Origin of the sequence: Salinivibrio sp. AR640 (assembly GCF_001995405.1) — a bacterium.
Lineage (GTDB): Bacteria > Pseudomonadota > Gammaproteobacteria > Enterobacterales > Vibrionaceae > Salinivibrio > Salinivibrio costicola.
The window spans coordinates 1-57,671 of the sequence record NZ_MUFD01000004.1 but is presented as its reverse complement, the minus strand read 5'-3'; the positions used below and the strand labels follow the sequence as shown (position 1 = coordinate 57,671).

Annotated in this window: 47 protein-coding genes and 5 tRNA genes (1 of these 52 running past the window's edge); 25 read left to right on the top strand and 27 right to left on the bottom strand. The window is 50.6% G+C overall.

What is annotated here, in order from left to right; genetic code table 11:
• Positions 1–471 carry the final stretch of a pyruvate dehydrogenase complex dihydrolipoyllysine-residue acetyltransferase gene (gene aceF / locus BZG75_RS03650; RefSeq protein ID WP_077576192.1) on the top strand. The gene continues 1,416 nt to the left of window position 1, outside the view, so the window shows 471 of its 1,887 coding nt (coding positions 1,417–1,887); the start codon falls outside the window, past its left edge; its stop codon occupies positions 469–471.
• A gap of 183 nt (positions 472–654) precedes the next feature.
• Positions 655–2,079 (top strand): dihydrolipoyl dehydrogenase, encoded by a 1,425-nt coding sequence (gene lpdA / locus BZG75_RS03645; protein WP_077459847.1) that lies wholly within the window; start codon positions 655–657, stop codon positions 2,077–2,079.
• A 128-nt stretch (positions 2,080–2,207) separates the two neighbouring features.
• Here the strand turns inward: lpdA and BZG75_RS03640 are convergent, their stop codons facing one another.
• Positions 2,208–4,121: a methyl-accepting chemotaxis protein gene (locus tag BZG75_RS03640; RefSeq protein WP_077576191.1), complete on the bottom strand. Its 1,914-nt coding sequence runs from the start codon at positions 4,119–4,121 to the stop codon at positions 2,208–2,210.
• A gap of 575 nt (positions 4,122–4,696) precedes the next feature.
• On the opposite strand from BZG75_RS03640, the gene acnB reads away from it, so the two are divergent.
• Positions 4,697–7,294: a bifunctional aconitate hydratase 2/2-methylisocitrate dehydratase gene (acnB, locus tag BZG75_RS03635; protein ID WP_077459845.1), complete on the top strand. Its 2,598-nt coding sequence runs from the start codon at positions 4,697–4,699 to the stop codon at positions 7,292–7,294.
• A 127-nt stretch (positions 7,295–7,421) separates the two neighbouring features.
• Here the strand turns inward: acnB and BZG75_RS03630 are convergent, their stop codons facing one another.
• The gene (locus BZG75_RS03630; RefSeq protein ID WP_077576190.1) at positions 7,422–8,558 is read right to left on the bottom strand and encodes a glycerate kinase; all 1,137 of its coding nucleotides are present in this window, start codon (positions 8,556–8,558) and stop codon (positions 7,422–7,424) included.
• Between the two features lie 142 nt (positions 8,559–8,700).
• On the opposite strand from BZG75_RS03630, the gene BZG75_RS03625 reads away from it, so the two are divergent.
• The 6 genes from BZG75_RS03625 (at position 8,701) to BZG75_RS03600 (ending at position 14,828) form a co-directional block, all read left to right on the top strand.
• Positions 8,701–9,084: a YacL family protein gene (locus BZG75_RS03625; protein ID WP_158009957.1), complete on the top strand. Its 384-nt coding sequence runs from the start codon at positions 8,701–8,703 to the stop codon at positions 9,082–9,084.
• A gap of 239 nt (positions 9,085–9,323) precedes the next feature.
• Entirely contained in the window at positions 9,324–9,662 is a 339-nt protein-coding gene (locus BZG75_RS03620) for a P-II family nitrogen regulator (protein ID WP_025673127.1), read from the top strand.
• A 17-nt stretch (positions 9,663–9,679) separates the two neighbouring features.
• Complete coding sequence (locus BZG75_RS03615; RefSeq protein WP_077459842.1) at positions 9,680–10,909, top strand: ammonium transporter; 1,230 nt, start codon at positions 9,680–9,682, stop codon at positions 10,907–10,909.
• Positions 10,910–11,073: 164 nt separating this feature from the next.
• Positions 11,074–12,090 carry a Fe(3+) ABC transporter substrate-binding protein gene (locus tag BZG75_RS03610; RefSeq protein ID WP_021024179.1) on the top strand — a complete coding sequence of 339 codons (1,017 nt, stop codon included), beginning with the start codon at positions 11,074–11,076 and terminating at the stop codon, positions 12,088–12,090.
• 63 nt (positions 12,091–12,153) lie between these two features.
• On the top strand, positions 12,154–13,785 hold the full coding sequence (locus tag BZG75_RS03605; protein ID WP_077459840.1) for an ABC transporter permease: 1,632 nt from the start codon (positions 12,154–12,156) through the stop codon (positions 13,783–13,785).
• On the top strand, positions 13,782–14,828 hold the full coding sequence (locus BZG75_RS03600; RefSeq protein WP_077576189.1) for an ABC transporter ATP-binding protein: 1,047 nt from the start codon (positions 13,782–13,784) through the stop codon (positions 14,826–14,828). Before BZG75_RS03605 ends, BZG75_RS03600 begins: the two co-directional genes overlap by 4 nt.
• A 61-nt stretch (positions 14,829–14,889) precedes the next feature.
• On the opposite strand, the gene BZG75_RS03595 is transcribed toward BZG75_RS03600, so the two are convergent.
• On the bottom strand, positions 14,890–15,495 hold the full coding sequence (locus tag BZG75_RS03595; RefSeq protein ID WP_077459838.1) for a TetR/AcrR family transcriptional regulator: 606 nt from the start codon (positions 15,493–15,495) through the stop codon (positions 14,890–14,892).
• 347 nt (positions 15,496–15,842) lie between these two features.
• Between BZG75_RS03595 and hpt the strand changes: the two genes are divergently transcribed.
• On the top strand, positions 15,843–16,373 hold the full coding sequence (gene hpt, locus BZG75_RS03590; protein ID WP_021024183.1) for a hypoxanthine phosphoribosyltransferase: 531 nt from the start codon (positions 15,843–15,845) through the stop codon (positions 16,371–16,373).
• 141 nt (positions 16,374–16,514) lie between these two features.
• Here hpt and secF read toward each other — a convergent pair whose 3' ends face one another.
• From secF to can, 4 genes are all read right to left on the bottom strand, one after another.
• Positions 16,515–17,405 (bottom strand): protein translocase subunit SecF, encoded by an 891-nt coding sequence (gene secF / locus BZG75_RS03585; protein ID WP_158009956.1) that lies wholly within the window; start codon positions 17,403–17,405, stop codon positions 16,515–16,517.
• Positions 17,406–17,417: 12 nt separating this feature from the next.
• On the bottom strand, positions 17,418–19,196 hold the full coding sequence (gene secD / locus BZG75_RS03580; RefSeq protein WP_108742877.1) for a protein translocase subunit SecD: 1,779 nt from the start codon (positions 19,194–19,196) through the stop codon (positions 17,418–17,420).
• 106 nt (positions 19,197–19,302) lie between these two features.
• Positions 19,303–19,638 carry a hypothetical protein gene (locus BZG75_RS15275; RefSeq protein ID WP_131825130.1) on the bottom strand — a complete coding sequence of 112 codons (336 nt, stop codon included), beginning with the start codon at positions 19,636–19,638 and terminating at the stop codon, positions 19,303–19,305.
• Positions 19,639–19,767: 129 nt separating this feature from the next.
• Positions 19,768–20,442, bottom strand: coding sequence for a carbonate dehydratase (can, locus tag BZG75_RS03575; protein WP_077459835.1), 675 nt, complete (start codon positions 20,440–20,442; stop codon positions 19,768–19,770).
• A gap of 212 nt (positions 20,443–20,654) precedes the next feature.
• Here can and BZG75_RS03570 point away from each other — a divergent pair, with 212 nt between their 5' ends.
• The 3 genes from BZG75_RS03570 (at position 20,655) to BZG75_RS03560 (ending at position 24,209) form a co-directional block, all read left to right on the top strand.
• On the top strand, positions 20,655–22,313 hold the full coding sequence (locus BZG75_RS03570; RefSeq protein ID WP_021024188.1) for a SulP family inorganic anion transporter: 1,659 nt from the start codon (positions 20,655–20,657) through the stop codon (positions 22,311–22,313).
• A gap of 205 nt (positions 22,314–22,518) precedes the next feature.
• Positions 22,519–23,442 (top strand): ABC transporter ATP-binding protein, encoded by a 924-nt coding sequence (locus tag BZG75_RS03565; RefSeq protein WP_021024189.1) that lies wholly within the window; start codon positions 22,519–22,521, stop codon positions 23,440–23,442.
• The gene (locus BZG75_RS03560; RefSeq protein ID WP_077459834.1) at positions 23,439–24,209 is read left to right on the top strand and encodes an ABC transporter permease; all 771 of its coding nucleotides are present in this window, start codon (positions 23,439–23,441) and stop codon (positions 24,207–24,209) included. Before BZG75_RS03565 ends, BZG75_RS03560 begins: the two co-directional genes overlap by 4 nt.
• 84 nt (positions 24,210–24,293) lie before the next feature.
• On the opposite strand, the gene mrcB is transcribed toward BZG75_RS03560, so the two are convergent.
• Together mrcB and hrpB are read right to left on the bottom strand one after the other, a co-directional pair.
• Positions 24,294–26,636: a penicillin-binding protein 1B gene (gene mrcB / locus BZG75_RS03555; RefSeq protein ID WP_077459833.1), complete on the bottom strand. Its 2,343-nt coding sequence runs from the start codon at positions 26,634–26,636 to the stop codon at positions 24,294–24,296.
• An 8-nt stretch (positions 26,637–26,644) separates the two neighbouring features.
• Positions 26,645–29,098: an ATP-dependent helicase HrpB gene (gene hrpB, locus BZG75_RS03550; RefSeq protein WP_077576188.1), complete on the bottom strand. Its 2,454-nt coding sequence runs from the start codon at positions 29,096–29,098 to the stop codon at positions 26,645–26,647.
• A gap of 65 nt (positions 29,099–29,163) precedes the next feature.
• Between hrpB and thpR the strand changes: the two genes are divergently transcribed.
• The 8 genes from thpR (at position 29,164) to panC (ending at position 35,812) form a co-directional block, all read left to right on the top strand.
• Positions 29,164–29,715 (top strand): RNA 2',3'-cyclic phosphodiesterase, encoded by a 552-nt coding sequence (thpR, locus tag BZG75_RS03545; RefSeq protein WP_077459831.1) that lies wholly within the window; start codon positions 29,164–29,166, stop codon positions 29,713–29,715.
• A gap of 19 nt (positions 29,716–29,734) precedes the next feature.
• Positions 29,735–30,457, top strand: coding sequence for a DNA/RNA nuclease SfsA (gene sfsA / locus BZG75_RS03540; protein WP_077576186.1), 723 nt, complete (start codon positions 29,735–29,737; stop codon positions 30,455–30,457).
• A 123-nt stretch (positions 30,458–30,580) separates the two neighbouring features.
• Positions 30,581–31,030, top strand: coding sequence for an RNA polymerase-binding protein DksA (gene dksA, locus BZG75_RS03535; protein WP_021024195.1), 450 nt, complete (start codon positions 30,581–30,583; stop codon positions 31,028–31,030).
• Positions 31,031–31,227: 197 nt separating this feature from the next.
• Positions 31,228–32,112, top strand: coding sequence for a tRNA glutamyl-Q(34) synthetase GluQRS (gene gluQRS, locus BZG75_RS03530; protein ID WP_021024196.1), 885 nt, complete (start codon positions 31,228–31,230; stop codon positions 32,110–32,112).
• Positions 32,113–32,191: 79 nt separating this feature from the next.
• Positions 32,192–33,589: a polynucleotide adenylyltransferase PcnB gene (gene pcnB, locus BZG75_RS03525; protein WP_077576185.1), complete on the top strand. Its 1,398-nt coding sequence runs from the start codon at positions 32,192–32,194 to the stop codon at positions 33,587–33,589.
• Entirely contained in the window at positions 33,586–34,077 is a 492-nt protein-coding gene (gene folK / locus BZG75_RS03520) for a 2-amino-4-hydroxy-6-hydroxymethyldihydropteridine diphosphokinase (protein ID WP_021024198.1), read from the top strand. Before pcnB ends, folK begins: the two co-directional genes overlap by 4 nt.
• Positions 34,078–34,112: 35 nt before the next feature.
• On the top strand, positions 34,113–34,907 hold the full coding sequence (panB, locus tag BZG75_RS03515; RefSeq protein ID WP_077576184.1) for a 3-methyl-2-oxobutanoate hydroxymethyltransferase: 795 nt from the start codon (positions 34,113–34,115) through the stop codon (positions 34,905–34,907).
• Positions 34,908–34,918: 11 nt separating this feature from the next.
• Positions 34,919–35,812, top strand: coding sequence for a pantoate--beta-alanine ligase (gene panC, locus BZG75_RS03510; RefSeq protein ID WP_077576183.1), 894 nt, complete (start codon positions 34,919–34,921; stop codon positions 35,810–35,812).
• Here panC and BZG75_RS03505 read toward each other — a convergent pair.
• The 9 genes from BZG75_RS03505 to mutY form a co-directional block, all read right to left on the bottom strand.
• The gene (locus BZG75_RS03505) at positions 35,809–37,068 is read right to left on the bottom strand and encodes an HD-GYP domain-containing protein (protein ID WP_077576182.1); all 1,260 of its coding nucleotides are present in this window, start codon (positions 37,066–37,068) and stop codon (positions 35,809–35,811) included. The genes panC and BZG75_RS03505 overlap by 4 nt on opposite strands.
• A gap of 213 nt (positions 37,069–37,281) precedes the next feature.
• Positions 37,282–37,357, bottom strand: a tRNA-Phe gene (locus tag BZG75_RS03500).
• A 68-nt stretch (positions 37,358–37,425) separates the two neighbouring features.
• Positions 37,426–37,501: transfer RNA gene (locus BZG75_RS03495), tRNA-Asn, on the bottom strand.
• Between the two features lie 4 nt (positions 37,502–37,505).
• Positions 37,506–37,581: transfer RNA gene (locus tag BZG75_RS03490), tRNA-Phe, on the bottom strand.
• A 2-nt stretch (positions 37,582–37,583) separates the two neighbouring features.
• Positions 37,584–37,659, bottom strand: a tRNA-Thr gene (locus BZG75_RS03485).
• A 45-nt stretch (positions 37,660–37,704) separates the two neighbouring features.
• Positions 37,705–37,780, bottom strand: a tRNA-Phe gene (locus BZG75_RS03480).
• A gap of 136 nt (positions 37,781–37,916) precedes the next feature.
• A complete protein-coding gene (gene mltC, locus BZG75_RS03475; RefSeq protein ID WP_077576254.1) occupies positions 37,917–39,059 on the bottom strand; it encodes a membrane-bound lytic murein transglycosylase MltC in 1,143 nt (380 codons plus the stop codon).
• 101 nt (positions 39,060–39,160) lie between these two features.
• On the bottom strand, positions 39,161–39,433 hold the full coding sequence (locus BZG75_RS03470) for an oxidative damage protection protein (RefSeq protein WP_021024203.1): 273 nt from the start codon (positions 39,431–39,433) through the stop codon (positions 39,161–39,163).
• Entirely contained in the window at positions 39,430–40,518 is a 1,089-nt protein-coding gene (gene mutY / locus BZG75_RS03465) for an A/G-specific adenine glycosylase (protein ID WP_077576180.1), read from the bottom strand. The genes BZG75_RS03470 and mutY overlap by 4 nt, the downstream gene beginning before the upstream one ends.
• A gap of 201 nt (positions 40,519–40,719) precedes the next feature.
• Between mutY and trmB the strand changes: the two genes are divergently transcribed.
• Positions 40,720–41,436: a tRNA (guanosine(46)-N7)-methyltransferase TrmB gene (trmB, locus tag BZG75_RS03460; protein ID WP_021024205.1), complete on the top strand. Its 717-nt coding sequence runs from the start codon at positions 40,720–40,722 to the stop codon at positions 41,434–41,436.
• A 90-nt stretch (positions 41,437–41,526) separates the two neighbouring features.
• On the top strand, positions 41,527–42,447 hold the full coding sequence (gene glsB, locus BZG75_RS03455; RefSeq protein ID WP_077576179.1) for a glutaminase B: 921 nt from the start codon (positions 41,527–41,529) through the stop codon (positions 42,445–42,447).
• 100 nt (positions 42,448–42,547) lie between these two features.
• Here glsB and hemL read toward each other — a convergent pair whose 3' ends face one another.
• Positions 42,548–43,840, bottom strand: coding sequence for a glutamate-1-semialdehyde 2,1-aminomutase (hemL, locus tag BZG75_RS03450; protein WP_077459821.1), 1,293 nt, complete (start codon positions 43,838–43,840; stop codon positions 42,548–42,550).
• 213 nt (positions 43,841–44,053) lie between these two features.
• Between hemL and erpA the strand changes: the two genes are divergently transcribed.
• Positions 44,054–44,395: an iron-sulfur cluster insertion protein ErpA gene (erpA, locus tag BZG75_RS03445; protein ID WP_021022145.1), complete on the top strand. Its 342-nt coding sequence runs from the start codon at positions 44,054–44,056 to the stop codon at positions 44,393–44,395.
• Positions 44,396–44,481: 86 nt separating this feature from the next.
• Here the strand turns inward: erpA and BZG75_RS03440 are convergent, their stop codons facing one another.
• Positions 44,482–45,804 carry a peptidoglycan DD-metalloendopeptidase family protein gene (locus BZG75_RS03440; RefSeq protein WP_021022144.1) on the bottom strand — a complete coding sequence of 441 codons (1,323 nt, stop codon included), beginning with the start codon at positions 45,802–45,804 and terminating at the stop codon, positions 44,482–44,484.
• 244 nt (positions 45,805–46,048) lie between these two features.
• On the opposite strand from BZG75_RS03440, the gene tyrS reads away from it, so the two are divergent.
• Positions 46,049–47,236: a tyrosine--tRNA ligase gene (gene tyrS, locus BZG75_RS03435; protein WP_077459820.1), complete on the top strand. Its 1,188-nt coding sequence runs from the start codon at positions 46,049–46,051 to the stop codon at positions 47,234–47,236.
• 102 nt (positions 47,237–47,338) lie between these two features.
• Here the strand turns inward: tyrS and BZG75_RS03430 are convergent, their stop codons facing one another.
• From BZG75_RS03430 to gltB, 7 genes are all read right to left on the bottom strand, one after another.
• Positions 47,339–47,902, bottom strand: coding sequence for a flavodoxin family protein (locus BZG75_RS03430; protein ID WP_021022142.1), 564 nt, complete (start codon positions 47,900–47,902; stop codon positions 47,339–47,341).
• Between the two features lie 104 nt (positions 47,903–48,006).
• The gene (locus BZG75_RS03425) at positions 48,007–48,618 is read right to left on the bottom strand and encodes a TRIC cation channel family protein (protein WP_025744819.1); all 612 of its coding nucleotides are present in this window, start codon (positions 48,616–48,618) and stop codon (positions 48,007–48,009) included.
• Between the two features lie 20 nt (positions 48,619–48,638).
• Positions 48,639–49,490: a vitamin B12 ABC transporter substrate-binding protein BtuF gene (gene btuF, locus BZG75_RS03420; protein WP_077459819.1), complete on the bottom strand. Its 852-nt coding sequence runs from the start codon at positions 49,488–49,490 to the stop codon at positions 48,639–48,641.
• Between the two features lie 12 nt (positions 49,491–49,502).
• On the bottom strand, positions 49,503–50,462 hold the full coding sequence (locus tag BZG75_RS03415; protein ID WP_077459818.1) for a cobalamin biosynthesis family protein: 960 nt from the start codon (positions 50,460–50,462) through the stop codon (positions 49,503–49,505).
• A 13-nt stretch (positions 50,463–50,475) separates the two neighbouring features.
• Positions 50,476–51,171: a 5'-methylthioadenosine/S-adenosylhomocysteine nucleosidase gene (gene mtnN / locus BZG75_RS03410; protein ID WP_077576178.1), complete on the bottom strand. Its 696-nt coding sequence runs from the start codon at positions 51,169–51,171 to the stop codon at positions 50,476–50,478.
• 102 nt (positions 51,172–51,273) lie between these two features.
• Positions 51,274–52,686 carry an FAD-dependent oxidoreductase gene (locus BZG75_RS03405; protein ID WP_077459816.1) on the bottom strand — a complete coding sequence of 471 codons (1,413 nt, stop codon included), beginning with the start codon at positions 52,684–52,686 and terminating at the stop codon, positions 51,274–51,276.
• 12 nt (positions 52,687–52,698) lie between these two features.
• A complete protein-coding gene (gene gltB, locus BZG75_RS03400; RefSeq protein WP_077576176.1) occupies positions 52,699–57,165 on the bottom strand; it encodes a glutamate synthase large subunit in 4,467 nt (1,488 codons plus the stop codon).
• Between the last annotated feature and the right edge of the window lie 506 nt (positions 57,166–57,671).

Genomic DNA, 57,671 nt, shown 5'->3' with positions numbered 1-57,671 from the left:
CCTTCATTCAACGCATCACTGTCGGAAGACGGTGAAAGCCTGATCATGAAAAAATATGTCAACATCGGCATTGCGGTTGATACGCCAAATGGTCTGGTTGTGCCTGTCTTTAAGGACGTGAACAAAAAAGGCATCTACGAGTTATCTGAAGAGCTGATGGCAGTCTCGAAGAAAGCGCGTGCGGGCAAGCTCACTGCTTCTGATATGCAGGGCGGTTGCTTTACCATCTCAAGCCTCGGTGGTTTGGGCGGTACCGCGTTTACGCCAATCGTTAATGCACCAGAAGTCTCAATCTTGGGTGTCTCTAAGTCAGAAATGAAGCCAGTATGGAACGGTAAGGACTTTGAACCTCGCCTGATGCTGCCACTGTCTCTGTCTTATGACCACCGTGTGATTGACGGTGCTGAGGGTGCGCGCTTTATCAGCTACCTCAACGGTCTAATGTCCGATATCCGCCGTTTGGTACTGTAATCGCAACATCGACAACCCAACCGGTCCGTGAAGGGTCGGTTGGGAATTGTTGTGCAGCTCACAGGCTATGGGTTTTTATTTTTCAGCCCATTAACATGGCTGTAAACTGTGGCACCAAACACCCACAACAATAAAAACTACCGCTCTTAGCCTGTCAGGGAATAAGACTACAACGAGGTCAGAATGAGTAAAGAAATCAAAGCGCAAGTCGTCGTTCTTGGCGCTGGTCCTGCTGGATACTCCGCCGCTTTCCGCTGTGCCGACCTAGGTTTGGAAACAGTGCTGGTTGAACGTTACAACACCCTAGGGGGTGTGTGTCTAAACGTTGGCTGTATTCCTTCTAAAGCCCTACTACACGTTGCCAAAGTGATCGAAGAAGCCAAAGCGATGGCCGATCATGGCGTGGTTTTCGGCGAGCCACAAACCGATATCGATAAAATTCGCTCTTGGAAAGACAAGGTGATCGGTCAGTTGACCGGTGGCTTAGGTGGCATGGCCAAGCAGCGTAAAGTGACCGTGGTTAACGGTACCGGCCGTTTCACTGGCGCCAACACCCTGTTGGTCGAGGGTGAAGAAAGCACCACCATTAATTTTGACAACGCGATCATCGCGGCCGGCTCTCGTCCTATCGAGCTGCCATTTATCCCGCATGATGATCCACGTATCTGGGACTCTACTGACGCGCTCGAGCTCAAAGACGTACCAGAGAAAATGCTGCTGATGGGCGGTGGTATCATTGGTCTAGAAATGGGTACTGTCTATCACGCATTGGGCTCACAGGTCGATGTGGTCGAAATGTGTGATCAGGTGATCCCGGCGGCCGATAAAGACGTGATTAAAGTCTTTACCAAGCGTATCAGCAAGAAAATGAACCTGATGCTGGAAACCAAAGTCACCGCAGTAGAAGCCAAAGAAGATGGTATTTACGTGACGATGGAAGGCAAAAAAGCGCCAGCAGAGCCAGTACGTTATGATGCTGTATTGGTTGCGATTGGCCGTAGCCCGAATGGCAAACTGCTTGACGCCGGCCAAGCCGGGGTTGAAGTTGACGATCGCGGCTTCATCAATGTTGATAAGCAAATGCGCACTAACGTGCCACACATCTATGCGATCGGCGATATTGTTGGTCAGCCAATGCTTGCGCATAAAGGTGTGCATGAAGGCCATGTGGCTGCGGAAGTCATTTCTGGTAAGAAACATTACTTTGATCCGAAAGTGATCCCATCGATTGCTTATACTGAGCCAGAAGTAGCATGGGTCGGTAAAACCGAGAAAGAATGTAAGGAAGAGGGCATCAACTACGAAGCCTCTACCTTCCCATGGGCGGCTTCTGGTCGTGCGATTGCGTCTGACTGCGCTGACGGTATGACCAAGCTTATCTTCGATAAAGATACGCACCGTGTCATCGGGGGTGCCGTTGTCGGTACCAACGGTGGTGAGCTGTTGGGCGAAATCGGTCTTGCGATTGAAATGGGCTGTGATGCCGAAGACATCGCGTTGACTGTTCACGCTCACCCAACACTCCATGAGTCTGTTGGCTTGGCCGCTGAAGTGTTTGAAGGCTCAATCACGGATATGCCGAATCCAAAAGCGAAGAAAAAGAAATAAACTGCGCGTTTATATGTTTCTTCTTAAGCCCTGCATTGCGGGGCTTTTTTATATCGGTGATATATCGATTGAGAAGAAAAAAGCGGGCCTCGGCCCGCTTAGTCAGTATGATGGTCAAGCGTTAACGCTTAAAGCTTAAAGCTGCCCACCAAGGTATCGAGACGTTTAGACAGATCACGCAGTGACTCGCTGGCTTCAGCCATGGTATTGGCGGTATCCGCGGTCTGTTGCGAGCTGTGATTAATCTCTTCAATATTCTGATTGATGTCATTGACCACCGTTGATTGCTCTTCTGTCGCGGTCGCTACTTGTGTATTCATGTCTGAGATTTGGATAATCTGCTCATTAATCGCGTTCAGTGACAGCGACGCCTCATCCGATGCGTTGACCCCTTCGGCTGTCATGGTACGGCTTTGCTCCATTGCGTTGACAGCATTATGGGCCTCTTGCTGCAGGCGGTTGATCATAGTCTGGATTTCATCGGTTGAATCGGAGGTACGGCTAGCCAGGTTACGCACCTCGTCGGCAACGACCGCAAAGCCTCGCCCTTGTTCGCCCGCACGTGCCGCTTCAATGGCGGCGTTCAAGGCGAGCAGGTTGGTTTGCTCTGAAATACCACGAATTACATCCAAAATGCCGCCAATTGCGTCGGTGTTTTCAGCCAGCGCACTGATCACTTTCGACATATTCTCCATATCGTCGGCAAGGCTGGCGATGGTGTCTCGCGCTTGGGTGACCACACCTTGGCCATTGGCTGCATCATCGGACGCTTGGTTAGCGGCACTGGCGGCATTAGCGGCATTGCCGGCAATTTCATTCACCGTCGCGCCCATTTCATTAATCGCCGTCACCACTTGTACGGTGCGATCACGCTGATACTCACTCTGAGATTGCGTGGCGCTAGCTTGTGACGAGACTTGCTCTGCAGCATGACGAAGCTCACCACCGGTACTGGCAACGTCTGAGACTAGACGATGGATTTTCTCCACAAAACTATTGAAACCAGAGGCGAGTTGGCCAATTTCGTCTTGGCTATCGATGTCGACACGTTGGCGTAAATCGCCTTCACCTTCGCCGATCTCACGGAACACATTCGCCACGTATTGAATCGGTTTGGTAATGGTCGTCGCAAGCCAAACGGCCACCACAATAAACACTAACCCAACGACCACAGACACCATTAGGATCTGATTGCGGGTTTGATTGAGTGGTGCAAAGACTTCTTCTGCTGGAACATCTGCGATGACATACCAGTCCATGGAGGGAACATAACTTGAGGCGAGCAGGACTTCCTTGCCATTAATGTGTGTATCGAGGAGGTTAAAGTCACCTTTTTGGAGCAAGCTCCGTGCCTGTGCTCCATACACATCACTCAATGTTTTTTCGCCCATGAGATCGGTGTCACGGTGCAATTGGACTATGCCATCGGCATTGACTAAGAAAACAAAACCCGACTGTTCGATTTTGAATTGATTCAAAAAGCGGGTCATGTCTTCGAGTGAACGCGAAAACCCAGCCAAGCCTTTGCCGTTAAGCTGTTGAAAGTTGACGAACAGCTTGAGCTCGCCATTATCCTCTTGGAACACCTGTGCCATGGTGGCATTGCCACTGTCGAGAAAGTTATAAAACCAACTGTCTTTTTCACGCGTTAGGACGCGTAAAAAACCATCTTGGTTCCAATACTGGCCGGTCTCTCGGTTAGCGATAGAGGCATCATTGAGATCGTATTGGTCACGTAACACGTTAAGCTGCTTGACCACGCGGGCTTCTTCGCTCGGGGTGATCCCTTGGTTGAGAATATCGAGTGTCACCGGATTTGACGCGAGCTGACGCGCAGCAGATTGCAGCTGGTTAACTTCACTATCAATGGTATCTCTAAACTGAGTGAGGGTGGTCGGAAGCTCATTCTCTAACAGGCGCTTTTCCATAATATCGCGCGCTTGGCTTAAGCTCATATAGCTGACGATCGCTGTCGATGCGATCACGGCTGAGACAAATGCCAACACGAGCTTTTGCTTAATCGTGAGTTGTTTTAGCTTCATGCCTTTCTCTCTATGTGGTCTATCACGCGCTATTTTGTAATCATCGATAAGTTGACAAGTTAGCGTGACAAAAAAGTGACGATGTGTATGGCACCAACGTCTAAGTTAGCAGAATTACATTTACCGTTCCTAATGTATCGGCGATGAAATGATAAAATTGAAGCCCTTGCCCATAATTATTGATGAAAATGACACTTAGCTCGCGCTTTCAACACAAACCGATAAAAAGGGATGGAGGGCGCATCGCCTGATCGATATCGCGTTATCTTTTTTGGCTAACTGTATCGTGATAAAAAACCGTATAGAATCAAACAGAACGCGACAATCACGGTTAATTGGATCGTGAGAACGAGGGAATAGAGGGCTGCGTCACTAAGACCTTGGTCGTATGTTTCATAAAACGGGTAGATTTTAATTTTAAGTTAAAAATGCTATCCTCACGCAGCGGTTACGTGCTCGAACCCTCGTCTTGCTGGAAAATTTTAATAAACTTCGCCGGATAAGCGTGATACGAGTACTAACACTTTCCAAGGATGTTGGATCATACGATCTGACCGAGAAAAGAGGAAATAGTCGTGCTTGAAGCCTACCGTAAACACGTCGAAGAACGTGCCGCTCAGGGTATTGTGCCTAAACCGCTGAACGCTGAGCAAACCGCCAGTCTGATAGAACTGTTGAAAAACCCGCCCGCTGGCGAAGAAGAAACCCTTGTTTATTTGCTGGAAAACCGAATTCCACCCGGCGTGGATGAAGCCGCCTATGTAAAAGCAGGCTTTTTAGCTGCGTTGGCAAATGGTGAGGCGCAATCGCCGTTAATCAGCCCTGAGCGCGCCACAGAGCTACTCGGTACCATGCAAGGCGGTTATAACATCCAGCCTCTGATCGCGTTGTTAGAGGATGAAAAACTGGCGCCAATTGCAGCCAAAGCCCTGTCACATACCCTGCTCATGTTTGATGCTTTCTATGACGTGGAAGACAAAATGAAAGCAGGGAATGCTTACGCTAAACAAGTGATGGAATCTTGGGCCAACGCAGATTGGTACCTGGAAAAACCGCAGATTCCTGAAAAAGTGACACTGACAGTGTTCAAAGTATCGGGTGAAACCAACACCGATGACTTGTCTCCCGCGCCAGATGCTTGGTCACGTCCAGATATTCCCTTACATGCTCTTGCGATGCTGAAAAACGAGCGCGAGGGTATTCAGCCGGATAAACCCGGTGACATTGGCCCCATTGAGCAAATGAAGGCGCTGGAAGAAAAAGGCCACCCACTGGTTTATGTCGGTGATGTGGTCGGTACTGGCTCGTCTCGTAAGTCGGCAACTAACTCGGTGTTGTGGTTTATGGGGCAGGATATTCCTAACGTCCCTAACAAGCGCTCAGGTGGTTTTTGTTTAGGTGGCAAAATCGCGCCTATTTTCTTTAATACCATGGAAGATGCGGGCGCTCTGCCGATTGAACTTGATGTGACTTCGCTCAATATGGGCGATGTGATTGACCTGTACCCCGCTGACGGTAAAGTGTGCAAGCATGGCACCGATGACGTGTTGTCGACCTTCCAGCTCAAAACCGACATTTTGTATGATGAAGTACGTGCCGGTGGCCGCATCCCATTGATTATCGGTCGCGGCTTGACCGATCGAGCCCGTGAATGTCTCGGCCTTGAGCCATCTGACGTCTTCCGCCGTCCCCGTCCAGTGGCTGAATCCACCAAAGGCTTTACGCTGGCACAAAAAATGGTCGGTAAAGCCTGTGGCGTCGAAGGTGTGCGTCCGAATACCTATTGTGAGCCTAAGATGACCACGGTAGGGTCACAAGACACCACCGGACCCATGACCCGTGATGAGCTTAAAGACTTGGCGTGTCTTGGTTTTACCGCCGATTTGACCATGCAGTCTTTCTGTCATACGTCAGCATATCCAAAGCCGGTTGACGTGGAAACACACCATACCTTGCCCGATTTCATCATGAATCGTGGTGGCGTGGCACTGCGTCCAGGTGATGGGGTGATTCACTCTTGGCTCAATCGTATGCTGCTGCCTGATACTGTGGGTACCGGTGGCGACTCACATACGCGTTTCCCGCTGGGGATTTCTTTCCCTGCCGGCTCGGGTCTGGTGGCCTTTGCTGCCGCAACCGGGGTGATGCCGCTGGATATGCCTGAGTCGGTCTTGGTGCGCTTTAAAGGCGAAATGCAGCCCGGTGTTACCTTGCGTGACTTAGTCCATGCCATTCCGTATTTCGGCATCAAACAAGGTCTGTTAACGGTTGAGAAATCAGGAAAAATCAACGAATTTTCCGGTCGTGTTCTCGAAATCGAAGGGGTTGAGCACCTCACGGTTGAACAGGCGTTTGAGCTATCAGATGCATCCGCAGAGCGCTCTGCGGCGGGTTGTACCGTGAAGCTGTCACAAGACTCAGTGGCCGAATACCTTGAGTCAAACATTGTGATGTTGAAGTGGATGATTGCCGAAGGTTATGGCGACCGCCGTACCATTGAGCGCCGTATTCAAGCGATGCAGCAATGGCTAGACAGCCCAAGTTTGATGGAAGCGGACAAAGATGCCGAGTATGCCCACGTACTTGAAATCGATCTGGCTGAGATCAAAGAGCCTATCTTGTGTGCGCCGAACGATCCGGATGATGCGCGTACCTTGTCGGACGTGGCAGGCGACAGAGTCGATGAAGTCTTTATCGGAAGCTGTATGACCAACATTGGTCACTTCCGAGCAGCCGGTAAATTGCTGGATAAATTCGGTGGCAGCTTATCGACTCGGATGTGGGTGGCACCACCGACGAAGATGGATAGAGATCAGCTGACCGCTGAAGGTTATTACGGTATCTACGGTCGTGCTGGGGTACGGATCGAAACGCCGGGATGTTCCTTGTGCATGGGTAACCAAGCGCGTGTGGCGGAAAAATCGACTGTGTTGTCGACCTCGACACGTAATTTCCCAAACCGTCTCGGTACGGGCGCGAATGTGTATCTGGCGTCGGCTGAGCTGTCGGCAGTCGGTGCGATTCTCGGCCGGATCCCGACTCAAAAGGAATATCTAGAGTACGCTGAGCAAATCAATGCGACGGCAAGTGATACTTATCGTTATCTTAACTTCCATCAAATGGATGCCTACACCAACATCGCCAATGATGTGATTGTTAAAACCGCCGTGTAGGACGCGCTGATGGCCGATAGCGTTCGGCATGGCGCCAAGAAAAGCGCCTTCCATCTTTATGGGAGGCGCTTTTTTTCGTGTGCGTGACCGAGTGAGAGAGCGCCAACTGGCTTCGTGTTATGGTTGATTAATTAATCGGGTTATCCATTAATCGCGCAATATTCTCAGCCGTGCGCGTGACGTTGCTTGCCGTGTTGACCAGCGCCTCAGACAATGAGCAGGGCCCTGGCTGAATGGGGAAAATCGCTTTGACGCCGTGTTGATAAAGCGTATCACAGTTGTCACCGACACTGCCGGCGATCGCCACCACGGGAATGTGATGTGATTGGCCAATCCGGGCGAGCGCCATGGGGACTTTTCCGTGCTGAGTTTGACCATCGACCCGTCCCTCACCGGTAATAATCCAATCTGCTTGTGCCAGGGTCGAATACGCGTGGGTCCGTGTTAGTAGCAACTCCACCCCGGGTGCGAGCTGGGCATTGAGTAAACCGCCTAAAGCGGCACCGATTCCGCCTGCTGCGCCTGCGCCTGGAAAGTGCGCAATGGCATGGCCAAGTTGATAGTGACAAATACGGGCAAAACGGTGAAGGTGTTGCTCTAAACTGCGAATGTGGCTGACCGTGGCGCCTTTTTGCGGACCAAATACGGTAGCAGCGCCATCGGGTCCACATAGCGGGTTATCGACATCACAGGCCGCGATGAGTGTGACAGCGCGCAGGCGTGAATCAAGCGTGCTGAGATCCAGTGTCATCAATGCACCTAATCCGTGTCCAGTCGGAATAATTGGTTTGCCTGCACCGTCAAGCAGGCGCGCGCCTAAGGCGGTCAGGATCCCGGCGCCCGCGTCATTGGTGGCACTGCCACCTAAACCAATAATGATTTCATCGATGTCATGATCAAGCGCTGCACGGATCAGTTCACCGGTGCCTAAGCTGGTGGTATGGAGCGGATTTTTTGCGGTGCTTGGCATTAATGGTAAACCTGAGGCACTGGCGACATCCAACACGGCCAGTCGTTGCTCACGATTAATCACAAAACTGGCCGTCACCGGGCGAAAATCTGGCCCCGTGACGTCACAGTGAAAACGTTCTCCACCCAGTCGTTCGAGCATACTTTGTGCAAATCCCTCACCACCATCTGCCATGGGCAACAGTGAAAACGTGGCATTAGGCAGTGCGGCTGCCATGCCTGTTTGAATAGCGTTAGCGACTTGTGGGGCGCTGAGGCTTTCTTTGAATGAGTCCGGTGCGATCACAATATGCATGGCTTGTCCTTGGCGATATGACGGTCGTCCATTAAGTCGAACTGAAGTAAACAGTATGAGCGAAGTGCTACCTTGATAACAGCTTGGGCTTGGCAATTCGTGGCAAAAGCCGGACAATGCCGCGCGAAGATTGGAGGTGGATGTGGATTACGAATTTTCTCGCAATAGTTTTGATGACAGTTATCGCATTGTGTTCTCAATGGGCCATGAAGCGATTGGCCGCTGGTTGTTCGATGAAGTAGGCACTGAGCTTAGCCACGTTGAGCAATATGTCGAGGCCCTCGCTCAGCTGGAAAACGAACAGCAATGGCGCGGGCATACTTTTACCTTAACAGCCAATAAAGATGAAGTGGTGGTGATGGCGAATGCCATGCTACAAACACCATCGGATGAGGCGCAAGCAACCCTCAGTGCGCAGGCATTGACGTTTTATGATCAAGAAAGCTGTGCCGCGTGTGGCTATGATGACTTTATGGAAATGTTATCGGCCTATCGCGACTTTATTATCCGTTATGGTCGACGATAACTCGAGATAAACGCGGAGCGGGGAATCGGCCCGCGTTTTTTCGATGATCGCTGATGGTGCAGTTGAGCGATAACACATTGCCGATGCGCTGTCTTGGTGAATACCTCGCACTTTTATAGTGCAAACTCCTCGAATTACCCCTTCTTGTTTTCTAAATGCATGATTTTAAAGCCATCAAATATTGGCACGGCTCTTGATACCTACAGTGTGAAGCAAACACAAGGACTCAGGAGAAGGATATGAAACTGATTAGCGCCATTATCAAGCCATTTAAGCTTGATGACGTTCGTGAAGCGTTGGCGGATGCCGGTATTGATGGCATGACGGTCTCGGAAGTCAAAGGCTTTGGCCGCCAAAAAGGGCACACAGAATTATATCGTGGCGCCGAATACCAAGTCGATTTTTTACCCAAAGTGAAACTTGAAATCGCGGTACAGAGCGAGAATGTGGATTCTGTCGTTGAAGCGATTTCTAATGCTGCACAGACCGGAAAAATTGGCGATGGCAAAATCTTTGTCTTCGATCTTCAGCAGGCGGTGCGTATTCGTACCGGTGAAATGGATTTGGAAGCAATTTAATACAGGGAGTATAGACAATGGAACTGGTTAATACGGTGACAGAATTGCGCTACGCGCTCGACACCTTTTTCTTTCTTTTATCCGGCGCGTTGGTGATGTGGATGGCCGCGGGCTTTGCGATGTTAGAAGCCGGCTTGGTGCGATCTAAAAATACCACGGAGATCCTGACCAAAAATATCTGCTTATATGCCATCGCGTGCACCATGTATTTACTGGTCGGTTACAACATCATGTATGTCGACAATGCGGGTGGGGGTTTTATGCCTTCATTTGGCACCTTGATTGGCACACAGGGCGCAGAGGCTGATCATTCATTGGAATCAGACTTCTTCTTCCAAGTCGTGTTTGTTGCTACCGCTATGTCAGTAGTGTCTGGTGCCGTCGCGGAACGAATGAAGCTGTGGGCGTTCCTGGTTTTCTCTGTCATCTTGACGGCGGTGATCTATCCAGTTGAAGGATATTGGACTTGGGGCGGCGGCTTCCTATCTGAGGCCGGTTTCAGTGACTTTGCCGGCTCAGGAATTGTTCACATGGCCGGTGCTTCCGCGGCATTAGCCGGTGTGCTCTTGTTAGGTGCGCGTAAAGGCAAGTACAGCAAAAACGGTAAAATCAACCCGATTCCTGGCTCTAACTTGCCGTTAGCGACCTTGGGGACGTTTATCCTTTGGTTCGGCTGGTTTGGTTTCAATGGCGGCTCGCAGTTGATGGTCTCAGATTTTGAGAATGCGACAGCGGTGGGACAAATCTTCCTCAACACGAATGCGGCGGCGGCGGCCGGTGCTATTGCAGCCTTACTGGTATGCAAAACCCTATGGGGGAAAGCGGATTTGACCATGGTCTTAAATGGCGCGTTGGCTGGCTTGGTGGCAATTACCGCCGATCCGCTGTCACCCTCACCAGTGGCGGCACTGATCATTGGTGTGGTATCTGGGGCTATCGTCGTGTTCAGTATTATCGGTCTCGACAAGATAAAAATTGACGATCCTGTCGGTGCGATTTCCGTCCACGGTGTGTGTGGTTTCTTTGGCCTCATGGTTGTGCCTTTAAGTAACACAGCAGCGACCTTTGGTGCCCAGCTTCTGGGAGCGGCCGTTATTTTTGCCTGGGTATTCGGTGCAAGCTGCGTGGTTTGGTGGATATTGAAGAAAACCATGGGTATTCGCGTGACCGAAGAAGAAGAGATGTCGGGTATGGATTTACACGATTGCGGTATTGATGCGTATCCCGAATTTGTCAGCGTAAAATAGCCACGCGTATAAGACATCGTTAAACTCTGAAACGAAACCTTACATTTTTACAGTAGGGTTTCGTTTTTTTTTGATCCTATCGATATTGAGCATTCAGTCATTCTCTGTATACTAACGAAAGTGAGATTCGTTATCATTTATCATCATATTTAAGGACTGTTACGATGAAAAAACTGCTGATTGCCTCGGCTGTGACGGCTAGCCTGCTAGGAACAAGTACTGCGTTCGCGGCTGAAGAAGTGAATGTCTACTCGTATCGCCAACCGTTTTTGATTGAACCCATGTTTGATGCGTTTACTGAAGAGACTGGCATCAAGGTAAACGTTAAGTTTGCTAAAAAAGGCATGGCAGAAAAGGTCAAGCAGGAAGGCGAATATAGCCCAGCAGATGTCCTTCTTACGGTTGATATTTCACGCCTTAAAGAGCTGTTAAACCAAGATGTGGTGCAAGCGGTTCAAAGCGATGTGATTGATAGCAATGTGCCTGAACAGTTTCGTGATAGTGAAGATAAGTGGGTAGCGCTGACAACGCGTGCACGTGCGGTATACTCTTCTCGGGAGCGAGTTGGCGAATTAGGTGACGATTTTGACTATCTTGACTTGGCAAAACCCGAATGGAAAGGCAAGATTTGTACCCGTTCAGGCAAACACCCTTATAATGTCTCTCTTGTGTCCGCTATCATTGAAAACCATGGTGAAGCGAAAGCCAAAGAATGGCTAGAAGGGGTTAAAGACAACCTCGCGCGTAAACCACAAGGTAACGATCGCGCGCAAGTAAAAGCGATTAAAGAAGGGCTCTGTGATGTGTCGCTAGGGAATAGCTATTACCTAGGTAAGATGCTAAACGATGAAGAGCAAACAGCGTGGGCGGAAGCGGTTTATCTAAATTATCCGGGCCAGAATACTCATGGGACACATGTCAATGTGAGTGGTATGGCGATGGCGAAGTACGCACCGAACCAAGAAAACGCGCTTAAACTTATGGAATTTTTAACGTCAGACAAAGCGCAGCATATGTATGCTGAGGTTAACTTCGAAGAGCCGGTGAAAGCGGGTGTCGAGAAGTCTGAGCTAGTGGCATCTTGGGGGGATTATAAGCACGACCCAATGCCGTTAGAGGCGATTGCTGATAACTATGCCCAATCAGTGAAGCTGTTGGATGAAGTTCAGTTCGACCTGTAAACCATCGCATAGGGGCGACGACCGCCCCTGTTGTCTTTCTCTGACGCCTTAATGTAGTAGGCCATGCGAGATAGATTACCCATTATAAAAACCAGCAGCTGGGGCCTAGCCCTGTTGCTGGTTTTGCCGATCTTAGCGATCTTTTACACCGCGGTTGGTGATACAGGTGATATTTTTCCTCACCTGTTCCAGACCGTGCTCCCTACCTATACCCTAAATACCAGTCTGTTAGTGGTTGGTGTGGTCGCGATTGCGATGATACTGGGTGTCCCGACAGCGTGGATGCTGGCGATGTATCAGGTACCTGGCAGCCGACAATTGCAATGGGCGATGGTCCTACCGCTGGCGATGCCCGGGTATATTATCGGTTATATCTATACGGACTGGTTTGATTATGCTGGGCCGTTGCAGCGCGCTTTACGGTATGCCTTTGAATGGCAAAGCGTGACCGATTATTGGTTCCCCGATATGCGCACGCTAACGGGGGCTTGCTTTGTCTTAGCGCTGGTGCTGTACCCTTATATTTACTTATTAACACGCGCTGCTTTTATGGAGCAAAGTGTGACCTTGACCCATTCTGCCCGCCTGTTGGGTTGCTCGCCACTTCAGAGTTTTCGCCGAATTTCTTTGCCGCTAGCCCGGCCCGCCATTGCCGTTGGCGCGTCGCTGGTGGCGATGGAGGCGTTGGGCGACTTTGGTACGGTCAATTATTTTGCCGTTAGCACACTGACCACGGCGGTCTATGATACTTGGTTGAGTTATTCAAGCTTAACGGCAGCAGCTAAAATATCCGCGATAATGCTGGTGGCGATTTTTCTTTTAATCAGTGCCGAGCGTTATGGACGACGTAAACAAGCCCAATTTAGTCCAAGCTCAAGCAGTGACGCAATCGAGAAAACGCCTTTGCGAGGCTGGCGTAAAGTAGGCGTAGTAGTCTGGTGCTGGAGCCTATTATCATTGGCTTTTATCTTACCGCTTTTACAGTTGGTGATGTACGCATGGCACTACTATGAAAAAAATGCCATCAGTGATTTCGCCGCGTTTAGCTATAACAGCTTTTATACCTCGACGTTGGCGGCTGTTATCGCGGTGGCTATTGCGTGGACGGTGAATGTCTATCGTCGCTTACGTGGTGATGGTATTAGTGTTGCGCCAATGCGTCTGGCATCTATGGGCTATGCGGTACCCGGCACCGTGCTCGCTATCGGGGTAATGCTGGTGCTTACGCGCGGTGATCATGTCATTAATGATGTTGCCACCGCCTATGGATGGGGCCGGCCAGGGCTGGTACTGTCAGGGACCATGGTCGCTTTGCTGGCAGCATTTGTAGTGCGCTTCAGTGCCGTTGCCATTGGTAGTATCGAATCAAGCATGGCCAAAATCCCCCCTTCGCTCGATATGGCGGCGCGAACCATGGGCTGCACAACCACAGGGGTCATTCGCCGCGTGCACCTGCCTTTAATTCGTCGTGGTACGCTTATTGCGATGTTGCTGGTGTTTATTGAGTCGATGAAAGAGCTTAATGCGGCTATTTTACTGCGTCCATTTAACTTTGAAACACTGGCCACCTATGTGTACAACTTTACCTCTGATGAACACTTAGAGTACGCCGCATTACCGGCAATTTTACTGGTAGTGGTTGGCTTAATTCCGCTTATCTTGATTAACCGGTCATTGGAGCAGAAATATCAATGAAGTGCGCCTTGTCGATTAAAAACCTGACCTGCAGCTATAACGGCACGCCTGTCTTAAAAGATTTATCGCTGCAAGTGGCACCTGGAGAGATTGTTTGCCTACTCGGTGCCAGTGGCTGCGGAAAAACCACCTTGTTAAAAGCAATGGCAGGTTTAATGCCGCTATCGGCAGGGACGCTATCGATTGGCTGTAAAGTCATGGATAATGAGCATCACTCTGTGCCACCTGAGCAGCGTAATATCGGTATGATCTTTCAAGATTATGCGCTTTTTCCGCACCTAACCGTTGCAGAGAATATCGGGTTTGGACTTTCACAGTTGGCCGCTCAAGCGCGAGCGGGCAAAGTGGCTGACATGCTTAAATTGGTCCATTTAACTGACCTTGGGGATCGTTATCCGCATCAATTATCCGGTGGTCAACAGCAACGGGTAGCGATTGCCCGTGCGCTTGCCTATGAACCCGATCTGTTATTACTGGATGAGCCTTTTTCTAACATTGACACCCAGGTACGCCACGACTTGATTGAAGAGATCCGGCGTATTTTTAAATCACAGGGTGTGACAGCGATTTTGGTGACCCACAGTCGCGAAGAAGCCTTTGCCTTTGCCGATAAATTGGCCGTAATGAATCAAGGTCTTATTGAACAGTTCGGTGATACCACAGAGGTCTATTATCAGCCTGCAAGCCGCTTTGTGGCAGACTTTCTTGGTCAAGGGTCTTATGTTCCTGTGACCGTGTCTGAGCAAGAGCAAATGCAGACGCCACTTGGCCCTTGGCCGCGTCCTGTACATTGTCATCCCGGCCCGCATTGGTGGTTACTCCGGCCACAATTTTTAAGTATTCGGGCAGACGAGCAGGGCGAGGGACAGGTCTTGTCACAGCAGTTTATGGGAGATAGCAGCCGCTACACCATTGATATTCATGGGCAGAAGTTGTCGGTTCACGCCCGAGAGCCGCTGTCGGTCGGAGAAAAAGTGCGTTTAAATATTCGTTCTCATGAGCCCGTTTTGTTCAATGATGGGCCGAGCTTTATCGATCCCTAACGCGCATGGATGACGCATTAAAAAGCCAACGTGACGTTGGCTTTCTATCGTGCCATGGCGTTTAGCCATGCTGGCATAATACATCAATGTAATGCTGGGCCATGGCATTAAGCGCCGCTTTATCGGGCTGTTGGTGGGCTTGTAAAAATAGCACATAGCAGACCCCTGCTAGCATGCTGGCGAGCTCTCTGGGTTGATGGCGATCTGTCATTTCGCCTTTTTCGATGCCACGTTTAAATACGTTCTCGAACTGATCAACCGCATCTCGACTGCCTTTGACAAAACGTGGCCAAATATCCTCGCGAATCGACGTACTCCACTCAAACCAGACTTTCATCCACGCTTTATCGGCGAGTGCGGTATCAATTATCTGTGATGTGATACAGTTTAATGCGCCGCGCATCGATTGATCTTGCTCGGTACACTCATTAATCAACGCAATAAAGTGCTTTTCGGTTTGTGCAAGGATTTCTTCCACAAGGTCTTCGCGCGTGGGAAAGTAGTTAAAGACGGTCGCGACGGAAACGTCCGCCATGTCTGCGATATCCGCGTGCCCAGCGCGGCCAATACCGCGTTTCGCAAAAACATCTAAACCACAAGTTAATAACTGCTCTTTACGTCTTTCCGGCGACAGTCGCGTCCTTGTTCTTTCATTTGATTGAGCCATCCTAAAACCTGCCAACTTATTTTTGGTTTGTACAAATTAATTATTGTTTGTGCTAACAATTTTCTTATTAGCGATATTGAGTTTATACCAGCTATTTATCGTCTGACAACGGGCGTAAAGCTGATCTGGGCCGTAAAACGGTAATTTTGTCTGCAAAAAAAGTCATTCATTATTAAAAAGACAGGCATGGATTATTTTTTCTTATCAATCAGTGTGATAGTTAACTAGTGTGCGGGTGCAAATGGCTGACAACCGGCGTGACTGGGATCCGCAATCGATTTAGTGCTAGACTATGCCACCTTTGTTAGTGACCCCCGCGATCGTGGGGACAAACCATCGGGGCAGATATGAAACACACCGTTGAAGTGATGATTTCAGAACAGGACGTACAGGCGCGAGTAAAAGCCCTGGGCGCCGAGATCAATGAGCATTATAAAGACTCAAACGACCTTGTTTTGGTCGGGTTGCTGCGCGGCTCGTTCGTCTTTATGGCTGATTTATGTCGCGCGATTGACTTGCCACATTCGGTCGACTTTATGACCGCATCAAGCTATGGCAATAGCATGGAAAGCACGCGTGACGTGCGCATTCTTAAAGATTTGGATGACGACATCAAAGGAAAGGACATTCTTTTGGTTGAAGACATCATTGATACCGGCAACACGCTCAGTAAAGTCTGCGAAATCTTATCGCTGCGTGAGCCAAACTCGGTACGTATTTGTACCCTGCTCGATAAACCCGAGCGCCGCGAAGTGAATGTGACAGTCGATTGGCTTGGCTTTACCATCCCGGATGAATTTGTTGTCGGGGTTGGGATTGATTACGCTCAGAAATATCGCCATTTGCCGTATATCGGTAAAGTGATCCCATTGGATTAATCTCCGCAGCGACGCGTAACGCCTGTCATCACAGAGTGGCCGGTGGTTATTACGATAAATGAAAAAACCGAGCGCTTGCTCGGTTTTTTTGTAGGCACTTTTTGTAGCGACTTTTGTAGGAAACATAGCGGGTTCGGTGGGTTAGCACGTCCCCTCATGCTCTGGCGCACGCTGATAATGCGAAGCCGATAGCCCCAGTATTTCTTGTAGGCAAGATGCGACGGCGACCGATGACCAAGTTCCAGTGAGCACCCCCACAAACAGCGTTAGGGCAAAGCCATACAGCGCATCGCCACCCAGTATCAACAAGCATCCGATGGTAAACAGCGTCGTCCCGGCAGTGATCAAGGTACGCGAGAAGGTCTCGCAGACCGCAATATTGGTGCTGATATAAACACATTGGTTCGGTTTGGCTCTTAGGACATCGCGCAGCCGGTCGCCGATCACAATCGAGTCATTGAGCGAGTAACCGATTACAGCTAGCAACCCGGCAATCACATTGAGATCCATGGGCACGGCGAGAATGGCGAGTAGCCCCAAGGTGAGGGTGACATCGTGTACCAGCGCGCCTATGGCTGCTAGGGCGAGTCGCCACTCAAAGCGAATCGCCAAATAAAGCATGATCGCCAACGAGGCAACCAGTAGGGCTAAGCCACCTTGTTCAAACAGGACCTGACCGACCTGAGGGCCGACTACGTCAGCTTGAATCAAACTCACTGGCATCGATAACGCAGTACTGATTTGTACCATCACCTGCTGAGGATCTTGCCATTGAGAGGTGTGGGGCAACACTAACTGCCACTGTCCCTGTGTGGTACTTGCCTTGAGCGTGGCCAGATCGCCAAACTGACTGTGCAGGGCTGGGATCAGCGTATCACTGCCAGCCAAGCTTGGTAGCGCGAAGTCAATCACGATACCGCCGGTAAAGTCGATGCCTAGGTTCAGGCCATAATGAGTAATCGCCCAGATGCTCATGGTCATTAGCAGCGCGGAGAGAGCGAAGCTGGTATAGCGGGCTTGGGTTAAGTTCATGGTATTCATTCCTTAAATGGTCACCGCGCGGCGGCGATCACGCCCCCAAATCGGATTGATGATGGCTCGGGTGCCAACAATGCCGGTTATCATGCTGGCGCACAGTCCCAGAATCAGAGTGGTGGCAAACCCTTGTAAGGGGCCAGAGCCGACGGCGTACAAACAGGCCGCAGAAATCAAGGTGGTGATATTGGCGTCAAAAATCGTGCTAAACGCCGCGCGATAGCCGGTATCAATGGCATTGGCTAGGCTTGCGCCCGCTCGCAAGCGATCGCGAATACGCTCAAAGATAAGCACATTGGTATCGACCGCCATGCCTACCGTGAGTACAAGGCCCGCGATGCCTGGCAACGTCAGCACAGCACCGGGCAGTAGCGCGAGAAGGCCGACTTGCATCATGAGGTTGGCAGTAAGCGACACAATCGCCACCCAGCCAAAACGGCGATACCAAAGCACCATAAAGATAGCCATGCCGATCATGCCGACAGCCAGTGCGGAAAAGCCTGCTTTAATATTCTCAGCACCTAAGGTGGGACCAATGGCGCGCTCTTCGACGATTTTAATGGGGGCGGTTAATGCGCCGGCACGCAATAGCATCGAGAGGTTACGCGCTTCTTCTGGGCTCGATAGCCCCGTGATCCGAAAGCGATCACTGAGCGCACTTTGGATGGTCGCTACGTTGATCACGCGCTCGTGAGCCACCAGATCGCCCTGCGCATTGGCTTGGTACTCGCGATAAACGGTCGCCATTGGATCGCCCAAGTGCCGACGAGTAAACGCAAGCATGGTCTCGCCACCTTGTTTATCCAGGCGAATGTCGACTTGAGGACGGCGCATCTCATCGACACTGGTGCGCGCATCAATAATATGTTCACCGCCTAAAATGGCATGGCGCGCGAGCGGGACGGCATTGCGCTGCGCATCGTAGAGTGGTTTGGGGCTGGTAGGATCGAGAGCATAGAATGCGAGTGAGGCGGTGGCACCAATCACGCTTTTGGCTTGCTTAGGATCATGCACGCCAGGTAGTTCGATACGAATATAGTCTTTGCCTTGACGCTGCACACTGGCTTCGGCCACGCCTAATGCGTCGATACGCTTGCGCAGAATATCAATATTCTGACGTACGGCTTGATGACGCATGGCCTCACGCTCGGTATCTGTCATTTGCCAGCGATGGGTGGCACTGCTAAAGCGCCATTGCGGATAATGCTCAGTAAACCAACCGCTCACTTTGGTACGATCAGCGGCATTTAACATCGGCAATTGCACCGTGGTTTTATCCTGCTGGTTGAGGCTCGCGGTCGGCGGCAAGCGCTGACTGTCTAACCAAAGATTGAGGCTTTGGAGCAAGGCGTCTGCTTGATGGGTCAGTGCTTGGTCGGTGTCGACCCACAGTAATAATTGGACGCCACCGCGCAGATCTAGCCCTAGCTTAACCGGCTCGGCGCCTAGGCGTGATAGCCACGCGGGCGCTGCGGATAAATAATCGAGAGTGATCTCCGCATCGGCACCTAGGGCGCCTTTTAATTGCTGTTGTACGTTCTGTTGCTGGCTAATATCGGGCGTGATTAAGGTGACATTCCCTTGCGAGTCATAACGTACCTCACTGACGGCCTCTGGATGGGCGTTTAGCCAGCCTTGCAGCGCGTGGTGAGAGTGATGAGACACGCTCACTACAGGATGATCGCCAAAAAAGCTCGGTAATGCCTGCATGGTGAGTACGATTAGCATCAGCACCAATACAGCATAGTGCCACAACGCATACCGATTAACGGGAGTTGCTTTATTCATTTTTTCTCCTTGGCTGTGCATCGTGCACAGCAAACCTCACATCGAGTGTGAACTCGATGTCGCTACTGGGGGATTAAGGCGCACAGGCCTTCAGGAAAGCGAACGATTAACGCGAATGAATAAAGCGATATTGCAGATTGTGTTCTCGCCAGCCTCCGAGGCGGGGGAACGAAAATGCAAGATATTGGCGGGAGAGATACACCCCAAGCACGCACAAAAAGGCGATGAGGTGCCAAGCAAGGCTAACGTGCGTGGGAGGAAAAAGGGTGGCTAAATGTGGCGGTTGGGGATCGTCATCCAATAAAGGGGCTGGCAGTGCAACGCTGGCTCTTGCGGTCGACAGTAGGGCCGGTGTGTGTTGTAGCGTATGAATTTGCTGATTTGGCTGCCACGGTGAAACATGAGATTTCGCCACGGCATTAGCGATCACTGCAAACAGCATCAGGCTCGCCATCAGCCACAAGAGGAGCAGAGAGCGATGCGTAGCGTGGGATGAAGGTGTGATCGGAGTCATGGTCGTGTTGTACGACGATTCACCACCGCGCACAAGCATTATAGCGTCAGCATTGTGTCAATTTTCATAGAGAGGATGTGTGGCCGCGCCGGGGACCAAATGGCTCATCGCCGCTTGATAGTGTATCTCTAACGATTCACGGCTGTTCGCTGTCATACCGAGATCGCGTAAGATCCCGTCAGTAGTGTCGTAAAACCAGCCATGGATATTGACATCTTGGCCTCGTTCCCAGGCGGCGCGTAAAATGGTGGAGTTGCCTAAATGATAAACCTGCTCAGCGACATTGATTTCACATAAACGATTACCACGCGCTTGGGGCGGCAATTGGCTCAGATAGCTTTTATGCTTAAGGTAAAGGTCGCGAATATGTAATAGCCAATTATTGATAAGACCCAGCTCGGGATTTTCAATCGCGGCATGCACCCCGCCACATCCGTAATGACCACAGACAATAATATGCTTGATTTGCAGCACATCAACGGCATATTGCACTACCGACAAGCAGTTTAAATCCGTGTGGATCACTTGGTTGGCGACATTGCGATGCACAAACAGCTCGCCAGAGTCTAATCCTGTTAGTCGCTCAGCAGGCACACGGCTATCGGCACAACCAATCCACAAATATTCCGGATGCTGCTCTTTCGCTAGGTCGGCAAAAAACTGGGGATCCGTATCACGAATGTCTTTTGACCAGGCTTTATTGTTGGCAAATAACGCTTTTATCTGGGCCATGCTCACTCAGTCTGTTGGCAAAGTTATCAATCGTCACTATACCGCACTCTTGAGGTGTGAAATATACTGAGATCAATATTCACATTTTTTTACATCGGTCGCGTCCAGCGGATCACGCTGTGACGCTTTCAACCACTGCTCGGATAGGTTAATACGAGAAAATTCGTATACTGTTCGCTCTATCATAATCTTAACGGCAGTCGAGGTAGTGCGTGTTTGATAAAGGACGATTTGCGCAGTTGTCATTAAAGGGGGATTTATTCGGCGGGGTGACCACCGCGATTATCTCATTACCACTGGCGCTCGCCTTTGGTGTTGCCTCCGGTGCTGGCGCTGAGGCCGGGTTATGGGGAGCGATTTTGGTGGGGCTGTTCGCGTCGCTATTTGGTGGCTCTTCGACGCTGATATCAGAGCCTACGGGGCCGATGACAGTCATTATGACCGCGGTACTCACCGCCATGATGTCGCGTTACCCCGAAGGTGGCCTTGCCATGGGCTTTACTGTGGTGATGATGGCGGGCGCGTTTCAAGTGCTGATTGGCAGTTTGCGGCTGGGCAAATACGTAACCTTGATGCCGTATAGCGTGGTGTCCGGTTTTATGTCGGGGATTGGCGTGATCTTGATTTTGCTCCAACTCGCACCATTATTAGGGCAAGCGGCACCGTCCGGCGGCGTCTTAGGCACCCTGACAGCGATACCGGATTTAGTGATCAATGCCGATATTAAAGAAGTTTTTCTTGGTGTGCTCACCTTGGGTATTTTGTTTTACTTTCCGGCCAAATATCGTCGTTTTATCCCGGCTCAACTTGTCGCCTTAGTCAGTATTACCTTGGTGTCGGTACTGCTTTTTGATGCCGAGAGCATCCGCCGTATTGGTGAGATCCCGACCGGTTTACCCTCGCTAGTAGTGCCTCATATCACCGCAGAGCATTTTACCACCATGGTCATTGATGCCCTGGTGCTGGGGACGTTAGGATGCATAGACACCTTACTGACCGCAGTGATTGCCGACTCGCTGACTCGCCAAGAACATAATTCCGACCGTGAATTGCGCGGCCAGGGCGTCGCCAATATGATTGCAGGCCTGTTTGGCGCACTGCCGGGGGCCGGTGCTACCATGGGCACTGTGGTCAATGTACAAGTCGGGGCGCGTTCACCGTTATCGGGGATATTCCGTGCCGCTATTTTAGCCGCAGTCGTGTTAGTGGCGGGGGCATTAACTGCGCCGATCCCAATGGCTGTGCTTGCCGGTATTGCGCTTTATGTCGGTTTTAATATTCTCGATTGGAGCTTTCTACATCGCGCGCACAAAATCAGCTTGCAGCAAACCGGTATCATGTACGGTGTGATGGCGTTGACTGTATTTGTTGATCTGATTGTCGCGGTGGGCCTGGGTGTCTTTATTGCTAACTTACTGGTGATCGAGCGATTAAGTCGCGAGCAGGCAAAACAGGTACGGGCCATCAGTGATGCGGAAGACGATGAAGTGCCGTTAAATGATGAAGAGCGTGCGCTTTTAGATGCCAGTAATGGTCACGTACTCTTTTTCTACTTGTCTGGCCCGATGATTTTCAGTGTCTCAAAGGCCATTGCCCGTCAGCACGCTCATATCCGTGAGTTTCGGGTGATGATCCTCGACTTAAGTGATGTGCCTATGCTGGACATGACGGTAGGGCTGGCATTGGAAAACGCAATCAAAGATGCGCGTGAAGCGAATTGCACGGTATTTTTACTTTGCCCGCATGATGAAACGCGAGAGCAACTTCAGCGCCTGCATATTGGCGATTGGGTGCGTGACGCGCACATCTTCACTTCGCGTAAGCCTGCACTCGAAGCGGCCAATCGATTAGTCGAAGTCATGCCTGCGTAAGCGTATTGACTGCCAAAGCGTATTTATTCTCAACGCGCATTTATTTCCAAAAGGCAAAGTCGCGACAGCATGGATCGTGGTTAATCGCCGCCCTCGGTGCGATTAACCCTTTTTTTGTGGCGGTGTTTCTCAGACCAATACCGGTTACCATAGCAACATTGATGCGTCAGACAGCATGATGCTGATTTTATCTTAACGGGAGCTTATGAAAGCAATTGAAATCAAGGATCTCGTCAAAACGTACGGGTCCAATGTGAAGGCATTGAAAGGCGTGTCGCTCTCGGTCGAGGAGGGCGATTTTTATGCGCTGCTAGGGCCAAATGGCGCGGGGAAATCCACTACTATTGGCATACTGAGTTCGCTGGTCAATAAAACCCAAGGGCAGGTCAGTATTTTTGGCTATGACTTGGACACCCAAAAGGTGGAGGCGAAAAAGCAAATTGGTCTGGTGCCACAAGAGTTCAACTTTAATCAGTTTGAGAAAGTGCAGCAAATTGTGGTGAACCAAGCTGGCTACTATGGGGTGCCGCGAGCGCAAGCTAAAGAGCGTGCGAAGAAATATCTCTCACAACTGGATTTGTGGGACAAGCGCCATGAGCCCGCGCGTAATTTATCGGGTGGAATGAAACGGCGGTTGATGATAGCCCGTGCCTTGATGCACGAGCCGCGTTTGCTGATCCTGGACGAGCCAACCGCAGGCGTCGATATTGAGCTGCGCCGTTCTATGTGGGACTTTTTAAGCCAGATTAATCGTCAAGGGATCACTATTATTCTCACCACCCATTATCTGGAAGAAGCCGAAACCCTGTGCCGTAATATTGGCATTATCAATCGGGGGCAGCTGGTCGAAGATACCTCGATGAAGGCGCTGTTATCGAAGTTAGATGCTGAGACCTTTATTCTCGACCTCCAACCTGGGCATCAGCTCAATGCGCTTGAGGGCGTGAACTGGCAGACCACTGACACCAATACCTTGGAGGTGGAAGTCAGCAAGTCAATGGGATTAACCCCGGTCTTTGAGCAGTTGTCACAACAGGGAGTGCAAGTATTATCCATGCGTAATAAGGCCAACCGTTTAGAAGAGTTGTTTGTCACCTTAATTCAGAAAAATGGGGAGGAGCACGCATGAATGCCTTGTATTGGATTGCATTTCGTACCCTCATTTATAAAGAAGTGGCGCGTTTTACTCGGATCTGGGTGCAAACCTTGGTCCCGCCCGCGATTACCATGAGCTTGTACTTTGTCATTTTCGGTAATTTGATTGGGTCGCGTATCGGCCAGATGGAAGGTTTCAGTTACATGGAGTATATCGTTCCTGGCTTAATCATGATGTCAGTGATTACTAACTCCTACTCCAATGTGGCGTCTTCCTTTTTTAGTGCCAAGTTTCAGCATAATATCGAGGAGCTGTTAGTCGCGCCTATCCCTAACTATGTGATTATTGCCGGTTATATTGGTGGAGGCATGTGCCGTGGCTTAGCGGTGGGGGCTTTAGTGACAATGACGTCCTTGTTCTTCGTGGATTTGCAAATCGCGCATCCATTTATCGTGGTCACCACGGTGACGCTGACCTCTGCCGTGTTTGCGTTAGGAGGCCTGATTAACGCCATTTTTGCCAAAACGTTTGACGATATCAGCCTGATCCCGACCTTTATACTGACCCCGCTAACGTATCTCGGTGGCGTGTTTTATTCGCTGTCGCTGTTGCCTGAGTTTTGGCAAGGGGTGTCTAAGCTGAACCCTATCGTGTATATGGTTAACGCGTTTCGCTATGGCTTTTTAGGGGTATCCGATGTGGGGATCATGACATCATTTGGGGTGCTGTTACTGTTTATTATCGGCTTATACGCGCTGGCTTGGCGCTTGATTTCTAAAGGTACCGGCTTGCGTAGCTAAATACCACACCGCCCCAGTCAGTATGGCTGGGGCGTTTTTTTGCTCGCTGTTTGGTATACAAACGCGTATCGAGTGGACAAGGTGTCAATTAAATAAACCTTTAAGCCAACCGACGGGATCCGGCTGGCGACATCGCTTGGCAAACTGGCCATTTATGTCCCATACGGGGAGCGACGTCTCACCGCGACAATTTAGCGCGTATTGGCTACCTTGTTGGCTGACCGCCACGGTGGTGATGTCGGCAGGCCAAGGGAGTGCCAAGGGTGTCGCGCCTCGACGGTTTAAATAATCATCATAAACACGTAAAGCACCAGAGGCCCCGGTGAGCCCTGTCGATTGATTATCATCGCGGCCCAACCACACCGTGGTAACTTCTTTGTCGTCGATACCGACGAACCAGCTATCACGGTTATCATCTGTTGTCCCCGTTTTGCCTGCGAGTGCTGCATGGCGATGACGTTGCTGCAAGAAACGCCCTGTTCCCTGTTTCACCACTTGCTTCATCGCATACAAGGTCAGCCAACCGGCTTGCTCAGGCACAACACGTTCCGCTTTGGGCCAGTTTTGATACAATCCTTGACCTTCTTTGGTAGTAACGGCCCTCAGAGCCGTTAATGGGGCCCTTTGCCCTGCATTGCCCAGTGTTTGGTAGACTTGAGTGACCTCAAATGGACTCATGCTAAATGCCCCCAGAAGCAGAGAGGGAACGCGTGGAATGGTGTCAGTTTTTGCCCCTAATTGACCAAAGGTGTTAACCACACTTTCTAACCCCAGTTGCATGCCGAGGTTGACCGTTGGCACGTTATAGGATTTTGCCAAGGCGGTCAGTAATGACACGGTGCCGCGGTATTGGCGATCATAGTTGCGAGGTTGCCAACTACTCCCTTGACTGCCTTCTAAACGAATGGGCTTATCGTCAATCTTACTGGTGAGCTGAAAGCGTTCAGGCTGATTTAATGCAGTCAAATAAACCGCAGGTTTGGCGAGTGAACCGATAGCACGTTTCGCATTTAAGGCACGGTTAAAGCCTGCAAAGCCCGGGCGAGCGCCACCCACCATGGCACGGACCTCGCCACTTCGTCTGTCTGCGATCACGGCGGCGGCTTCTAGTTGATTTCCTGCGCGATGTTTAAGCGCCTTCACCTTTTCGGTCACCGCACGCTCAATCGCTTGCTGTGACACAGGATCAAGGGTGGTGAAAATACGTAACCCAGCGCCAGCGGCATATTTATCACCGACTTTGTGACGGATTTCTTCTTTGAGTTGATCAAAGTAAGCCGGTTGAGGACGCGATAGGGTAGGCGTTTTTTGAATATCAAGCGGACGGCTGGCTGCCGCTTGGTAATCGGTGCTTGACAGTCGATTTTGCTCTAGCATCAGTCGTAGCACCAGATCGCGACGACTTTTCGCGCGTTCAGGGTGGCGGAACGGGTTGTAGTAGGAAGGCCCTTTTACCATCCCCACGAGCAGCGCCAGTTGGTCTACCCGTAACTCGCTAATCGGACGTCCAAAATAGAGTCGCGCGCCTAACGGAAAACCATGTACGGGTTCGCCGCGATTTTGTCCCAGATAGACTTCGTTAAAGTAGGCTTCTAACAGTTTATCCTTGCTGTAGCGAAAATCGAGGATCAATGCCATGTAGGCTTCTTGCGCTTTTCGCCACAAGGTGCGATCGCGGGTGAGAAAGAGGTTTTTAGCCAGCTGTTGCGTTAAGGTAGAGCCGCCTTGTACGGTACGACCGGCGCGAATGTTAGCCACGAGTGCGCGTAAGATCCCCGTGGGTGAAACGCCTTCATGGTGATAAAAATCTCGATCTTCTGTGGTGAGTAACGCCTCGACTAAAAACTCTGGGAAACGCTCTCGGGGTAAAAATAGGCGTTGCTCATTGATGCCAGACTCCATCATGCCCAGTAATTTCGGCTCGATGCGTAAAAGCCCTAGCGATTGGTTGGCGCTAACGTCAGTAATCTGGTTGACTTGATTATCGCCAAAGCTCAGCATCGCATGTCGTGCGGGCGCCGGGCCATCTTCAAAATCAAACGGACGACGAATGATTTCAAGCCGTGTTTGTGAGGCCGAATACTCACCAGGACGCTTCGGCGTGCGTACTTTTTGGTAATTCAGCGCATCCAATTGCTGACGCAGTTGAAGGAGTGATACATCGCTACCTGGTGAGAGGTTAATCACTCGGCCATATACCACGCCCGGAAGCTGCCAAATTTGGCCGCTACTAAAACGGTCTTGTATCTTACCATCCAGATAAATACCGAGCATGACAACGGCGGCGATTCCCACCAGGCTGCACTTCAATCCGAGGCTTAACAAGCGTTTGCTCCAGCTCGGTTTGGCGGCGGCTTTGTTCGGCTGACGCTTCGGTGATGAACGTTTTTTATTGCTCGCGTGTGAACGTGTTTTTTTATCGGCCATACAATCGATTAACTCTGGTTAAAATGGCGTTTGGTTTGACGCGTTGGCGCATGGTTAGCCGGATCATCCGGCCAAAGGTGCTTAGGGTAGCGCCCTTTCATTTCCTTTTGCACCTCTTTATAACTCCCTTGCCAAAAGCCGGCGAGATCTTGGGTAATTTGTAATGGACGTCCGGCGGGAGAGAGCAGCTCAACTTGCACGGCAACGTGGCCGTTGGCGAGCATTGGAGTTTGTGCCTGTCCATACATTTCTTGCATTTTCACGGCCAGTACCGGTGCACTGTCCGGGGTATAACGCAGTGGATAACGCGACCCGGTTGGCACTGTTATATGTGTGGGCAGTGCCGCATTTAATTGCTTGGTCACCGCAAAGCCGAACCAGGCTTCCAACACGGGTTTGAGATCCAATTGCTGGAGCGCTTGCCAGCGTGACATGTCATGAATAAAAGGGGCCAGCCAGGTATCGAGCGAAGCGAGTAAGTCTGCATCGCTGAGTGACGGCAGCGCAATATCCAATCCCCATGCTTGGGCGCAGCGTGCACGCGTTAGCAAGGACTGGCTGGGGCTCTGCCAATTCAATGCATCAATGCCTTTTTGGCGAACGGCATCCAATAGCCCTTGTGTTTGCTGCTCGGCACTCAGCGTGTCGAGCGGTTCGCAAGCGAGGACTAATTCGCCCAAACATTGCTGCTTTTCTGCTTTCAGCGTGCCACGTTTATCATCCCATGCGACCACATCGCGATGGCTAAATAAATCGGGACGCGCATCTTGAAGCGCAGTCAGTGAGATAGCAATCGCACTATAGGCCCGACTGTCCCCCTGATCACCGGCCATTACATCACAGATGACGATGGCGTCGGCGCGGCTGAGTGGGTCTTGGCTGTCCAAGATGACGCCGTGGCCATTGGCCATCATAAAGCGGCCCGATTTTCCGCGTGCCAGTGCGATTCTATCTGGCCAAATGTTAGCGGCCAGTAGCGGCAGCAGGGTATCATCGAACTGAGGTTGCAAGGCAATGCCAACACTACGGGCTAGTGACTGTGCGCGGTGCTGATAGTCTTTGTAGGACATCGCTACGCGCAATTGGTCGATAAGTGCCAGTGAGGCCCCCGAGGTCATGGGTTTTTCGGCCCACGCCGCCAGCCAGCACGCGGTGGATAGCGTCGAGGTATCGGCTTTTTCAACGCGTGCCAACATGGCGGCAGTACGAGGGCTGGCTGCCAAGTGGCTTGCGCGTTGCCCCAAGGTGGTTAATCCGTGGCGTGCATCAATCAGCCCTAATTGTGTCAGTCTTAGACAGGCGGCTTGCCAATGTTTGGTGGGCGGTACGTCAAGCCAATGTAAATCTTTGACGTCGCAGCCCCACTGGATCACATTGAGGGCAAGATCGGTTAAATCTTCACGCAAAATAGGCGCAGTCGGTGCAACTGGTAAGCGCTGAAATTGCTCTTCACTATAAAGCCGTAAGCAGTGTCCATGTGCGAGGCGACCTGCGCGGCCCGCTCGTTGGATCGCAGCACTGCGCGTGACTTGTCTTGTCACCAGCTTATCAAGGCCCGTTTGCGCTTGATGCATGATCATGCGCTCAAGCCCCGCATCAATCACCAGCTGGATCCCTTCAATGGTTAAGCTGGTCTCAGCAATGTTGGTGGTGAGTACTAACTTGCGCATGCCAGCCGGTGCGGGATAAATAGCCGCTTGCTGGGCTGAAATATCAAGGCTGCCGTGGAGTAAGTGGAGATCCATGTCATTAGCAAGGCGCCCTTTAATGGCCTCATGAACCTGTCGAATTGCGCCCATACCGGGAAGAAAAAGCAGTGCCGAGCCGCTGTGCTGAGCCATAAAATCCAAGCTCGCACTGGCAACAGCACTTGCCCACGGTGTGTGCCGTGAAAGCGGCTGATACTGATAATGAATCGGGAAACTGCGCCCCTCAGTGGCGAGTGTGAGTGCGTTGGGCAAATACTGACATAAGGCTTGATTATCTAGGGTGGCGGACATGACGACCAAGCGCAGATCGTCACGTAACCCTGCTTGGCAATCTAAGCTTAATGCGAGGGCAAGATCAGCATGTAGACTGCGTTCGTGAAACTCGTCGAATAAAATCAGGCTCACACCGTCGAGCATGGGATCAGTTTGCAGTAAGCGGGTCATCACCCCCTCGGTCACGACTTCTAATCGTGTGTTAGCACTGACTTTTGTCTCGCCACGCATTCTTAACCCTACCGTTTGGCCGATAGGCTCATTCAAATGATGGGCGAGGAAGCGGGCAATATTGCGCGCCGCAAGCCGACGCGGCTCCAGCAACACGATTTTTCCCTCTCGCGTTGTCTGCTCAAGCAGCGCGAGTGGCAAGCGTGTTGATTTCCCGGCACCCGGTGGCGCGGAGACGATGATCTGTGGATGCGTTGATAGCCCGGCGATAAGGTCAGGAATCACGGTATCAATCGGAAGCTGAGACAAGAATTTGCCCTTTGTGTCAGAATCAAAGCCGCTATTTTAACGGACTGAGTGTAAAAGGAGAGCCCATGCGACTATTTTTCGCATTAGGTTTGGACGAGAAAACCAATCAAACCGCTCGGGAGCAACTTGTTCGCTACAACCGTCATCTTTGTGGTGAGGGGCGCGCGGTGCCCGAACAGAACTTACATCTCACCTTGGCGTTTTTGGGGGAGGTCCCTGATACCAAGCTCCCTGCGCTCCAAACCGCGGCAAGTAACCTGGCTCTGCCTGCGTTTTCTCTCACTACCTCAGGTGTTGAAGTATGGGAGCAGCCGAAAATTGCGTGTGTGACGTTCAACCAACCCCCGCCGGAATTGTTTGATCTAGCCCATCACTTACAAACCTTACCTGTTTGGCACGCTAACGCGGACAGTCATGCGTTTACTCCGCATATTACCTTGCGTCGTGGCGTTAAGCATCAACAAGCCTTACACCTGCCACCTTTGCCAACACAGACATTTGCCTGTCAACGCTTTGGCTTATATGCTTCGTCTTCCTCCGCGTCGGATGAATCGATACCGCGAGACAATGAGGGGCGGGCGTTATACCAATGCCTGCATCAATTCAGCCTTTGTTAATCATCAGCAGGAACGGAAGATGCAGTTTTCCCCACCACTAGCGTCGGCAACCTTAGTACGTCGTTATAAACGGTTTTTGACCGATGTGACCTTAGACAATGGCGAGCGCCTGACCATCCATTGTGCCAATACTGGCGCAATGACCGGGTGTGCAACGCCCGGAGATACTGTGTGGTACTCGACGTCAAATAATCCGAAGCGTAAGTATCCACACAGTTGGGAGCTCAATCATACTCAGCAGGGAGATTGGATTTGCGTGAACACCACGCGTGCCAATACCTTGGCCGTTGAAGCGGTGCAAGCTGACCGTATTCCTGAACTAGCCGGTTATGCACAATTACAGACAGAAGTACGCTATGGCAGTGAAAATAGCCGTATTGATTTGCTGTTACGTGACGATGACAAACCCGACTGCTATATAGAAGTAAAGAGTGTCACTTTATTAGAGGGTGATGGTTGGGGCGCATTCCCTGATGCTGTCTCGACGCGAGGACAAAAACACCTCCGTGAGCTGATTGCGATGGTCGAACAAGGACACCGCGCGGTTTTATTGTTTGTTGTTTTGCATTCGGGGATTGAAAAAGTCACAGGTGCCCCCCATATCGACCCGGATTATAACCAGCTGCTTAATTATGCGCTGGCCTCGGGGGTTGAAGTCATTTGCTATCAAGCTCAGGTGTCAGCGAGTGAGCTAAATCTGGTTAATTCCGTACCTTTTGTTGCTCACACAACAAAAGTGTAAGCATGTTCACATTGGGCGTTGCGGGGCATAAATCAAAGATTGCCACCCTAAAGGCTTTCTGCTATAGATAGCGCCCTCATTTGACAGACACGTGTCATGTCAAGGTTTTTTAGGAGAAGCTGAATGCCAGAAAGCAAAGAAAAGAAATCGCTGGGCATCCTGGCCTTAGCTGGATTAGAGCCATACCAGGAGAAACCTGGAGAGGAATATATGGGCGAGCCACAGCTCGAGCATTTCCGTAAAATCCTCAATGCATGGCGTAATCAGCTCAGGGAAGAAGTCGACCGCACCATGAATCATATGAAAGATGAGGCGGCAAATTTCCCCGATCCTGTCGATCGTGCGGCGCAGGAAGAGGAATTTAACCTAGAGTTACGTAACCGAGATCGTGAGCGTAAGCTGATCAAGAAAATTGATAAGACACTCCAGCGTATCGAAGACGATGATTTTGGCTTTTGCGACTCATGTGGCATCGAGATTGGCGTTCGTCGCTTAGAAGCGCGTCCAACCGCCGAGCTATGTATTGATTGTAAAACACTCGCTGAGCTGAAAGAAAAGCAAATGGCGGGATAATCATCACTGAGGGAGTTGCGCGCAAAAATATCGCGGGCGGCTATCATCCCACAAAATAGTAATCACCCCATAAAACAAAAGGGAGCTTCGGCTCCCTTTTTGTGTTTGTAGACGCTTGTGTTCATGCAAGATCCCCGTACAATTTGCGCTATTCATTATCCGCCCATGGCGCTGAGACCCGAGTTCATTCGTTTATCATGACATCGCACGCTGCTTATATCGGTCGTTTTGCGCCGTCGCCATCAGGGCCTTTACACTTTGGCTCATTGGTGGCTGCGCTGGGCTCTTATTTAGATGCTCGCGCCCATCATGGCCGATGGCTGGTACGGATTGAAGATATCGATCCGCCACGAGAAAAGCCGGGCGCGGCTAGTGAGATTCTGCGCACGCTTGAGGCGTACGGCCTATATTGGGATGGTGCGGTTCGTTATCAAAGCCAGCATCTAGGTGACTATCAGGCGCAAATTGATGCTTGGCTCGCGTCAGGACGCGCGTATTATTGCACGTGTACACGGCGTCAAATTAAACAGGCAGGTGGCGTCTATCCAGGTTGGTGCCGAGATAAAAACAAAGCGGCTGAACACGCTGCGGTGAGGCTAAAAAGTCCGGTTGAAGTGTTAGCGTTTAACGATCGACTGCATGGTTCGTTGCCTCTTGATCAGCAATTGGCTAACGAAGACTTTATCATTAAGCGCCGAGATGGGCTCTATGCGTATAATCTTGCCGTCGTGTTAGACGATATTGACCAAGGGGTCACAGACATTGTCCGAGGGGCGGATTTAATTGTTCCAACGGGACGCCATATTGGATTATATCGTCTGTTAGGCGCGCGACTGCCGCACTACCTGCACCTCCCGTTAGCATTAAACGCGGAGGGGCAAAAACTATCGAAACAAAATCGTGCGCCAGCTATTGATAATCAAGCCCCGCTGCCTGCGTTACGTGCAGCGATGCGGTTTCTTGGTTTACACGCAGTCGCAGAAGAAAAGGTGGCAACGCCTACTGAATTACTAAATCTTGCGGTCAATACGTGGTCGTTGACGCACTTACCCAAACAAACGGAAGTGACGACAGCATTCTAAAATGGCCCACCCTGATATATTATATGCCGCTGTTTCATGGCCCGAACAATTAAATATGAGGTGAGCTATCTTTAATCGAGTGACCAGCTTTTGCCGTAAGGTTCTGAATCGTGATGGTAAAACACGAGCAATTGAGGATCTTAAGTTGGAAGTTATCCCCCGCAAAGCACACGGCATTTCGCGCAAAGGTATCAGCGAAAATGCGCTGAAAGTGCTCTATCGCCTGCATAAAGCGGGCTATGAAGCGTACCTCGTTGGCGGAGGGGTGCGCGATCTGCTATTGGATCGCGAACCCAAAGACTTTGATATCGCCACCAATGCCACACCGGATGAGGTGCGAAAGTTATTCCGTAATTGTCGTCTGATTGGCCGCCGTTTTCGCCTTGCCCATATTTTGTTTGGACGAGATGTGATTGAAGTGGCAACCTTTCGAGGTCATCACGGTAAAAGCGAGCCAGACAAAAAAGACAAGCAAACAGCACGTTCTGAAGACGGTATGCTGCTGCGCGATAATGTCTACGGCACCATTGATGAAGATGCGCAGCGCCGCGACTTCACCATTAATGGACTGTATTACAACATTGCTGACTTCTCTATTCGTGATTATGCCGGTGGACTGGACGATCTAAACAATCGCATTGTTCGCCTGATCGGGGACCCAGAAACGCGCTATCGAGAAGATCCGGTACGTATGCTTCGAGCCGTGCGTTTTGCGGTGAAGCTGGACATGACCATTAATGATGCAACCGCGGCACCGATGGTTGAGTTGGCGCCCTTATTACAAGACATTCCCGCGGCACGTATGTTTGAAGAAAGCTTAAAGCTGCTGCAAGCGGGACAGGGGCTTGCAACCTACCAAATGCTGCGTGAGTACAACTTATTTCAGCAGCTTTTCCCTGCGGTCGCGGCCCACTTTACTGAAGCGCAAACCAGTCAAACTGAACAAATGCTTGAGCAGGTGTTACGTTCAACGGATAAACGCGTTGCTAACGATCAGCGCATCAATCCCGCTTTCTTATTTGCGGCGATGCTTTGGTATCCCTTGGTGACACGTGCTGAAGAAATGGCGTTTGAAAGTGGTTTAAGTTACTACGATGCCTTTATGGTAGCGGCGAGTGATATTGTTGACGAACAAGTAAAAACCGTTGCCATCCCTCGTCGTTTTACCGCGATGGTGCGAGAAGTCTGGCAATTACAAATGCGCATGACCCGTCGTACGGGAGCGCGCGCATTCAAAACGTTGGAAGAGAAAAAATTCCGCGCGGCGTTTGATTTGCTAGAAATGCGCGGTGCGGTAGAAGGTGATGACACGGAAGCATTGTGTGCGTGGTGGCGAGACTTTCAACGCGCCGATCAGGGTGGGCGTCAAAAAATGGTGCGTGCGATCAACAAGGTTAGCAACACGCGCTCCCCTAAATCACGCCGCCGTAAAGGGCCGCCGCGTCGGCGCAAACCGCAGTCGAACTCAGACGCATGAACCGAGTGTATATAGCGATCGGCAGTAACCTAGGTGAGCCGATAAAAAAAGCACAACAGGCGATTGCGGCACTAAAAACACTGCCGCAAAGTTCTTGGGTGGCCGTGTCTTCTCTTTATACCAGTCGGCCAATGGGGCCAGCGGATCAGCCTGATTATGTCAATGCAGTGGCTGCGCTGGACACCCACCTTGACCCTCTGACACTATTGGATGCCACGCAAGCGATTGAGCTTGATTATGGCAGGGAACGCAAAGCAGAACGTTGGGGCCCAAGAACCTTAGATCTCGACATTTTGCTTTATGGTGACCGTGTTATCGAGCATCCACGACTGACGGTGCCACATTACGGCATGAAAGTACGTGAGTTCGTGCTTTATCCACTTGCCGACATCGCCCCCGACTTGTGCTTGCCGGATGGCAGTACGCTCGCCGCGTGCCTGACGCGCGTGGATCGTAACGGTTTAACCCGTATCTGCGATCACGCTTAATCGGTGGGCCCCAGTTTCAGGCTTTGGGAGACACAATGAAAAAAATCACAATTACTGATCTGCTCACATGGAAGCAACAAGGACAAAAGTTTGCATCCCTTACCGCCTATGATGCGAGCTTTGCTCAGCTGTTCGAGCAACAGGATGTCCCTGTTTTGCTGGTGGGCGACTCCTTAGGTATGGTACTACAAGGGAAAAGCGATACCTTATCCGTATCCGTTGCCGATTTGGCCTATCATACGCGTTGCGTGCGTGCAGGCAGCCCGAATAGCTTGTTAATGGCCGATATGCCATTTATGAGCTGTACAACCCCCGAGCAGGCGTGTACGAATGCCGCTGAATTGATGAAAGCGGGCGCCAACATGGTCAAAATTGAGGGCGGTGCCTGGTTAGCACCAACCGTAAAAATGTTGACTGAACGTGCGGTGCCGGTTTGCGCGCACCTGGGCCTGACACCGCAATCGGTGAATATCTTCGGCGGCTTTCGGGTGCAAGGGCGTGACGATGAAAAAGCCGAACAGATGGTGGCCGACGCCGTTGCACTAGAGCAGGCAGGTGCACAAATCATCCTACTTGAGTGCGTGCCAGCGTCACTCGCCAAGCGGATTACCGACACCGTCTCGGTACCTGTCATCGGTATTGGAGCCGGCAGTGACACCGATGGTCAGATTTTGGTCATGCACGATATGCTTGGCGTATCGGCTAACTATATGCCCAAATTCTCGAAAAACTATTTGGCAGAAACAGGTGATGCCCGCGAAGCGGTGGCCAAGTACGTGCAAGAAGTGGCGAGCGGCGAATTTCCCGGTCCCGCCCACACGTTTAAATAGAGAGACCGAGTATGCAGATAATTTCTGAGGTTGCGCCACTGCGCGATCACGTCGGCCAGTGGCAAAAAGCGGCCAAGCGTATTGCGTTTGTGCCCACCATGGGAAACTTACATCAAGGCCACTTAACCTTAGTCCGCAAAGCCCGAGAGCAGGGAGATGTGGTGGTGGTTAGTATATTTGTTAATCCCATGCAATTTGATCGCGCTGACGATTTAGCTAACTACCCGCGCACCTTGGATGATGACTTAACCAAGTTGCGTGAAGAAGGCGTCGATCTTGTCTTTACGCCAAGCGCGGATACCCTCTATCCTCACGGCCTTGAGGCACATACAGCGGTTGAGGTACCAAAACTCTCATCCATGCTAGAGGGCGCATCTCGTCCGGGCCATTTTCGTGGTGTCGCGACCGTGGTGACTAAGCTATTCAACCTCGTGCAGCCTAATGTAGCGTGTTTTGGGGAAAAAGATTTCCAGCAGCTTGCTGTCATCCGCAAAATGGTGACAGATATGGCGATGCCGATTGATATTATTGGTGTGCCAACCGTGCGTGAAAGCGATGGCTTAGCCATGAGCTCTCGCAATAACAATTTAACCGTGGATGAGCGCCAGCGTGCCCCTGTGCTCGCAAAAACGATGCGTTGGATGAGTGCGCAAATGCGTAATGGACGGCGTGATCTGGATGATCTGATTGAGGATGCGCACGATCAGCTGCGTGCTGCGGGTCTTCAGCCCGACGAGTTCTACATCCGCGATGCTGACTCGCTAGGAACGATCACTGATAATAGCCGCCAAGCGGTTATTTTGGTGGCCGCCTACCTCGGTACCACACGCTTGATTGATAACTTCATGGTCGATTTACAGCGTGCGGCGGAAAAAGCGGACAAGACAGAGACCGCGAACCACTAACTGTCTGCATCCATAAAGTACGAAATACGTGTCCTTGGTTTTAAGTACGCTTTCACCTCCTCTGGGAGTTTAGAGATAGGCACGGCTGTGTCTATCTCTAGTTCACTATCACGCATGTCAATAATGGTCGCTTGATCCGACGGAATGTCGGGATCATAAATCATCACATTAGGTTTGAGCAGTGCGGTGCTGTTAACTGAAATAATAATACCGACGTCCTCATTAGAGAGCTTGACTACTGTACCGGGTGGGTAGACGCCCATCATCTTGACGAATAATGCTAGCAGACGCGGATTAAACTTCGCTTTATTCTCTTTAAACAAGTGAGACAAAGCCGCAAAGGGCATACGAGCGGGCGCACCAAACTGTGGGCGGCATAAGCGATCGAAAAAGTTAACCATGCCAACAATCTGCGCAGACTCCTCAATCTCATCACCATTCAGACCTTTTGGAAACCCACTGCCATCGGCAAATTCATGATGTTGAGCAATGATAGCCTCGACTTCGGGCGTGCATTCGTCCATCTCTGCTACTAATTCCGCGCCATAGTTCACGTGCTGACGGTAGTAGTTCATTTCAGGGTCGGTTAAACGCTCTTTTTTACGGACAATCGCAGAGGGGACTTTTTTGGTCCCAATGTCATGCAATATCGCGCCTGTCATGAGGGAGCGAATCTGATCGTTGTTATAGCCATGACTGCGTGCCACCATTAAAGCTAAGACGGCAACGTTTAGCGAGTGTGCATACATATCTTCCGCCAATGTCGGATCATCCATCAGATGCAAGGTGACATTCGATTCACTGCCAAATAGCATCATACTATCAACCAGCATACGAACATCCTCGTTGGCTGCCTGAGGGCGGTTTGAGGCTTTCATATTGATAGCACGTAGTTGTGCCATTGAACGCTGATAGTGTTTCTGTACTTTTTGGATCCGAGCATGAAAGCGACGCTGTTCTTCTATGCGCTGTTGTTTTTCTCGCTCCATTGCCTCTTTGTCTCGGCTGACCGCGTTTGGGTCAATTTCATCTGGATTTTCTTTTTTTTCTGCCAGCGCAGGCAAGGGCGCGGCGGTACTTTTATCTGGATAGTAATAAACAAAGCTCGTGGGTAGAGAGCGTATCAGCTTAGCTTGGGCGTCACTCTCGATTTGAAAGCGGTTGAGCATAAAAGGGTGCTCACGCCACTTTAAAGGGAGTTTGATATAAATACCGGCTTGGAGTCTGTCTGTAGACAGTTTGATGCTAGCTGACATGTGGATACGGCACTCGTTCCATGAGATGAGAAATCATGAGAAGAAAGAATTAGCACATAGATTAGCATAAAAAAAGCCCCACTCGAGAGAGTAGGGCTATTTCTAATATGGTGCCCGGAGGCGGAATAGATCGCGGCCTGCAAGGTCACCGGCACGGGTGTCGGTGTACGTATAAAAAAAGCCCCACTCGAGAGAGTAGGGCTATTTCTAATATGGTGCCCGGAGGCGGAATCGAACCACCGACACGGGGATTTTCAATCCCCTGCTCTACCGACTGAGCTATCCGGGCGTCTTACATGTTATAACATGTAAACTTCAAAAAAGCGCTAGCCTTCGGACTAGCGCTTTCTTTAAAAGTGGCTCCCCCAACTGGACTCGAACCAGTGACATACGGATTAACAGTCCGCCGTTCTACCAACTGAACTATGGGGGAATAATGGTGCCTCGAGGCGGAATCGAACCACCGACACGGGGATTTTCAATCCCCTGCTCTACCAACTGAGCTATCGAGGCAATGGTGCCGGCTGCCGGAGTCGAACTGGCGACCTACTGATTACAAGTCAGTTGCTCTACCAACTGAGCTAAGCCGGCACACAAATCGCGAAATACTGTGTGTCACACCATTATTTCATTATATGGTGCCCGGAGGCGGAATCGAACCACCGACACGGGGATTTTCAATCCCCTGCTCTACCGACTGAGCTATCCGGGCTAACGGGGCGCTATTAAACGGATTTTCGGTCTCACCGTCAACTGTTTTTTTGAAAAAAGTCCGGATATCGCATTGTTTGGATAAAAAGACAGCGAAGTGCGATAAAAACACGCAAATATTCGACCCTTATCGCGGTTTACTGGGGAAGTTGCGCGAAGTCTTTTTGATAGCGTGTGACCTTTTGTAAGTAGCGTCTTGACTCCGAAGAGGGGTGGCGATGGGTTAGCGCCCAGTAGACTTGGTTAGGTTTTAAACGGTTCAGGTCTTGCATTGCACGCTCGCGGTTATTATCAAAGGTCAGTAGCACATTACCGGTGCCGCCGTTATAAGCGGAAATCATACTGTAGTGTAAAGAAAGTGGGTCTCGCACCGCTTTGAGATAGCGATTTTTGAGAATATAGAAATAGGCGGTTCCCATATCAATGTTCTTTTCTGGATCAAAAAGGTACTCAGGTGTGGGCTGGCCACGACGTTTTTTTACCAGTTTGAATACATCGCGTCCCGCCGTTTTTGGGACCACTTGCATCAATCCATAGGCGTTGGCCCAGCTCACAGCATACGGGTTAAAGCTACTCTCGGTTTTAATAATGGCATAAATCAGCTTTTCAGAGATGCCGTAACGTTCAGAGGCACGACGGACAATATCCGCATATTGATAGCTGCGTTGTGCGGCGTGATCCGTCACCATAGGAATAGTGACAAAATACATGTTTTGAAAACGGACCTGTTTTTTCTTTAGCCGCCGGTCAATAAGATAGTCAGCAAAGCGATTGGCGCGCCATTGCCAGGTGATGGCTTTACCTTCGTGATCAACCACTTGCCCTTCGAGAAATGGGCGTCCCGTCAGCGGAACTTTTGCTGTAGAGTAAAGATCCACAGAAGCAGGATCGCGCGGGGTTAATAGGGTGGTGACAATGGCTTGTCTGAGGTGATCTTTCGGATCGTCAGTTGCGACGGTTTCCACTTGGATCACACCGCGTTCAAAGTCGATTCGTGCGCGACTTTTGTAATTATCCGTGTATTTGACGTAGTCACGTTTTCCGGAAACAAAGACTTGATCTTCGCCCCAGCGGACTTCGATTTTGCCAGTAAATTGGCTGATAAGCTGATTCAGGGCGTCGATATCTTTTTCGAATTGCCCTGGAATAGGCGCTAGATTTTTCGCAAACCGGTTAGTCGTTTGGTAATCCACGCCCACATATTTTTCGACGCTCTCTCGGCTGCAGCCGGAGAGCAACGCGCCATAACAGCACACTAACAAACAGAGTATTCGTGTCATTTTTGATTGCATTAGGATAAAAAAATACCCGCATTGAGCGTAACACAATGCGGGTGCGTTGCTGTGGTCAAGCCGCCTAGCTGTGGGCGACACCACGGAATTTACGCTTCGGGTGGCACATAGCCATCGATTTGCACGTCTTTTCCTTCAAACAAAAAATTGACCATTTCTTGTTCAATGATCTTACGATGTTCAGGATCCATCATATTGAGCTTCTTTTCATTGATAAGCATGGTTTGCTTCTTTTGCCATTCCGCCCAGGCTTCTTTGCAAATATTGTCATAAATGCGTTTGCCCAACTCTCCCGGGTAGAGTTGAAAATCGAGTCCATCGGCTTCTTTTTGGAGACGTTGGCAAAATACGGTACGGCTCATAATCTAGGCTCCTTGTCATCGCCGGTTAGAGATTGTTGGCGCTCATGTTCAAGCAAGGTTAACAGCTTTTTCACTGGGGCCGCTAATCCTACTTTTGCAGGTTGTGATAAGTTATACCAAAGCCCTTGGTTGGCTTCCATGATGATTTGCGGTCGCTCAACCACCGAGACTTTAATCGGTACAATATCTAAGTGAAAGTGACTGAAGGTATGTCTAAACGCGGTTAAGACCTCAGTTTTGACCGGTTTGATATTATGTAGCTTATCGGCAATATCGGCCTCGAGCGTGTGCTCAGCCGCTTCAGGCAAGCACCATAACCCGCCCCAAAGGCCGCTTGGTGGTCGTTGCTCTAACCAGATTTCATCTTGATGCTGGATCAGCAAAAAACTGGTTTGTTTGACCGGTAAGGTTTTTTTCGGTTTTTTGCCAGGAAAATCCATTTGCCGACCTTGTGCACGTGCCTCGCAGCGGTCGGCAACAGGGCAAAGATCACATTTAGGCTTGCTTCGCGTACAAACCATCGCGCCCATATCCATCATGGCTTGATTGTACTTGTCGGTATCTGTGGTGGGCGTGAGTGTTTCGGCAATCTCCCATAACTTGTTTTCTACCGGCTTTTTACCCGGCCAACCTTCGACGGCAAAACAGCGCGCTAAGGTGCGTTTGACGTTGCCGTCTAAAATGGGGTGCGGTTGACTGAGCGACAAAGAAAGCACGGCGCCGGCGGTTGAGCGGCCGACACCTGGGAGCGCCATGACCTCATCGAGCGTGGTAGGAAATACGCCATCATGGTGGTTGGCAATCACTTGTGCCGCTTTGTGAAGGTTGCGGGCACGGGCGTAATATCCTAACCCCGTCCATAAATGAAGCACTTCATCCTGATCGGCATTCGCTAAGTCGATAACGGTCGGAAACCGTGCCATAAACCGTTCAAAATAAGGGATTACTGTGCTTACTTGGGTCTGTTGCAGCATAATTTCACTGAGCCAGACTTTATATGGCGTTTTGTTTTGCTGCCAAGGTAAGGTTTTACGGCCATATTGCTCATACCAGTTTAAGATGGCATCGGAAAATGATTGACTCACTGTGTTCTCTCTTATTGTTTTGCTCACACGTGCACAAAGGCAGGCCACAGGGTACACTAACGGCAGGGCGTACTAATAGGATCAGCGCGTCCACCTTGCGCTATCGCAAAAACTTTGCATAATGCGCAGTCCGTTTAGATTTCCAACAATCGATGGTGACGGCTACCGGCATCATTACTACTGCATCACAGGCACCCAATCATGACTGAAGTCACTAAAACCGAACTCACCGAGGATGGCAAAGTTATTCGTAAAGTACGCAGTTTTGTGCGTCGCGAAGGCCGTTTAACGAAAGGGCAAGAGCAAGCGCTAAACGAATCCTGGCCTACCATGGGGATTGACTTTGACGCCACTGAGCTTGATTGGCAGCAGGTGTTTGGTAATGATAATCCTGTGGTGTTAGAAATCGGTTTTGGCATGGGTGCCTCTTTGGTTGAAATGGCAAAAAATGCCCCTGAGAAGAACTTTGTGGGTATTGAAGTGCATACCCCTGGTGTAGGCGCCTGTTTAATGGCAGCGCGTGAAGCCGGTGTCACCAATCTGCGTGTGATGTGCCACGATGCGGTCGAAGTGTTTGAGCAAATGTTGCCGAAAGAAAGTTTGGACACGGTGCAACTTTTCTTCCCTGACCCATGGCATAAAAAACGTCACCACAAACGCCGTATTGTGCAGTTACCGTTCGCTGAAATGGTAAGAGACAAGCTAAAAATGGGTGGCGTATTCCACATGGCGACGGACTGGGAAAACTATGCTGAGCACATGATCGAAGTGATGGAAGCGGCGCCTCACTATCAAAATATCGCAAAAGAGGGCTATTATGTTCCTCGTCCTGAAGAGCGCCCGCTGACTAAATTTGAGCAGCGCGGTCAGCGCCTGGGTCATGGTGTATGGGATATCAAATACACACGCACAGCCTAATGTGCTAAGGCGCGACGGCGCAGATAAGTGAAAGCCGAAAGCCAACCTCAGGTTGGCTTTTTTGTCCCCTGTTGTAAAAGGATCCTGTTGGTGAAACCAAGCTCTCAACTGTTAGCGCAAATCCTGGAGGATGTCCGTCCTTTAATGGGTCGCGGTAAGGTGGCTGATTACATTCCAGCTCTTGCGGATGTGCCGAATCATAAACTCGGTATTGCGGTTTGCTACAACGATGGCGACCTGATCACCGCCGGTGACGCGGACGAAGCCTTTTCTATCCAGTCGATTTCTAAAGCGTTAAGCCTGACATTGGCAATGCAAAATTATCGCGCGGAAGAAATATGGACACGGGTTGGTAAAGAGCCCTCTGGCCAGGCTTTTAACTCATTAATCCAGCTTGAGATGGAGCAGGGGATCCCGCGTAATCCGTTTATCAACGCTGGCGCCTTAGTCGTCAGTGATATGCTGCATACGCGTCAATCAGCCCCTCGCCAGCGGATGTTAGAGTTTGTGCGTCAGTTAGCGGGCAACCCCCATCTTTGTTATGACAAGGTGGTTGCGGATTCAGAAATGCAGCATAGTGATCGCAATGCGGCAATTGCTTATCTGATGCGCGCGTTTGGCAATTTTGACAATGAGGTGATGCCGGTTTTAACTAATTATTTCCACTATTGTGCATTAGAAATGAGTTGTGTTGATTTGGCCAAAGCCTTTTTCTACCTGGCGAATCAAGGAACGCCTTTATCGGGAAAAACGCGGATTTTAACGCCGACGCAAAGCAAGCAAATGAATGCGCTCTTAGCGACGTGTGGCTTGTATGATGGTGCGGGTGAGTTTGCCTACCGTGTTGGTATGCCTGGCAAGTCTGGCGTTGGTGGTGGGATTATTGCAATTGTGCCAGGCGAAATGTCGATTGCCGTGTGGTCGCCAGAACTGGATCCATCGGGTAACTCGTTAGCAGGCACCGCCGCTTTAGAGCTATTATCTGCTCGGATTGGGCGGTCTATTTTCTGATCCTAGCCCCGATACCGGTGAATAAAAAGCCCCGCATGCACGATGAGCGGGGCTTTTTGTTATTAGGCGTAACCGCTATGACTGGGCTATACGCCCTTGGTTAGCCTTGTGCCGCGAGCGTAGCGAAGGCGTGGTCAGCAGCTGCCAGTGTCGCATCAATTTCCTTTTGGCCGTGCGCCAAGCAGGTAAAGCAGGCTTCAAACGCAGACGGTGCGAGATAGATACCTTGCTCGAGCATTAAGTGGAAGAAACGCTTAAAGCGCTCAGTATCGCACTGCTGCACGTCTTTGAAGCAAGTGACTGTGTCTTGGTCCGTAAAGAAAAAACCAAACATTGCACCGGCTTGGTTGGTCGCTAATGGAATACCGTGTTTGTCGGCCAAGGCTTTAAAACCCTCAGCAAGTTGTTTGGTGACACTATTGAGGTAATCATGATTGCCTGGTTGACGTAGTTCACTAAGACACGCGAAGCCAGCTGCCATGGCGACCGGGTTACCGGCCAAGGTGCCCGCCTGATAAACCGGACCGGTCGGTGCTAAGTATTCCATCACATCGCGACGACCACCAAATGCACCTACAGGCATGCCACCACCGACGATTTTACCTAGGGTAGTCAAGTCAGGTTTGACGTCGTAATAGGCTTGTGCGCCGCCAAGTGCCACGCGAAAGCCCGTCATCACCTCATCAAAAATTAGCAGGGCACCAAATTCATCGCATAGCGCGCGTAAACCTTGTAAGAAACCTGGCTGTGGTGGCACACAGTTCATGTTACCGGACACTGGCTCGACAATAATACAAGCCACCTCGTCAGGGTAAGTCTCGAACGTTTGGCGTACCGAGTCTAGATCGTTATAGGTGCAGGTCAGCGTGTGTTTGGCAAAATCTGCCGGTACCCCGGGGGAGTTTGGCTCGCCGAGCGTGAGTGCGCCTGAGCCTGCTTTCACGAGTAAGCAGTCACCATGGCCATGATAGTTGCCTTCAAATTTGATGAACTTATCGCGTTTGCTATAGCCGCGCGCGAGACGAATGGCACTCATGGTCGCTTCGGTGCCAGAGTTCACCATACGCACCATTTCCATGGATGGAACAAGCTCAGCAACCAGTTCTGATAAAGTGGTTTCACTTTCGGTGGGTGCACCAAAACTCAGTCCACGCTGGGCGGCATCAACCACAGCTTCTCGAATGGAGGCGTGGTTATGGCCGAGAATCATTGGGCCCCACGAGCCGACGTAGTCGATGTAAGCTTTGCCGTCGGCATCAAAGATGTACGCGCCGTCAGCACGCTCCATAAAGACAGGGTCACCGCCGACACCGGCAAATGCACGCACGGGAGAATTCACGCCACCGGGAATGGTGCGTCTAGCTTGTTGAAAAAGTTGTGCTGATTTGGTCATGACATATCCTGTTAGGTAAGGCTTCGCCTAAATTGCGTCGGTGTATTTTAACCAAAGATACAGAACACTGGCGAGGTAGAGTATGATTTCATTGCAACAAGTTTGGCAATTAATACGTACTGATCACAATTGCGATCAAGCGCGCAATACTTGAACACTTTACTCAGGTATTAGATAATCCAATACTAAGCACCAAGAGCATGTGAGGTAACAATGAGCGAAGCACCTTTGCCGTTAGAGTTTTCTGAGGCCGCGGCGACCAAGGTAAAGACGCTGATTCAGGAAGAAGAAAACCCAAACCTGAAACTACGCGTCTACATTACCGGTGGTGGCTGTAGCGGCTTCCAGTATGGTTTTACCTTTGACGAAAACGTCAATGAAGGCGATATGGAGATCGAGAAAAGCGGCGTGATGTTGGTAGTGGACCCCATGAGTTTACAGTATTTAATGGGTGGGAAAGTCGACTATACCGAGGGGCTGGAAGGATCGCGCTTTTTCATTGATAACCCGAATGCCACCACCACGTGTGGCTGTGGCGCATCATTTAGCGTCTAATTTTTCGGCTGCGATAAAACGTACGACTTTTCGTTCCATCACAAAAACGGCGCCCTGTAGCGCCGTTTTTTGTCGCAATAGCCTGTTTAACCGCCACGGTTATAATGGTTTAAGTTGCCTACTGTCGCCAGTAGCTGGTTAAATTTGCTCAACTGTGCCATACGAGATTCAGCCAAGCGAACGAATTCTCGCTTGTCTTTACCTTGCAGGGATTTCGCTTCTGGCAATGCGACGGTGCGTGGGTTCTTATGCACACCATTGACCAAGAACTCGTAATGTAAGTGCGCCCCCGTAACACGCCCTGTTGATCCAAGCGTGCCGACGATATCGCCTTGTTTGACGCGCTGGCCGGTTTTCACTTTGCGTTTGGTCAAGTGCAAATACTTAGTGATGTATGTCGAGCTATGGCGGATAAAGACATAATTGCCGTTAAAGCGATTATAAGACGCTTTCATCACGATACCGTCACCAGCCGCTTTGATAGGCGTACCAACCGGTGCGACATAATCGGTGCCGCGATGCGGTTTGACCCGACCCGTCACTGGGTGCAGACGGCGTGGATTAAAGTTTGAACTGACATATCTAAAGTTCACCGGCGAGCGCAAGAAGGCTTTTTTCATCGCTTTACCGGTTGGTGTGTAGTATTTGCCACTCTCTGCTCGCACCGCGGTAAAGGTTTCACCACGGTTGGTGAACGTGGCTGCCAGAATATTACCGCTGCCAATATGTTCACCTTCGACAAACTCCTCTTCATACAAGACGGAAAAACTGTCTCCGTTACGAATATCGAGGGCAAAATCGACATCCCAGCCGAAAATCCCCGCCAGTTGCATGATTTGGTTTGGAGTGAGGCCTGCGCCTGACGCGGCTTGCCAAAAGCTCGATTGAATGGTCGCTCGAGCAAAATTTATCTGGGTATCAACGTGTTTGGTTTCAATGCGAGATTGATAGGTGTCATCGATCTTATTGACGATGAGGGTTTCATTGCTACCGCGTGGCTGAATCAGTTGCACCAGCTCGCCGCTGTCATCAACGCCTAAACGTACTTCATCACCAGGATTCAGATACGCCAAACGCTGGGTATGCTCATCGGCATTCACGAGGCGATAGAGATCAGTTGGGCTCAGGCCCGCGCGGTTAAACAGCAACGCCATACTTTCACCCGGTTGCACCTCATAGGTGGACCAATGGATAGTGCGGCTAAACTGTGCGGGCATTTCATCTTGTGGTGGCAGTAACGAGACGGCATCCACAGGGACAGGGTAGTGCTTACCCGGTTCAAAATTGGGTTGAGGGCGCGGGGTGCTTGGGCCATCAGGCACCAACATTAATAAGACTACGAATGCACTTAATGCACCGATAATGAGTTTATGTAACTTGGGTAAGGCTGCGAGTTTATTTAACGGCATGAAGACTATGTTGAATCACTACGAATAAAGTTATGACAGTCAGACACCCAATCGGTTTTATTGGGGATGATGCCCTGAAGTAGATTTGACACGGCTGACACAAAGACCACACACATTTTTTGATGGCAGCCACTGCGCACACACTGTATACACTCTATCAGTTTAACTGGTTTCAAAAACTGTCGCTATTCGAGTAATATGTCTGTTTATCACATTTTTGCCTATTAGGTAGGAGCAACAGACTATGGCGAGCCTTGAAGCCGCGCTAGCAGAACTAAAACGTGGCGTTGATGAAGTAATCCCGGAAGACGAGCTGGTGGCAAAGCTGAAAGAGGATCGTCCTCTTCGCATTAAGCTCGGTGCCGATCCTACGGCACCGGATATCCACCTCGGTCACACAGTGATCTTAAATAAGCTCCGAGCTTTTCAAGCGCTTGGCCATGAAGTGATTTTTTTGATTGGTGATTATACCGGCATGGTTGGCGACCCGAGTGGTAAAAACACGACGCGCCCGCCATTGACACGTGAGCAGGTACTGGCAAACGCAGAAACCTACAAAGAGCAGGTCTATAAAATTTTAGACCCTGCTAAAACACGTATTGAGTTTAACTCTAAATGGCTGGGCGAATTAGGCACCGATGGCATGATTCGTCTCGCGGCGAGCTCAACCGTGGCGCGTATGCTCGAGCGTGATGACTTTAAAAAGCGTTATACCAGTAACCAAGCGATAGCTATTCATGAGTTTATCTACCCACTCTTGCAAGGCCACGATTCAGTCGCGTTGGAAGCGGACGTTGAGCTGGGCGGGACCGACCAAAAGTTTAACTTGTTAATGGGGCGTGAGCTGCAAAAGCAAGCGGGACAAAAGCCGCAAGTCGTGATGACGATGCCGCTACTAGTCGGGCTTGATGGTGTTAAAAAGATGTCTAAATCGGCCCATAACTACATCGGCGTCAGCGAACGTCCAGATGATATGTTTGGTAAAATCATGTCGATTTCTGACGATCTCATGTGGGATTACTATGAACTGTTGTCATTCCGCCCTCTTGAGGAAGTGGCTCAGTTTAAGCAAGATGTTCAAGCGGGTAAAAACCCTCGTGATATTAAGATCTTGCTGGCGAAAGAAATCATTGCCCGTTTCCATTCAGACGCCGATGCTGACGCGGCCGAGCAAACTTTTATCAATCGTTTCCAAAAAGGGGCGATGCCAGATGAGATGCCAAGCTTTACCTTTGAGCAAGGTATTGCGATTGGTAATTTGCTAAAAGAGGCGGGACTGGTAAATTCCACCTCAGACGCGCTGCGTATGATCCGCCAAGGTGCGGTGAAAATTGACGGCGAAAAAGTGGAAGACACTAAGCTGGTGCCAGCAGCGGGTGAAGCCGTATATCAAGTGGGTAAGCGTAAGTTTGCGCGTGTGACGTTAAGCTAGAGATCCCCTAAAAGGGGACTCTACTTAACGCATAAAGGCATGAGTAGCTGATAACGAAAAGCCCTCGCGTGATTCGCGAGGGCTTTTCTCATGATTTACTGACTAGGTATGCCAAACGCCTTTTAGTGCACGTACCATGTGTTGACCAAGGTAAAACGCCGTTTGTAGGCAGGCTTCGCTAAGTTGGGCATCGTCTGGAGTGTGTGCAGTCACCCCAAGGCTTGTGCCACTTGGGTTAATGTTTTCTACCCCGATATTGGCACGGCCTAGGCTTAGCCACAGCATGTCATGCTGGCTGGCTAAGGTTTGGAAATACTGCAGTGTCTGGGGCTGATCGCCACCTGGGTAGGTGCCTACGGTAAAGCCTGCCGCGTACTTTCCTCGCCAATCTTGTGTTTCCCAGCTTGGGCTGGACGCATCGGCAAAGGCTTTAAATTGTGCGCTTGGCCCACCCATGTAGGTGGGAGCACCAAAGATGATCGCGTCGACCTCTTTGAGTTTTTCAAACAGCTTATCATCGATAAAGCGTCCGTTTTCTATCATTTCTGATGTAATGCGATACACCACTGGCTCGGCATCGCCGGCATGAATGCCTTCTGCGATGGTGGTGGCGAGCGCATGCGTGTGTTCATCTTCAGAGTGATAAATGATGGCGATGCTGATCATAGAGGCTCCTTTATTAGGCTGTTCTCCATGACATTAGGGTGTGCTGCCTAGATTTCAACCACTATTTGCCATATATCACGACACCTTAACACTAATGGCTATCACTATTTATCGAGCGCAAACGGCGGTAAAGATAAATGCCAGCGAATAGCCGCTAAACGGATCAGTAAGGTGGTGAGCATACCGGCGAGCGATGCCGTGACTGTGTCTGGACTCACTTCGATAGCAAGAGTATGGACAATGCCGCCAGCAATACAGGCCGTTGCATACACTTCCGTTCTCAGCACCATAGGCACTTCCCGCGCGAGCACATCACGAATAATGCCACCGCCACAGGCCGTTATGACCCCCATGATCACCGCGACAAGTGGCGATGCACCATAGCTTAGGGCTTTATCCACCCCAATGCCGACAAAGACCGCTAAACCAATCGCATCCGCGCAAGGCAGTACGTACCAAGGTAGACGGCGCGGATGGCGGATCAGCAGCATGGTCGCCACGCAGGTGGCTAATATCACCCAAATATAAAGCGTATCGGTAATCCAAAAGGCTGGTGTGGCGCCCATGGCCATATCTCTGACGGTGCCTCCTCCAATGGCGGTGGCACAGGCCAACACCACCACGCCAAAGGGGTCCATTCTTAAGCGACCGGCGACTAACACCCCTGAAATAGCAAAAACGGCGGTGCCAAATAAATCGAATAAATACAGAATCATGGTTTGTGTCATGCTAGGTCCTATTGCGCGTGACGGACTTTATCGAGGGCGGTACAAATTTGCTCTGCGGCATTCAATGCGCGTGGTGTGGCGCGAGTTAACCAGTCAGGATTCAGTGGCCAGGTAAAACGTTGCGCGTGTTCGGGCACTAATTCAGCCATCGATTGCCAAGATTCTGGCAATGTCGCACCGGTGTAGAACACCGCTTGTGGTAAGCGAGTGATCACCTGTTCCATATTCACTTGCGGATAGGCGGCTGGGCTTTCGGCGAAAATATTTTCCCCGCCGCATAAGCGAAATAACTGACTCGGCCAAGCACGATCACTGGCGGTCATTAAAGGCGTATCGCTGAGTAGATAAAAATAGCGTACAGAGGGTGCGTTCTGATAACGCGCTTTGAGCTGTGCGAGCTTTTTATCAAAGGCTTTTGCGTTGCGTGTGGCGATATCAGACGTCTTACTGTAGCGGCCTAACTCGCGAATAAACTGGCCAATGTCGCTAAGCTGGTTGGGGTTAAGGTAACGAATCTCAAATCCCATCTTAGCGAGAGTTTCTAGCGGTTTAGGCGGATTGCCGCCACGCCAAGCTAAAATTAAATCAGGCTTTAGGGCGATAATGCGTTCTAACTTTATCCCGCGGTAATTGGCCACGCGTTCAAGAGACTTTGCTTGCTCTGGATAATCACTATAGGCGCTGGCTGCGACTAGATGAGGACCAAGTCCTGCGGCATAGGCGAGCTCAGTCGCATGGGGAGCAAGACTGATCACTCGAGGTGACGTGGCATAAGCGCTGAAAGCCAGTCCCCAAAGCGAGATGAGAAACACAGGTCTACATACCAAAAGCAGCACGAGGCGGGCGCGAAAACGAGGCATCAATCCGAGTCCTTAAAGAATAAGAAGCAAAGAGCTTAACGCAAGCCAAATTAAAACACTGTGTTTTAATTTTAAACGCAAAAGCAATAGGTGGTAACACGCCGGGGTGACCCCGTAGCCAATTTTGGTTCTGAGGGTTTTCGTGCCTTGATAGATAGCCGGGCCACCGAGAGATAATTGAAAGCGGCTTCCCGCACAGGCGAGTAGCCAACCCGGTCCTGGCGTGCGCCAACGACGGCCTTGTTGCCAGCAAGCTTTGAGATGCGTCCATGGCGTACGCCCTAGCGCCAACACGAGCGCAAACAGCGACATTGGAATGGTGTCGACTAGGTTGAGTAATCGTGCGGTTGCAAGGCCGAATGGATAATAGGCTAGTCGGCTGGGTGACCAGACGCGATGGAGATGAACCACACTGGTATATAAAAGGGCACCGACGCCACCGGCAAGCGCATAGTAAAAGATCACACAGGCGCCATGCCGAGCCGTGCCGAGGATCAGCGTTTCGGCGCCGGCTTTACCGATGCCGATCAATGACAAGGACTCAGTGTCTCGGTTTACCTGTGTCGCAAGTAATGCACGCGAGGTACCTTTATCATGCTCATCAATGGCCTGCGCGAGTGCGTGTCCAAATTGGTCAATCGGTCGCCACGCTAATGCGAGCCAAAGCAAAATCCCATCAAAGAGTGGACGTGACCAGACGAGCTCACGAGCGGCAATCAATAAAATAGCCAAGGTGCCGCACATCAAGGCCAAGGCGAGACCACCCGCGAGTTTGCGTTGCTGTTTAGGATCGTTATCTTTATTGACTTGGCTCGCCAGCAATACGGCATACTGCTGCCAATATTGAAAAGGAGAGTGCTGGGTTGAGAGCGGCAGTAACCAGTGGATCAGCACCGCCAGCCACAGCGCCCATAAGCTTCCGTGGTTGGCGGCGAACAGTATCCATTGTTGCGGGTTAAGCAAAGCATCCATGATCGTGGTCGGGTTAGTCGTTAATCATCGTCACCATTTTTTCGACCATGGCGGAGGAGCTTTTTGCTGCCAGAGGCAAGAATTCTTCAAAAGACATGGGTGACTCTTTTTCTGCGACCACGTCAGAAATAGCACGTACTACCACAAAAGGTGTTTTGAACTGGGCACAAACTTGCGCAATGGCAGCCGCTTCCATTTCTGCGGCAACGGCTTGGGGGAAGTGAGTGTGGATATGTTGACGATGTGCGTCAGTGTGGACGAAGGTATCTGCGGTACAAATGAGTCCGCGAACCACATGAGTCTCAGCGTCGACCGCTTTCTCAGCTAATTGCATTAAGGCTTCATCCGATTCAAATACTGCCGGCTGCTGTGGCACCTGCCCCATTTGATAGCCAAATGCGGTTGCGTCCGCATCGTGATAACCAACCTGAGAAGACACAACGACGTCTCCGACATTGAGCGAGGGCTCAAAAGCACCCGCAGAGCCGGTATTGATCACCCAACCAGGCTGGTGCTGTGAAAGCAACAAGCTGGTGCCAATGGCCGCCGCTACTTTACCAATCCCCGACTGCAACAAAACAATATCATGGCCGTGTAAGGTGCCGGAGTAGAAGGTGCAACCGCCCTCATGGTGCGTCGTTAGGCTGGTTAGCTTGTCGCGCAGTAGAGTGACTTCTTGCTCCATTGCGCCAATAATGCCGATTTTCATGGTTATAATCCTGTTCGCGCGTTAATGCCGTTAGTGTACATTAGACAAAAAAAAAGTGCCTCCTTTGAGGCACTTCTGATGCTGTCGTTGATCTTAACGCGTTTAAACTTCAAGGTAATCCATGATCCCCTCCGCCGCTTTACGGCCTTCATCGATAGCCGTGACCACTAAGTCGGATCCTCGTACTGCATCCCCGCCGGCGAAGATCCGCGGATTCGTGGTTTGGTATAAGATCTCACCTTTGGCAGGCGCCTGAATCCGTCCTCGTTCGTCTAGTGCGACATCGTAAGGTTCCAACCATTCCATTGCATGAGGCTGAAAACCAAAAGCCATGATCACCGCGTCAGCTTCCAGTATGTGTTCACTGCCTTCAATCGGCTCAGGACGACGGCGGCCGGCGGCATCCGGGGCACCCAATTGGGTTTTCACTACGGTGACGCCGCGAACATTGCCGTTATCGTCCACTTCAATGCCAAGCGGTTGCAGGTTGAACATAAAGTTGACGCCCTCTTCACGCGCATTTTTAACTTCTCGACGTGAACCCGGCATGTTTTCTTCGTCACGGCGATAAGCACAGGTGACGCTAGCGGCTTGTTGGCGAATCGAGGTACGCACACAGTCCATCGCCGTATCCCCGCCACCGAGGACCACAACGCGTTTCCCTGCCATATCGATAAAGTCGGGCGCATGATCCAGATCCATCACTTTATAGGTGTTGGAGACTAAAAAGGGTAGGGCATCAAAGACACCGGGCGCATCTTCATTCGCGAGCCCGGCACGCATGTATTGATAGGTTCCCACACCTAAGAATACCGCGTCGTAGTCATCCACGAGGGTTTGCATCTCAATATCTTTGCCGACTTCGGTGTTGAGGCGGAACTCTACACCCATCTCGGTAAAGACGCGCTGACGATGACGCATGACATCCTTTTCTAATTTAAAGGAAGGAATGCCAAAGGTAAGCAAACCACCGATCTCAGGATAACGATCAAAGACGACGGGTTTAACGCCATTGCGTACTAACACATCGGCGCATGCCAGACCAGCAGGCCCTGCGCCAATCACGGCCACTTTTTTATCGGTCCACTCGACATGTGACATATCGGGCTTCCAGCCCATTTCAAAGGCTTTATCGGTAATGTATTTTTCGACATTACCGATAGTCACCGCACCAAAATCGTCGTTGAGAGTGCAGTCACCTTCGCACAGACGATCTTGCGGACAGACTCGGCCGCAGACTTCTGGCAAGCTGTTAGTTTGATGTGACAGTTCTACCGCTTCAATAATCCGCCCTTGGTTGGCAAGCTCTAGCCATTGCGGAATGTAGTTGTGTACTGGGCACTTCCATTCGCAATACGGGTTGCCACAATCGAGGCAACGATCTGCTTGGGCCGATACTTCCTTCTCGGTGAAAGGCTCATAGATCTCAACGAACTCAATCTTGCGCGTTTCAATCGCTTTTTTGCGCGGATCAATGCGCTGGACATCAATAAACTGATAGATGTTCTGGCTCATGGGTCCCTCCTTTTATTGCGCCTGAACGCGCAACTCGGTCGCGCTACGACTTTGATGGCCTAATAAAGTATTCACATCCGCCGCTTTGGGTTTGACCAAATAGAAGCGATGCACCCAATGATCAAACTCATCCAGTAGCTGTTTTGCACGATCCGAGCCAGTTAGCTCAAAATGCTGAGCAATTAAGCCACGTAAATGCTCTTGGTGGATCGTGAGAGCTTCCAGTGAGAGTGCCTCGACCAATTCAGCATTGATATGGGCATGAAAGTCGCCCTCTTCATCCAGCACATAAGCAAAGCCGCCTGTCATTCCAGCGCCAAAGTTGACACCGGTGCGCCCTAGAATTGCCACAATACCGCCTGTCATGTATTCACATGCGTTATCGCCTGCGCCTTCCACAATGGCATGGACGCCTGAGTTGCGTACCGCAAAGCGCTCTCCTGCTTTACCCGCAGCAAAGAGCTTGCCGCCCGTTGCACCATACAGGCAGGTGTTACCCATAATGGTGGACTCATGGCTGGCAAATGCCGATCCAACCGGTGGACGGATGACAATCTGTCCGCCACTCATGCCTTTACCGACATAATCGTTGGCATCACCGATGAGGGTAATGTTGACTCCAGCGGCATTCCATACCCCCAGAGACTGGCCTGCGGTGCCTTGCAGTTGAATATCGAGCGGATTGGCTGCCATTCCGGCATTGCCATAGCGTTTGGCGATGACGCCTGACAAGCTAGCACCGACTGAGCGGTCGGTATTACGGACCGAGCGATAAATACTCGCGCTATGATTCGCCTCAATCGCATCACTCAGTTCACTCAGCAGAGTCTGGTTCAGCGCCGCTTTATCGAATGGCGTATTCGGCTCACTGCAATATAAGGTTTTTCCCGGCCAAGGCGTTGGCGCCTCAAGGATATGGCTTAAATCCAGTTTCAACTGTTTGGCGGTAAAGCCTTCAACTGCCTCTAATAAGTCGGTACGGCCAATCAGATCGGTGAGTTTCTCGACCCCGAGCTCAGCGAGCAGTTCGCGCACCTCTTCACCCAGGCCTTTGAAGAAATTCATCACCTGTTCGGGGAGGCCTTTAAAGTGATCGCGACGCAAGGTTTCATCCTGGGTTGCCACACCGGTCGCGCAATTGTTGAGATGGCAAATTCGCAGATATTTACAACCGAGTGCCACCATGGGGGCGGTACCAAAGCCGAAACTTTCTGCGCCTAAAATCGCCGCTTTAATAATGTCGAGACCGGTTTTCAAGCCGCCATCAACTTGCAGGCGAATTTTGTGGCGTAAGCCATTTTCCACCAAAGCTTGCTGGGTTTCGGCTAGGCCGAGCTCCCAAGGGCTACCTGCATACTTTACCGATGTCAGCGGGCTGGCACCGGTACCGCCATCGTAACCCGAAATGGTAATCAGATCGGCATAGGCTTTCGCGACGCCAGTGGCAATGGTGCCAACACCTGGTTCCGAGACCAGCTTAACCGAGACCAGTGCCTGCGGATTCACTTGTTTTAAGTCGAAGATCAGCTGCGCTAAATCTTCAATTGAGTAAATATCATGATGAGGCGGCGGCGAAATCAGGGTGACTCCAGGCACGGAAAAGCGCAGTTTCGCGATCTCTGCGGTCACTTTATGCCCTGGCAGCTGCCCGCCTTCACCCGGTTTCGCACCTTGCGCGACCTTGATTTGCAGCACGTCGGCATTAGTTAAGTAGTGCGGGGTGACGCCAAAGCGGCCCGAGGCAATTTGTTTGATCCGAGAATTACGCTCGCTATTGAAGCGACGTGGATCTTCACCGCCTTCTCCAGAGTTGGAGTGACCGCCTAGACGGTTCATGGCAATGGCGAGAGCTTCATGGGCTTCTGGACTTAAAGCGCCAATTGACATAGCGGCTGAATCAAAGCGTTTAAACAGCTCGGTCGCGGGTTCTACGCGCTCGAGTGCAAGCGGCGTTTGTGCTTTTTTCAAGCGCATTAAGTCACGCAAGGTCGCGACCGGACGTTCATTGACCGTGTTGGCGTAGGTTTTGTAATCCATGGTTTCACCCGAGCGGACCGCGCTTTGCAAGTTGGTCACTACATCGGGGTTATAAGCATGGTACTCACCGTCATGCACATATTTGAGCAAGCCACCGTGCTCAAGCGGTTTGCGTTTAATCCACGCGCGACGGGCAAGGTTGACGAGGTCTTGTTGGAAATCGTCAAAATTTGCCCCTTGAATCCGACTCGCGACGCCTTTAAAGCAAAGTTCAATGACATCGTCATGCAGACCTACGGCTTCAAACAGTTGCGAGCAGCGGTAAGACGCAATGGTCGAGATCCCCATTTTCGACATGATTTTGTAAAGGCCTTTATTGATGCCATTACGGAAGTTAACCATGACGTCACGATAAGGTTGGTTGACCGCACCAATATCGACCAAATTAGCCAAAGTTTCGTAGGCCAAATAGGGATAAACCGCGGTGGCGCCAAAACCGAGTAACACCGCAAACTGATGGGCATCACGAGCGCTACCGGTTTCGATGATGATGTTGGCATCACAGCGCAGGTTCTTGCTGACCAAACGTTTTTGCACTGCACCGACGGCCATGGCGGCTGGGATTGGGAGTGTGTCTTTATGAATACTGCGATCAGACAGCACGACCAAGACGGTGCCATCGCGGACACAGCGCTCAGCTTGATCACAAAGGTCAAGGATCGCTTGGTGAAGATCTTTCTCGTTCGGGTTGTAGTTAATATCGAGAACCGTATTGCGGTAATAGGTGTCGTCCAGCTCGAGTAACTGGATCAGATCTGAAAACAGCAGTACGGGCGATTTAAAGGCAACCCGTTCGGCATGGCCATCGGTCTCGCAAAAGACGTTCATCTCGCGACCGATACAGGTCGCCAATGACATCACGTGATTTTCCCGTAACGGATCGATAGGTGGATTGGTGACCTGAGCAAATTTTTGCCGGAAATAGTCACTGACACAGCGCGGACGCGAAGAAAGCACCGCCATTGGTGTGTCATCGCCCATGGAGCCGGTCGCTTCTTGGCCGATATCACCCAAGACCTTGACTACCTGGTCAATCTCTTCGTTCGACATACCAAACAGCTTTTGATACGTCTTGAGCTGACCATCTTGCAAGTTGCGGCTGCCTTCACTGGTTTGTGGATCCAGATCTTCAAAAGGCGTCAGGCGACGGACATGTTGATCGAGCCATTCGCGATAGGGGTGGCGGCTTTTGAGCTCATTATCGATTTCACCCGAGTGCCAAATTTTGCCTTCTCGTGTATCAATGACCAGCAACTCGCCTGGCCCGACACGCCCTTTTTCTTCAACTTCATCCGGTGCGTAATCCCAGATGCCGACTTCAGATGCCAAGGTAATAAATTTATCTTTGGTGATCACATAACGCGCTGGACGCAGACCGTTTCGGTCAAGGTTACAGGCCGCGTAGCGACCGTCTGACATCACAATGCCGGCTGGACCATCCCAAGGCTCCATATGCATCGAATTAAAATCATAGAATGCGCGGAGCTCGTCATCCATATCTGGATGATTTTGCCAAGCAGGCGGCACAAGCAGGCGCATGGCTCGGAACAAGTCCATACCACCGGCAAGAAAGACTTCCATCATGTTATCGAGGCTAGATGAGTCTGAACCGGATTCATTCACAAATGGCGCCGCTTGGTATAAATCTGGCAATAATGGCGAGTTAAACTTATACGCACGGGTCCGCGCCCACTGGCGGTTGCCTTCAATGGTGTTGATTTCACCATTGTGTGCGAGGTAGCGGAAAGGTTGGGCAAGCGGCCAGCGCGGCTGTGTATTGGTACTAAAACGCTGGTGGAACAAACAAATCGACGACTCAAGGCGAAGATCGGCCAAATCAGTGTAAAAGCGCGGCAGATCTGCCGGCATACACAGTCCTTTATAGACAATGGTTTGGGTCGACAAGCTGGTCACATAAAAATCTGCATCATCGGTGAGGGCCTTTTCGGCGCGACGACGTGCAATGTAAAGGCGACGTTCGAGATCGCGAGCTCGCCAGCCGGCTGGACCATTGATAAAGACTTGCTCAATCACCGGTTGAGACTGTTTGGCGATGTCTCCAAGTACGTCAGGATTGGTCGGTACCGTTCGCCATCCCACCACTGAAAGGGTTTCAGCGTTGATTTCTTGCTCGAAGCGTTGTTTGGCTTGTTGGGCTTTAGCTGGATCGGCGCTTAGAAAAATCATGCCGACCGCGTAAAGGCGGCTAAGCTTCCATTGATTTTGCTCAGCGATAAGGCGGAAAAAGCGGTCTGGCTTTTGCAGCAGCAATCCACAACCATCGCCTGTCTTACCGTCTGAGTTGATACCACCTCGGTGGGTCATGCGGTCAAGTGCAGCGATAGCGGTACGAACCAGTTTGTGGCTTGGCTCTCCCTCTTGGTGGGCAATAAGGCCAAAACCACAGTTATCTTTTTCCAGCATTGGGTTGTACAGCGACATTGCAATTCTCCCTTGCTACTGCGTGATGCGCAGTGATTGCATTTATTGTCGTGATCCTCCTGACCACTCTGAGCGGGCTTAGCCTTGTGACTATGCTCCCGTTATGTTGTGATTTTTTAACGAGATTTGTCGGTTATTGGTTATTTAACTAGCTGTTTTTAAAAACAATAACCGAATCAAATAAGGGGAAAACACGACTCAGCGACCTTCCAAATTAACGGGAAACCCCGCAAAGGTCAAATTTTTGTATGCAACCTTTATGCATATACAAATGTAAAAAACGACGATTTAAGATTATGATTTAGCGTGCTTTTAATGCGGATAAACAGGGAATAATAGCTATTCGCAATTATGCTTTTTAGTTAAATAATTATTAAATAAAGGCAGAATTTGAGTAGATATTCTAATTTTAACAACAAACAGAGAAGGGTGCGTTTTATGCGTCCACTTTCATAGCGAAAATCACTACAGATTGATGTAATAAAATAACAGATGATATTTATAAA

What these genes read in the sequence shown, in the direction of transcription:
- sfsA (WP_077576186.1), top strand. Translation starts at nt 29,735, where the DNA reads ATGCAGTTTTCCCCACCACTAGCGTCGGCAACCTTAGTACGTCGTTAT.
- BZG75_RS15275 (WP_131825130.1), bottom strand. Translation starts at nt 19,638, where the DNA reads ATGCTGTTTGCAGTGATCGCTAATGCCGTGGCGAAATCTCATGTTTCA.
- BZG75_RS03415 (WP_077459818.1), bottom strand. Translation starts at nt 50,462, where the DNA reads ATGGATGCTTTGCTTAACCCGCAACAATGGATACTGTTCGCCGCCAAC.
- hemL (WP_077459821.1), bottom strand. Translation starts at nt 43,840, where the DNA reads ATGACCAAATCAGCACAACTTTTTCAACAAGCTAGACGCACCATTCCC.
- panB (WP_077576184.1), top strand. Translation starts at nt 34,113, where the DNA reads ATGAAAAAAATCACAATTACTGATCTGCTCACATGGAAGCAACAAGGA.
- lpdA (WP_077459847.1), top strand. Translation starts at nt 655, where the DNA reads ATGAGTAAAGAAATCAAAGCGCAAGTCGTCGTTCTTGGCGCTGGTCCT.
- mltC (WP_077576254.1), bottom strand. Translation starts at nt 39,059, where the DNA reads ATGACACGAATACTCTGTTTGTTAGTGTGCTGTTATGGCGCGTTGCTC.
- trmB (WP_021024205.1), top strand. Translation starts at nt 40,720, where the DNA reads ATGACTGAAGTCACTAAAACCGAACTCACCGAGGATGGCAAAGTTATT.
- erpA (WP_021022145.1), top strand. Translation starts at nt 44,054, where the DNA reads ATGAGCGAAGCACCTTTGCCGTTAGAGTTTTCTGAGGCCGCGGCGACC.
- BZG75_RS03565 (WP_021024189.1), top strand. Translation starts at nt 22,519, where the DNA reads ATGAAAGCAATTGAAATCAAGGATCTCGTCAAAACGTACGGGTCCAAT.
- BZG75_RS03595 (WP_077459838.1), bottom strand. Translation starts at nt 15,495, where the DNA reads ATGGCTCAATCAAATGAAAGAACAAGGACGCGACTGTCGCCGGAAAGA.
- mrcB (WP_077459833.1), bottom strand. Translation starts at nt 26,636, where the DNA reads ATGGCCGATAAAAAAACACGTTCACACGCGAGCAATAAAAAACGTTCA.
- mtnN (WP_077576178.1), bottom strand. Translation starts at nt 51,171, where the DNA reads ATGAAAATCGGCATTATTGGCGCAATGGAGCAAGAAGTCACTCTACTG.
- folK (WP_021024198.1), top strand. Translation starts at nt 33,586, where the DNA reads ATGAACCGAGTGTATATAGCGATCGGCAGTAACCTAGGTGAGCCGATA.
- secF (WP_158009956.1), bottom strand. Translation starts at nt 17,405, where the DNA reads ATGAACTTAACCCAAGCCCGCTATACCAGCTTCGCTCTCTCCGCGCTG.
- hpt (WP_021024183.1), top strand. Translation starts at nt 15,843, where the DNA reads ATGAAACACACCGTTGAAGTGATGATTTCAGAACAGGACGTACAGGCG.
- BZG75_RS03470 (WP_021024203.1), bottom strand. Translation starts at nt 39,433, where the DNA reads ATGAGCCGTACCGTATTTTGCCAACGTCTCCAAAAAGAAGCCGATGGA.
- secD (WP_108742877.1), bottom strand. Translation starts at nt 19,196, where the DNA reads ATGAATAAAGCAACTCCCGTTAATCGGTATGCGTTGTGGCACTATGCT.
- BZG75_RS03610 (WP_021024179.1), top strand. Translation starts at nt 11,074, where the DNA reads ATGAAAAAACTGCTGATTGCCTCGGCTGTGACGGCTAGCCTGCTAGGA.
- BZG75_RS03605 (WP_077459840.1), top strand. Translation starts at nt 12,154, where the DNA reads ATGCGAGATAGATTACCCATTATAAAAACCAGCAGCTGGGGCCTAGCC.
- gltB (WP_077576176.1), bottom strand. Translation starts at nt 57,165, where the DNA reads ATGTCGCTGTACAACCCAATGCTGGAAAAAGATAACTGTGGTTTTGGC.
- dksA (WP_021024195.1), top strand. Translation starts at nt 30,581, where the DNA reads ATGCCAGAAAGCAAAGAAAAGAAATCGCTGGGCATCCTGGCCTTAGCT.
- tyrS (WP_077459820.1), top strand. Translation starts at nt 46,049, where the DNA reads ATGGCGAGCCTTGAAGCCGCGCTAGCAGAACTAAAACGTGGCGTTGAT.
- btuF (WP_077459819.1), bottom strand. Translation starts at nt 49,490, where the DNA reads ATGCCTCGTTTTCGCGCCCGCCTCGTGCTGCTTTTGGTATGTAGACCT.
- BZG75_RS03560 (WP_077459834.1), top strand. Translation starts at nt 23,439, where the DNA reads ATGAATGCCTTGTATTGGATTGCATTTCGTACCCTCATTTATAAAGAA.
- BZG75_RS03615 (WP_077459842.1), top strand. Translation starts at nt 9,680, where the DNA reads ATGGAACTGGTTAATACGGTGACAGAATTGCGCTACGCGCTCGACACC.
- BZG75_RS03430 (WP_021022142.1), bottom strand. Translation starts at nt 47,902, where the DNA reads ATGATCAGCATCGCCATCATTTATCACTCTGAAGATGAACACACGCAT.
- can (WP_077459835.1), bottom strand. Translation starts at nt 20,442, where the DNA reads ATGGCCCAGATAAAAGCGTTATTTGCCAACAATAAAGCCTGGTCAAAA.
- thpR (WP_077459831.1), top strand. Translation starts at nt 29,164, where the DNA reads ATGCGACTATTTTTCGCATTAGGTTTGGACGAGAAAACCAATCAAACC.
- BZG75_RS03425 (WP_025744819.1), bottom strand. Translation starts at nt 48,618, where the DNA reads ATGATTCTGTATTTATTCGATTTATTTGGCACCGCCGTTTTTGCTATT.
- BZG75_RS03620 (WP_025673127.1), top strand. Translation starts at nt 9,324, where the DNA reads ATGAAACTGATTAGCGCCATTATCAAGCCATTTAAGCTTGATGACGTT.
- BZG75_RS03640 (WP_077576191.1), bottom strand. Translation starts at nt 4,121, where the DNA reads ATGAAGCTAAAACAACTCACGATTAAGCAAAAGCTCGTGTTGGCATTT.
- gluQRS (WP_021024196.1), top strand. Translation starts at nt 31,228, where the DNA reads ATGACATCGCACGCTGCTTATATCGGTCGTTTTGCGCCGTCGCCATCA.
- BZG75_RS03630 (WP_077576190.1), bottom strand. Translation starts at nt 8,558, where the DNA reads ATGCATATTGTGATCGCACCGGACTCATTCAAAGAAAGCCTCAGCGCC.
- BZG75_RS03405 (WP_077459816.1), bottom strand. Translation starts at nt 52,686, where the DNA reads ATGAGCCAGAACATCTATCAGTTTATTGATGTCCAGCGCATTGATCCG.
- BZG75_RS03600 (WP_077576189.1), top strand. Translation starts at nt 13,782, where the DNA reads ATGAAGTGCGCCTTGTCGATTAAAAACCTGACCTGCAGCTATAACGGC.
- BZG75_RS03440 (WP_021022144.1), bottom strand. Translation starts at nt 45,804, where the DNA reads ATGCCGTTAAATAAACTCGCAGCCTTACCCAAGTTACATAAACTCATT.
- BZG75_RS03505 (WP_077576182.1), bottom strand. Translation starts at nt 37,068, where the DNA reads ATGTCAGCTAGCATCAAACTGTCTACAGACAGACTCCAAGCCGGTATT.
- panC (WP_077576183.1), top strand. Translation starts at nt 34,919, where the DNA reads ATGCAGATAATTTCTGAGGTTGCGCCACTGCGCGATCACGTCGGCCAG.